The 57,671-nt window shown below is 45.6% G+C and carries 45 protein-coding genes and 1 tRNA gene (1 of these 46 running past the window's edge); 27 read left to right on the forward strand and 19 right to left on the reverse strand.

Features of this window, described 5'->3' with window-relative positions; all coding sequences use genetic code 11:
- Nucleotides 1-241 precede the first annotated feature (241 nt).
- Nucleotides 242-1,105, reverse strand: a complete 864-nt coding sequence (locus tag QUB12_RS18440; RefSeq protein WP_333307916.1) for an Npun_R2479 family HD domain-containing metalloprotein — start codon at nt 1,103-1,105, stop codon at nt 242-244.
- 330 nt (nt 1,106-1,435) lie between these two features.
- On the reverse strand, nt 1,436-1,564 hold the full coding sequence (locus tag QUB12_RS37610) for a Mo-dependent nitrogenase C-terminal domain-containing protein (RefSeq protein WP_445300671.1): 129 nt from the start codon (nt 1,562-1,564) through the stop codon (nt 1,436-1,438).
- Nucleotides 1,565-2,097: 533 nt separating this feature from the next.
- On the opposite strand from QUB12_RS37610, the gene QUB12_RS18445 reads away from it, so the two are divergent.
- Nucleotides 2,098-2,913 (forward strand): cobyrinic acid a,c-diamide synthase, encoded by an 816-nt coding sequence (locus QUB12_RS18445; protein WP_333307918.1) that lies wholly within the window; start codon nt 2,098-2,100, stop codon nt 2,911-2,913.
- A 156-nt stretch (nt 2,914-3,069) separates the two neighbouring features.
- Here the strand turns inward: QUB12_RS18445 and QUB12_RS18450 are convergent, their stop codons facing one another.
- A complete protein-coding gene (locus QUB12_RS18450) occupies nt 3,070-4,113 on the reverse strand; it encodes an AI-2E family transporter (RefSeq protein WP_333307920.1) in 1,044 nt (347 codons plus the stop codon).
- A gap of 981 nt (nt 4,114-5,094) precedes the next feature.
- Here QUB12_RS18450 and gshA point away from each other — a divergent pair.
- The 8 genes from gshA (at nt 5,095) to QUB12_RS18490 (ending at nt 16,903) form a co-directional block, all read left to right on the forward strand.
- Nucleotides 5,095-6,246 (forward strand): glutamate--cysteine ligase, encoded by a 1,152-nt coding sequence (gene gshA, locus QUB12_RS18455; protein WP_333143019.1) that lies wholly within the window; start codon nt 5,095-5,097, stop codon nt 6,244-6,246.
- 391 nt (nt 6,247-6,637) lie between these two features.
- Nucleotides 6,638-7,099 (forward strand): tRNA (cytidine(34)-2'-O)-methyltransferase, encoded by a 462-nt coding sequence (locus QUB12_RS18460; RefSeq protein WP_333307922.1) that lies wholly within the window; start codon nt 6,638-6,640, stop codon nt 7,097-7,099.
- Nucleotides 7,100-7,680: 581 nt separating this feature from the next.
- Nucleotides 7,681-10,155 (forward strand): peptidoglycan DD-metalloendopeptidase family protein, encoded by a 2,475-nt coding sequence (locus QUB12_RS18465; protein ID WP_333307924.1) that lies wholly within the window; start codon nt 7,681-7,683, stop codon nt 10,153-10,155.
- Between the two features lie 138 nt (nt 10,156-10,293).
- Nucleotides 10,294-10,366 (forward strand) — tRNA-Met (locus QUB12_RS18470).
- Nucleotides 10,367-10,492: 126 nt separating this feature from the next.
- Nucleotides 10,493-11,092, forward strand: a complete 600-nt coding sequence (locus tag QUB12_RS18475; protein WP_015178160.1) for a peroxiredoxin — start codon at nt 10,493-10,495, stop codon at nt 11,090-11,092.
- Between the two features lie 112 nt (nt 11,093-11,204).
- Complete coding sequence (locus QUB12_RS18480) at nt 11,205-11,744, forward strand: redoxin domain-containing protein (protein ID WP_333307926.1); 540 nt, start codon at nt 11,205-11,207, stop codon at nt 11,742-11,744.
- 214 nt (nt 11,745-11,958) lie between these two features.
- The gene (locus tag QUB12_RS18485; protein ID WP_333307928.1) at nt 11,959-16,008 is read left to right on the forward strand and encodes a hypothetical protein; all 4,050 of its coding nucleotides are present in this window, start codon (nt 11,959-11,961) and stop codon (nt 16,006-16,008) included.
- A 334-nt stretch (nt 16,009-16,342) separates the two neighbouring features.
- Nucleotides 16,343-16,903 (forward strand): Uma2 family endonuclease, encoded by a 561-nt coding sequence (locus QUB12_RS18490; RefSeq protein WP_333307930.1) that lies wholly within the window; start codon nt 16,343-16,345, stop codon nt 16,901-16,903.
- A gap of 408 nt (nt 16,904-17,311) precedes the next feature.
- Here the strand turns inward: QUB12_RS18490 and QUB12_RS18495 are convergent, their stop codons facing one another.
- On the reverse strand, nt 17,312-19,780 hold the full coding sequence (locus QUB12_RS18495) for an ATP-dependent Clp protease ATP-binding subunit (protein WP_333307932.1): 2,469 nt from the start codon (nt 19,778-19,780) through the stop codon (nt 17,312-17,314).
- A 444-nt stretch (nt 19,781-20,224) separates the two neighbouring features.
- Here QUB12_RS18495 and QUB12_RS18500 point away from each other — a divergent pair, with 444 nt between their 5' ends.
- On the forward strand, nt 20,225-25,561 hold the full coding sequence (locus tag QUB12_RS18500) for an AAA family ATPase (RefSeq protein ID WP_333307933.1): 5,337 nt from the start codon (nt 20,225-20,227) through the stop codon (nt 25,559-25,561).
- Between the two features lie 4 nt (nt 25,562-25,565).
- Here QUB12_RS18500 and QUB12_RS18505 read toward each other — a convergent pair whose 3' ends face one another.
- Nucleotides 25,566-26,132 carry a hypothetical protein gene (locus tag QUB12_RS18505; RefSeq protein ID WP_333307935.1) on the reverse strand — a complete coding sequence of 189 codons (567 nt, stop codon included), beginning with the start codon at nt 26,130-26,132 and terminating at the stop codon, nt 25,566-25,568.
- A 122-nt stretch (nt 26,133-26,254) separates the two neighbouring features.
- Between QUB12_RS18505 and QUB12_RS18510 the strand changes: the two genes are divergently transcribed.
- On the forward strand, nt 26,255-27,268 hold the full coding sequence (locus tag QUB12_RS18510) for a hypothetical protein (protein WP_333146399.1): 1,014 nt from the start codon (nt 26,255-26,257) through the stop codon (nt 27,266-27,268).
- 41 nt (nt 27,269-27,309) lie between these two features.
- On the opposite strand, the gene QUB12_RS18515 is transcribed toward QUB12_RS18510, so the two are convergent.
- Nucleotides 27,310-27,447, reverse strand: coding sequence for a hypothetical protein (locus QUB12_RS18515; protein ID WP_333146401.1), 138 nt, complete (start codon nt 27,445-27,447; stop codon nt 27,310-27,312).
- Nucleotides 27,448-27,574: 127 nt separating this feature from the next.
- On the opposite strand from QUB12_RS18515, the gene QUB12_RS18520 reads away from it, so the two are divergent.
- Nucleotides 27,575-28,675, forward strand: coding sequence for a glycosyl transferase (locus QUB12_RS18520; RefSeq protein ID WP_333307957.1), 1,101 nt, complete (start codon nt 27,575-27,577; stop codon nt 28,673-28,675).
- 110 nt (nt 28,676-28,785) lie between these two features.
- Complete coding sequence (locus QUB12_RS18525) at nt 28,786-29,202, forward strand: secondary thiamine-phosphate synthase enzyme YjbQ (RefSeq protein WP_006631723.1); 417 nt, start codon at nt 28,786-28,788, stop codon at nt 29,200-29,202.
- Here QUB12_RS18525 and QUB12_RS18530 read toward each other — a convergent pair.
- On the reverse strand, nt 29,189-29,704 hold the full coding sequence (locus tag QUB12_RS18530) for a heme-binding protein (protein ID WP_333146405.1): 516 nt from the start codon (nt 29,702-29,704) through the stop codon (nt 29,189-29,191). The two genes, QUB12_RS18525 and QUB12_RS18530, sit on opposite strands and share 14 nt — an antisense overlap.
- 421 nt (nt 29,705-30,125) lie before the next feature.
- On the opposite strand from QUB12_RS18530, the gene QUB12_RS18535 reads away from it, so the two are divergent.
- The gene (locus QUB12_RS18535; RefSeq protein WP_333146407.1) at nt 30,126-31,325 is read left to right on the forward strand and encodes an EAL domain-containing response regulator; all 1,200 of its coding nucleotides are present in this window, start codon (nt 30,126-30,128) and stop codon (nt 31,323-31,325) included.
- Between the two features lie 53 nt (nt 31,326-31,378).
- A complete protein-coding gene (locus QUB12_RS18540; RefSeq protein WP_333146409.1) occupies nt 31,379-32,224 on the forward strand; it encodes a prohibitin family protein in 846 nt (281 codons plus the stop codon).
- Between the two features lie 536 nt (nt 32,225-32,760).
- Here the strand turns inward: QUB12_RS18540 and QUB12_RS18545 are convergent.
- Nucleotides 32,761-33,675, reverse strand: a complete 915-nt coding sequence (locus tag QUB12_RS18545) for a LysR family transcriptional regulator (protein WP_333300190.1) — start codon at nt 33,673-33,675, stop codon at nt 32,761-32,763.
- Nucleotides 33,676-34,066: 391 nt separating this feature from the next.
- Between QUB12_RS18545 and QUB12_RS18550 the strand changes: the two genes are divergently transcribed.
- The 9 genes from QUB12_RS18550 to QUB12_RS18590 all read left to right on the forward strand — a co-directional run bounded on the left by QUB12_RS18550 (nt 34,067) and on the right by QUB12_RS18590 (nt 41,569).
- Nucleotides 34,067-35,569, forward strand: coding sequence for an APC family permease (locus QUB12_RS18550; RefSeq protein ID WP_333307937.1), 1,503 nt, complete (start codon nt 34,067-34,069; stop codon nt 35,567-35,569).
- Between the two features lie 211 nt (nt 35,570-35,780).
- Complete coding sequence (locus tag QUB12_RS18555; protein WP_333307940.1) at nt 35,781-36,485, forward strand: cadmium resistance transporter; 705 nt, start codon at nt 35,781-35,783, stop codon at nt 36,483-36,485.
- A 20-nt stretch (nt 36,486-36,505) separates the two neighbouring features.
- Nucleotides 36,506-37,156 (forward strand): cadmium resistance transporter, encoded by a 651-nt coding sequence (locus QUB12_RS18560; RefSeq protein WP_333307941.1) that lies wholly within the window; start codon nt 36,506-36,508, stop codon nt 37,154-37,156.
- Between the two features lie 548 nt (nt 37,157-37,704).
- Nucleotides 37,705-38,370: a hypothetical protein gene (locus tag QUB12_RS18565; RefSeq protein WP_333307942.1), complete on the forward strand. Its 666-nt coding sequence runs from the start codon at nt 37,705-37,707 to the stop codon at nt 38,368-38,370.
- A 146-nt stretch (nt 38,371-38,516) separates the two neighbouring features.
- Complete coding sequence (locus QUB12_RS18570; protein ID WP_333146423.1) at nt 38,517-38,939, forward strand: DUF202 domain-containing protein; 423 nt, start codon at nt 38,517-38,519, stop codon at nt 38,937-38,939.
- A 199-nt stretch (nt 38,940-39,138) separates the two neighbouring features.
- Nucleotides 39,139-39,540: a DUF202 domain-containing protein gene (locus QUB12_RS18575; RefSeq protein WP_333307944.1), complete on the forward strand. Its 402-nt coding sequence runs from the start codon at nt 39,139-39,141 to the stop codon at nt 39,538-39,540.
- 19 nt (nt 39,541-39,559) lie between these two features.
- On the forward strand, nt 39,560-39,796 hold the full coding sequence (locus QUB12_RS18580) for a hypothetical protein (protein WP_333146427.1): 237 nt from the start codon (nt 39,560-39,562) through the stop codon (nt 39,794-39,796).
- 170 nt (nt 39,797-39,966) lie between these two features.
- Nucleotides 39,967-40,470 (forward strand): hypothetical protein, encoded by a 504-nt coding sequence (locus QUB12_RS18585; RefSeq protein WP_333307946.1) that lies wholly within the window; start codon nt 39,967-39,969, stop codon nt 40,468-40,470.
- A 304-nt stretch (nt 40,471-40,774) separates the two neighbouring features.
- Nucleotides 40,775-41,569, forward strand: a complete 795-nt coding sequence (locus QUB12_RS18590) for a sulfite exporter TauE/SafE family protein (protein ID WP_333307947.1) — start codon at nt 40,775-40,777, stop codon at nt 41,567-41,569.
- A gap of 448 nt (nt 41,570-42,017) precedes the next feature.
- Here the strand turns inward: QUB12_RS18590 and cysK are convergent, their stop codons facing one another.
- Nucleotides 42,018-42,998, reverse strand: a complete 981-nt coding sequence (gene cysK / locus QUB12_RS18595) for a cysteine synthase A (RefSeq protein ID WP_333307949.1) — start codon at nt 42,996-42,998, stop codon at nt 42,018-42,020.
- An 18-nt stretch (nt 42,999-43,016) separates the two neighbouring features.
- The gene (locus QUB12_RS18600) at nt 43,017-43,454 is read right to left on the reverse strand and encodes an Rrf2 family transcriptional regulator (RefSeq protein WP_333307951.1); all 438 of its coding nucleotides are present in this window, start codon (nt 43,452-43,454) and stop codon (nt 43,017-43,019) included.
- A gap of 110 nt (nt 43,455-43,564) precedes the next feature.
- On the opposite strand from QUB12_RS18600, the gene QUB12_RS18605 reads away from it, so the two are divergent.
- The gene (locus QUB12_RS18605; RefSeq protein ID WP_333307953.1) at nt 43,565-43,798 is read left to right on the forward strand and encodes a hypothetical protein; all 234 of its coding nucleotides are present in this window, start codon (nt 43,565-43,567) and stop codon (nt 43,796-43,798) included.
- Between the two features lie 838 nt (nt 43,799-44,636).
- The gene (locus QUB12_RS18610; RefSeq protein WP_333143090.1) at nt 44,637-44,825 is read left to right on the forward strand and encodes a hypothetical protein; all 189 of its coding nucleotides are present in this window, start codon (nt 44,637-44,639) and stop codon (nt 44,823-44,825) included.
- Here the strand turns inward: QUB12_RS18610 and QUB12_RS18615 are convergent.
- From QUB12_RS18615 to QUB12_RS18645, 7 genes are all read right to left on the reverse strand, one after another.
- On the reverse strand, nt 44,822-46,090 hold the full coding sequence (locus QUB12_RS18615) for a YeeE/YedE family protein (protein WP_333143091.1): 1,269 nt from the start codon (nt 46,088-46,090) through the stop codon (nt 44,822-44,824). The genes QUB12_RS18610 and QUB12_RS18615 overlap by 4 nt on opposite strands.
- A gap of 224 nt (nt 46,091-46,314) precedes the next feature.
- Entirely contained in the window at nt 46,315-47,355 is a 1,041-nt protein-coding gene (locus QUB12_RS18620) for a sulfurtransferase (RefSeq protein ID WP_333300193.1), read from the reverse strand.
- A gap of 165 nt (nt 47,356-47,520) precedes the next feature.
- Nucleotides 47,521-48,105, reverse strand: coding sequence for a Crp/Fnr family transcriptional regulator (locus tag QUB12_RS18625; RefSeq protein ID WP_333143093.1), 585 nt, complete (start codon nt 48,103-48,105; stop codon nt 47,521-47,523).
- Nucleotides 48,106-48,192: 87 nt separating this feature from the next.
- Nucleotides 48,193-48,924 (reverse strand): serine O-acetyltransferase, encoded by a 732-nt coding sequence (gene cysE / locus QUB12_RS18630; protein WP_445252004.1) that lies wholly within the window; start codon nt 48,922-48,924, stop codon nt 48,193-48,195.
- Between the two features lie 157 nt (nt 48,925-49,081).
- Entirely contained in the window at nt 49,082-51,025 is a 1,944-nt protein-coding gene (locus QUB12_RS18635; RefSeq protein ID WP_333307955.1) for an ATP-binding protein, read from the reverse strand.
- 253 nt (nt 51,026-51,278) lie between these two features.
- Nucleotides 51,279-52,310 (reverse strand): sulfate/molybdate ABC transporter ATP-binding protein, encoded by a 1,032-nt coding sequence (locus tag QUB12_RS18640; protein ID WP_333102724.1) that lies wholly within the window; start codon nt 52,308-52,310, stop codon nt 51,279-51,281.
- A gap of 279 nt (nt 52,311-52,589) precedes the next feature.
- Nucleotides 52,590-52,862, reverse strand: coding sequence for a hypothetical protein (locus QUB12_RS18645; RefSeq protein WP_333143097.1), 273 nt, complete (start codon nt 52,860-52,862; stop codon nt 52,590-52,592).
- 123 nt (nt 52,863-52,985) lie between these two features.
- Between QUB12_RS18645 and gltD the strand changes: the two genes are divergently transcribed.
- Nucleotides 52,986-54,470, forward strand: coding sequence for a glutamate synthase small subunit (gene gltD / locus QUB12_RS18650; protein WP_333143098.1), 1,485 nt, complete (start codon nt 52,986-52,988; stop codon nt 54,468-54,470).
- Nucleotides 54,471-55,204: 734 nt separating this feature from the next.
- On the opposite strand, the gene QUB12_RS18655 is transcribed toward gltD, so the two are convergent.
- Nucleotides 55,205-55,813, reverse strand: coding sequence for a transposase (locus tag QUB12_RS18655; protein ID WP_333143099.1), 609 nt, complete (start codon nt 55,811-55,813; stop codon nt 55,205-55,207).
- A gap of 321 nt (nt 55,814-56,134) precedes the next feature.
- Nucleotides 56,135-57,671, reverse strand: partial view of a primosomal protein N' gene (gene priA, locus QUB12_RS18660; RefSeq protein ID WP_333143100.1) — the 3' portion only. 1,025 nt of this gene lie beyond the right edge of the window; only the last 1,537 of its 2,562 coding nucleotides appear in the window; its start codon lies off the right edge, out of view; its stop codon occupies nt 56,135-56,137.

The raw sequence follows: 57,671 nt of genomic DNA on the forward strand, positions 1-57,671 counted from the left end.
TTTAGAAGGTTTTTTTAGTTATTTAGTAGTGCACAAATTTAGGTATTTGTCAAATTAATTTAGATGCGTTTACCCTGGATTTAGCGCTTCAATATCAACAGGATTGCTGAATTCTGTCTTGCATAAGGATTCTTCTGTTAGAGTCCCGACTTCTTGGAGAAGTCGGGACTCTGGATATTCTGTTTTTTTAGGTGGGCTTACTTATCCGAAAAAAGAACATCGCCCGACATCCAGCCAAACCCTAACTAACTACAGCCACCGCAGACTCTGGAACCTGAGAATGCTCCACCCGGAACACATTCGCGCTCAAATTAGCAACAACTTGTTTCCCCTGCTGCGTCAGTTCCAAATAGCCGATCGCATCCTTCACATACCGATAAACCACATTCCAATAAAACTTCGGATAACCATCCCGCAACTCCCCCGGATTTTGATAGCCCAAAACCAGATTCTGCCCAGTCTCCTCAAACTCGTAAAACAGCGCCGCAATCTTTTGCAAATATCGCGGATCGCTCAACTGACCAATTAAATCGGCAGCGCGAACTAAACCCGGATAATTTACCGTATCTTGATAATCTTCATCTGTAGGAACCGGGAAACGAGTCAGCTCAATATTACGTTTAACCAGCTCAGCATCAATCAGTTTGTGACCGCCAAAACGCTCGTCAATAAACATTTTTCCGCGATCGACATGATAAGGCATCAAACTAGCATCCGTCGCCCCCGGAGGCAGCGTTAATTTCAGGTCGCCTATTCCCGTCGCATACAGTCCCAAATCAGTCCTATCTTGCCTGCAAACACCTTTAACATACCCGATATCGTGACATAGCAAAGCAATGTGGAAGTGCAGCCAATCTTCGCAGGAAACACCCCCTTCGCGGATGTGCTTCCCACGCAGAATTTCTTGTCCCACCAAGGTTACTAAAATAGTGTGTTCGACATTATGGTAAAGAGCATCGCTATTAGCTATATTTTCTAAAGCCATACTTGCCACCCAAGCAATAATCTCGCCATAGTCAGATTTAAACCCGCCGTAAGTGTGGCGGTAGCCTTCAATCAGCCGATTGACAAAAGCCTTAATTAGCAGTTCAGTTGCGTTAAACATATCCACTTCCCTGATCCCACGTAGATTATTAAACTATTTTTATAGTTATTGTTTTTGCTGCTACCGTTTGATGTTATTTTTACCTTAAGCGCCACGATGGATACCCACTCCTATCGAGAGGCATCCATTGATATTATCAACAATTATGGCTTAAATTATGGCTCTGGCAACTACCAGAGCGATAGACCCCATAAATAATTGATATCAATGGGCGATCGAGGTATGACACCCCTCAATCAGTAGTACAGGGTTAGATATTCGCCGCATACCTCAGTAGATTTTAGATTTTAGATTTACTCCACAGATACATCTGGAGGCGGGAAGTAGGATCTAAAATTTTGGGTTGCTCACTACTCTTGTCGGAAACTTGTATCTGTTCTGGCTGACCCCGCCCAAAAACGAGAGCGAGCGAAAGCTTAACCCCATTAATTCCTCATACACAGGATTAAGCTTGCACATAGGCGGTATGTGGAAAAAATGGTGTCCCAATAACTACATATCTCTCTCACAATGACACCCTGCGGGTATAAGTTGGCACACCACTGAGTTACTGGTGGCTCTCCCACTGCAATGCTATCGAGCCACTGTCGCACTGGTTGCACGATAGCATTGCAAAAAGTTAAGTCTTTGCACTGATTTTCCGGGAAAATACTTGTAGTCAAGTTCATGATTGATCTCAGTAATCATTACTAACAAAAACTTATGAATCACCCGACTTCATCCTCAACGAAACCCACTGTTGCTCCGGTGACGTGAAGAAGTTTTACGGGTGGCACTCGGAGCCCCCAAATGTGATGCGAAGAGCTAGCATTTGTGATTTAAAACTCGCTAAAGTGTGAGACAGATCACGCCCCCTGTTCCCTACAGAATGTATATTTAGATAGATGGCAAGAAAATAAGACAGAATAACTTGCAAGCCGCCGTCGCAGCTTCCCCCTCCCATCATCTGCGATCTATTACTCTGTATACTTACTAATATAAGGTTTCAGGCAATGATTAAACAAAAACATAAATATGCCGACCTTGCTCAACTCCCCCACACTGATACCGTGTTCCAAAAACTCCCTGTAGAAGTTAAAGATTGGGCCGAAAGCTTGCCTTGGAACCAACGGCGCTATGTCTTGTCCCTCTGCTACATATTGTGTGCATCTACTCCCGACTTGCAAGCAGAATTTTTAGATGATTATACAGCCGACGGTTTAGTCTCAAAAATGTTTGAAGATGTAGATACTCTACACAGAGTGAAAGAGTATTTAATCAGATTTAGAGTCAAAAAACAATTAAACGAATCAGATTTAAGGAGCTACATTAAACAATTTTATATCCACTCAGCTCAACAATCGCGGCGAGAAACTGACCAATATTTAGAATCGGCCCTCCGCTTCGTCTTGAGTACAGAAGAACGCAATAATGTTTTTAACTACATTTTGGGCTTTGAATTTATTAAAATTGTGTTTCAAATGAGCTGGTTGCAACACGAAAGATTAGCGAGACTCCAAAAAAATCAGTCGCAGTTTATTGAAACCTATATCAAGCCGATTCAACATGCACACAGAATTAATGGCATAATTCTACCGAAAGATGAGAGAATCTTTTTTGCCAGACGCACCTATTACGTTCAACTGCCTAACATTTCCTACAGAAAGCTGATTGAGTTAGTCATGGCAACTTTTACTACAGAAATGGTGAGTAATTGCGGATTTTCTATCAGCCGCCACTCTCAAGCTCTGCGTTTTGACTGCGATTACATTTATGATCCAGAACCAGAAGAAGAAAGATTCCCTACTGACTTGCAATTTATTCATTAACTGTACGCAGTAAGGTGTAGCATACATTGCTTTTTTCTTTTTACTTTTAGTTTCGCGTTGGACACAGGAGAGTTTTTGAAGCATGGGACTTCTAGTCGGTAAGTTAAAACCGAATTTTCCAGCCGGATTTGATATAAAATAGGAGGGCTGCATCAATTAACCTTCCGCTTGCATTTCTTCAATGTCAAACCAGCTAACTATCACTCCCGCTAGCGGAATAGCTAGAAATATACCTAAAAGTCCTGCCGATCTTGCCCCGACTAACAGTGCAAAAAATACCACTACCGGATTCAGGTTAAGGGAATTTTGCATGAGTCTCGGATGAATAAAGTTGTCTTGAATTTGCTGCAAAACAATGCAAGCTGCCAATACTTTTAAGGCTAGCCACACATTTTGAGACAATACAATAAAACAAACTAAGCTAATTCCCAGCGTCGCTCCGATCCCTGGAACTAAATCAAACAATCCGATAATAAAGGCTAAAATCAAGGGAAATTTCACATTTAACAGCAGGAAGATTAAAAAACTTGCTGTTGTCAAAAATAACATTAACAGGATTTGTGCCTGAAAAAATCCTAAAAAGTTTTTCTCTATTGTTACACTTAAACGCCTGTGCAGGTGTCGGGGTATAAATTTGAGAACTAACAGCCACAGCCTCTCTCCATCAAGTAACATGAAAGAAGCCACTACCATAATTAATATTAAATTCAATAAATTGGTTAAAAATACTTGTAAAAAAGCAATACTCGATACAACTCCAGCCAAAGCTTGATTTCGCAGTTGTTCCTCAATAACTCGCAGGTTAACTTGCAGGTTTCTCGCCCGCAGGAATGCTTCGAGGCGCTCGGACAGAGGCGCTAAAGCATTCACAAATTCAGTCATGCTGTCAATTAATTGCTGCCCTTGAGATAAAAGAGTGACGCCTACGGTGACGGTGAGACCGCCAAAAACTAAAATGGTGAGCAAGACAACGAAGGCGACAGCTAAACTTCGCGGTAAAAATCTCTGGAGAGTTCGCACCGGATAGTTAAGCAAAAAAGCCACGAGTGCCGCAATAGTGAAAACCGCGACTGCTGTTTCAAAGTAAGCTAAAAGTTGCAGTCCAGCCCAACCTGAAGCAAATAAAAGCAAAAACCGGACTAAGGCTAAATTGCTTAGCATATTCCAAAAATTGGGAGGGGTTCTTTCTTGCTCTTTCACAGGGATTTTTAGGGGTTAATAATAGCTCAAAAATATTGCAGAGCCCTCTTTTAGAATGGCACCCAAGATATATCTGTGGCTATCCCCCTCAAGGCAGAAAACAGATGTCGAAGGAAGAAGGAAGTTCGGCAACGGATTGTGTAACGGATTTAACGGATAGAAGGAAGTTCGGCAACGGATTGTGTAACGGATAGAAGAAAGAAGGTAGAAGGAAGAGGGATCTCTTCGGCGAAGCCGATCGGGTAAAAATAAGGAGGAAGCCACAGGGGAGAAGGATGAAGGCAGCAAGCAGTGCTTTATCACTGCTGTTTGGGGCAGGGGTGGGTTCTCTTCACCATAAGTTCGATCGCCCCCAATACCGAATCAAACACAAGCGCGATCGAACAAACAGCCTTTCTGACTCTAAAACCGCCTCGGAAACTCTTTGCCAGGGGAGTATTTGTCCTGGCAGGCCCCCAACTAGGAAACAAAAGCTCAAACAAAGCTGGCGCCGAAAAACCCGGTTTCCGTGCCAGTGGCGAAAAATTTCAACTCTGCTCCGTGGAAGATAGTTTGACATACTCACCGACGTGAAGGTACGGTGATTCTTAAGCCTCGCGACTTAAGTTTCTGCTTCTTGGCAACTGCCTCCACCCTCAAAGAGTTTTGGTCTTATGTTCGCTCCACAGACTAACCCCGCAAGCCCTGCGGTTTTTACGTGTCGAATACCAAACGGAATTCTTCGTAGGTTTGATTCTAGGGTTAGACTTCCATTGCCCTATCCTATGCATCCCGGTCTACCGATTTTGCTTCGCCGCCAGCACCTCGGGCTGAACTTCGCTCGTATAGGCTGTTTGATCCATCGTCTCGGGTGGGTCGTTGACCAATTACATTCTAATATAAATCCGTCCTAAAAGGACGGGGTTTCTACCCAAATTTGTGATGAACAGGTCAATTTTTGGGATACTAGAAACTAGCACTCAACTTAGCTGAGGAATAAACGTGCTGCTATCAAAAGGCTTTGAAGTAGAAATGTATACCGGCACTCCCGAAGGTGAGGTTGTCGGTCTCTCCGATCGCATAGTTGCCGATCTAGAGGGATTTGTGCGGGAGCCTGATAGCCGCAATGTGGAGTACACGACCGCCCCGCTGTGCAGCTACGATCGCCTGCTGTGCGCCTTAGTCAAGCCGCGAGTCCGGCTGCGCGAGTATCTCAAACAATTGGGCGACTATACCTTGCTGCCGGGAAGTACCTTGTCTCTCGGAGGGAGCGATCGATTTTACAGATCCGATCCCAACAACCCTTACCACACCTACATCGAGCAAACCTACGGCACAAAAGTCGTCACCGCCAGCATTCACATCAACATCGGCATCTCCCAACCAGAAATGCTGATGCGCGCCATCCGCCTCGCCCGCGTCGAAGCACCGCTGTACCTTGCCTTGAGCGCCTCTTCCCCCTTCCTCGACGGCGAAGTCACGGGCTATCATTCCACTCGGTGGGGTTTGTTTCCCAAAACTCCCGCCATCGTCCCCCTGTTTGAAAGTCACAAGCATTACATTCAGTGGACTGAAGAACAGCTAGAACTCGGTACTATGCAAAACGTCCGCCATTTGTGGTCTGCAGTGCGACCAAATGGCGATCGTCGCCCCTACTGTCTCAACCGCCTCGAGCTGAGAATTTGCGACCTCGAGGTCAATCCTCTGGCTTTGTTAGCCATCACTGCCTTGCTAGAAGCTCGCATTTGGCAGATGATGGAAGACCCCAGCTTAGACCCTTTAGAACTCAGCACCTTGTCGGCGGCCACCCGCAACGAAGACTTAGTTGCCCTCACAGACGCCAACGAAATTGCTGCATCCCGGCAAAGTTTGGATGCCGAACTTACCCACTGGCAAGACGGCAGAACTATTCTGGCACGAGATTGGATTGAGGAAATTTACCGCGAAGTGTGGCCTATAGCCAAAAAACGCGGCTTTAGTTGCTTTCTATCGCCACTGAAAAAGATTCTCCGGGAAGGCAACACGGCCCAGCAGTGGTTAAAGCTACACGAGGGCGGTTCGGACACCCGCAGTATTATTCTGCAAGGGATTCAGGGGATGGCTCACCAAGAATGGGAGCTAGAAGATAACTTGTGCGCCCAGTTAGTTGCCTGAAGTATCGGCGGTTATTATAACGGGGGCTTTCACTAGCCCCTGGCTATGCGTACTCAGCCAATACAAATAGCCCGAACCTCCCGGTCAATCGATTTTAGATTTTAGATTTTAGATTTTAGATTGACTTGCGCGAGATAAATACGTTCGGCAAGTTTCATCGGATACAGGTTTTTTGTTTCTGGGTCCTGAGTCTGCTTTCGGAATGAATCACGTGGCGGGTATCCTGGATGCGGGAATTGTCAAAAGTTGCAGAGCACCTCCCAAAAACCAATCAGAATATTTAATCAATGGAGCTCGACAAAGGTTATAAATAAAAGCTATAAGGTATATCTACCTGTGGGTAGTTTTATAAATTTCCCAAGAGCTGTATTTTTCGCTTTTAATTAGCTTCATGCCCCAACTTGTCTTGATTCACCCGCAAATCCCCCCGAATACTGGCAATATCGCCCGCACTTGCGCTGCCACAGGCACGGAACTGCATTTAGTTGGCCCGCTGGGGTTTGAAATTAGCGATCGCTACCTGAAACGGGCAGGCTTAGATTACTGGCCCTACGTCAATCTCCAGTGCCACGAAGACTTAGCGGCTTTTCTGGCCTATCGGCAGCAGCGCGGGGGACGAGCGATCGGATTCAGCACTGGCGGGCGATGCAATTACGCCGAATTCCAATTTCAGCCCAGCGACTGGCTGATGTTTGGCTCGGAAACTGTAGGCATTCCCCAATTCGTCTTGGATGCCTGCGACGCCACAGTTTTTATCCCGATGAGCCAGCCTGGAGTCAGGAGTTTGAACCTCTCCGTCAGCGCCGCTGTGGGTTTATTTGAGGCTAAACGACAGTTGGGGGAGCTGGGATAAATCATTATCAACACATAAATATATAGATATTTAATAGCTGCCGGAGGCTGCCAAAGCTGCATTTAAATATAAGAAATTTGTATCAAAGGGGTGAAAATCTAGATAGCCGACATTAATATATTTTATTCATTCAAAAACAGATTGTTATCAGCAACACCAAATGACTGCAAGAGGATTCAGCAACAAAAATAAATAATTTTAGCGATTTAGGGCGTCAGCGAGCACCAGCTTAGGTCTGAACACTATATCTAGTAAATATACGGTTGTAGGTTGTCCGGAAATTAGCCTAAAGTCTGATAATAGGTGAGAGTCCTATGCCTTACCGGAACGCAAAATTTATGTCTTCGTTCCAGCTATTGCGGTGTAAGGCTTGTGGGGTTAATTGCAGCAGGTTTGACCGAGAATTTTAAAATTTCTGACGGTTTGAGCTTGTCTAAATTTAAAAAGCAAGGTAATCTGGCCTAAGCATGATAGCTGTCAACAATCAGAATATTTTTGCTTGTTGATTTAAATTCAGCGTCATGCGATCCCCTTGAGTGTTTCCAAGGACAGTTAGCGCTTCTCAGTAGGAGGTCGTTTTTTTGAAACGAACATATCCCCAAATTAAGCCTGTTCAGGCTAGTGAAATCGACAGAGACGGTTCTGCGGAACCATCCAAACAGACAACGCTCAGCACAGGCAGAGTTCGCTCTCTCGCCACGATCGGTCTGGCAATATCGGTAGGTGCTTCTGGCATCCTGCTACCGAGAAACGGAGACAGCGCTCGCGCGTCTGAACTCGCACCGACATCTGAATCCACCGCTGAAGTACAGCAAGTATCGGCCAACGGGCCCACTACGTCCGCACAAGTGGACGGTTCCAGGGCCGAACAGCCAGGAGCACCTTCTGAGCCGGCGACGGTTAAGGTGCAGGATGGGCAAAGCCTTTGGGAGCTTTCTCAGGATTATCAAGTTGAACCTTTGGCACTAGCAACTGCCAACGACATCAAACCCGATACCATCCTCCAAGTTGGCCAACAGCTAAGAGTTCCGACTGCGACGGAAGCCACACCACAACAGAACGCCGGCTATAGCACATCGGCTTCGCTAGAGCGCGCAGCGACGGTCAATCCCGAACAAGAGTTAAATCTGACTGGCTCCGAGCCGGATAGTGCAGCCATGACAGCGCTGCCATCAACCGCAGCGACCCCGCTGGTCACGACGGTACCGGAACAAAGTTCGATCGACATCCCCAATGCAGACGGGGCGATCGACAGTTTGAAAAAACAGGAAAACCGCACCACAGAATCGGGTCGAACTATGTTCGGGTCGGAGGGGGGAGCAAATTTATCTACATCTGCGGCATTTTTGCCGGAGTCAGCACCGACGCTGACATCCCCCGGATATGCAACAGGGACAACTATTCCTGACCTCGATGCCACACCTGTACTTCCCAATTCCGGGGGAGGTCAAGCAGCATCGCCCGATCGAGCATTCGAGTCAATTGAACAGTCTTTGGCAACACCCAGTTTGCCCTCGGCTGTGCTAGTCCCCCCTGCGGGAAGTACCGCCCGGCCGGCTGAGGTTCTCTACAGCGTGCGTCCGGGAGATACGGTAGATGCGATCGCCAAAGGTCACGGCGTATCGCCCAAAGATCTGATCTCCGTCAACAAGCTCGGCAACCCCAACTTGTTGAATGTCAATCAACGGCTCAAAATTCCCCAAGTGGGGTTGAAAAATCCAGGGGTGCAGGCGGCAGCCTCTTATTCTGCCTCCAACTCTACATCTGTCTGGGCGGCGAGTTCGGTTCCCGCATCTTTGAACCCCAGCTCGTCTACCTCGGAAATAGCCGGTGCTGGCGTTGCAGCACCCGCGCCCAAAGTGCCTGTTGTCTCTCCCCTGGAGAACCTGGAAGGTCTGAACAATATTTCAGCGCCGATGGTTCCCCAAATTAACAGCATTCCGCTGACTCAAGTTTCCCAAACCATTAGCGATCCACGGAAGCTGGATCTTCAAGGGGAACCAACATTTACAGGTGCAGTTGACACCAGTGCCCTGCCTGGACCAGCCAGTGCCACTGCTACCGCCATCGCTACGGGAGAATACCCGCAGCCGCTCAGCTTCGTGGCAAATACTAGCGCCCAGGGTTTAAATGCCGCTCCTACTAGCGCTGTACCAGAGTCGAATTCAGAGGCTCTCCCTACCGCAGAAGCTCTCAACCCTTATTCCGAACGCTTGAGGGCAGAAGTGGTCAGGCTGCGAGAGGAATATCGTGCCTCGCGCAATTCGATCGGCGCAAATGCGGTGTCCCTGGCTCCAAATGACGGGCCCTCGGTCAACCCGTCTGAGGATATGCCAAGTGTCAATCCATATCTCTACACCCCCGACTATGCTGAGGCGGTGCAGAATGAAATCAGCAGACCGCCATCGAGAGCCTGGTCCCAGCAGGTTCAGAAGCAGCAGCAAGAGCGTTTAGACCCCGCTCGCGCAGCGGAACTGCAACCGATCGACCTGACGCCGACCTCTGCTGGGCAGGGGCCTATGGTAGCAACTGCTCCTTTGGGATCTGAGGCTTACGACCCCCTAAGCAACCCGTCTTTGGGACGCATGGTTTCTCCAGAACTGCCTCCGCTTTCGAGCCCTGATACCTATCTGCCTAACGGCAAACAACAGTCGGCGAAGGGGTTTATTTGGCCGTCTAAGGGCGTTCTTACTTCCGGCTACGGCTGGCGGTGGGGACGGATGCACAAAGGAATTGATATTGCAGGGCCGATCGGCACGCCAATTGTGGCAGCATCAGACGGGGTGGTTACCTATGCTCAGTGGAACGACGGCGGCTACGGGTATCTGGTGGAAATTACCCATCCTGACGGCACTGAGACGGTCTATGCCCACAACAGCCGAATTTTGGTGCAAAAGGGTCAGAGAGTCGCTCAAGGCGAACAGATTTCAGAAATGGGCAGCACCGGCTTTAGTACCGGGCCGCACTTGCACTTTGAAATTCATCCCGCCGGACAGGGTGCTATCAACCCTATGGCTTTTCTGCCCGACGATGATGCGTCCAGCGCTTCTCGGTAACGACTGGTCGGAAGTTATGGGTTTTGAAGGATTAGCAAAACTCATAACTTTTACGGTAAGTTATTAGAAATAGTGTTGTTTAAAAACCAGACATAGCTAGCCCTACCGTGCTACGATAGTAAATCGTGAAGTAGATTTGGCTCAGTGGCGCAGTGGTTAGCGCAGGGGACTCATAAGCCCAAGGTCGCAGGTTCAAATCCCGCCTGAGCCATTATTTAATCAAAAAAACTGCGCTCTCAAATTTGAGAGCGTCTTTTTTTTATCGATCGAGAAGATACTTGTAGTCGTTATGAGTATGATATATTTGTAACAGTTCGTAAAAAAGGAAACAAAATCTATGACCAGTGAATGCCTCCGGGTTGGTCAAGCTGCACCCGATTTCGCAGCAACAGCCGTAGTGGATCAGGAATTCAAGACAGTTAAACTGTCAGACTATAAAGGCAAAAAGTATGTAGTCCTGTTCTTCTACCCCTTGGACTTCACCTTTGTGTGCCCAACTGAGATTACAGCATTTAGCGATCGCTTCGAGGACTTCAAGAAAATCGATACCGAAATCCTCGGCGTATCCGTTGACAGTGAATTCTCTCACCTCGCTTGGATACAAACAGACCGCAAATCTGGCGGTGTTGGCGACCTCAACTATCCCTTAGTGGCTGACCTCAAAAAAACAATTAGTTCGGCCTACAACGTCCTCGACCCAGAAGCAGGCATTGCCCTCCGAGGTCTGTTCATCATCGACAAAGAAGGCATCATCCAACACTCTACTATCAACAATCTTGCCTTCGGCCGCAACGTGGACGAAACTCTCCGTACTCTGCAAGCTATCCAACACGTCCAGTCTCACCCCGATGAAGTTTGTCCCGCCGGCTGGCAGCCCGGTGACAAGACCATGACTCCCGATCCTGTCAAGTCTAAGGTATTCTTTGCTGCGGTTTAAGCAGATTATATTTGTACGGACACGGCGCTGCCGTGCCCGTACCCGCAGAGGCATTTATTTAAGCGGATTTTTAATTACCAATTAGCAATTAGCAATTACCCAATTAGGAAATATGCTGACTTCTACTAATTTTAGCGGCTTGTTAAATGAGCGGTTTTTCCAAAATTTATTGCCTGTTCCGGCGAGTAATGTTCTGAAGCTGGGACAGATGACGCCAGATTTTGAATTGCCGGATATTAATAATGGCAAATTGGTGCGGCTGTCGAATTATCGGGGCGATAAGCCGGTAGTCCTGGCTTTTACGCGGATTTTTACTGAAAAGCAATATTGCCCTTTCTGTTTTCCTCACATTAAAGCTTTGAATGAAAACTGGGAAAAATTTGCCGATCGCAATATAGAATTATTGATGATTGCCAGTACCGACGATCGCCAAAGCCAAATTGTGGTTAGAGATTTAGGCTTGAAAATGCCTCTGCTTTCTGATCCAGGCTGTAAAGTGTTTCGGGCTTATCAAGTCGGTCAGGCTTTAGGTGCTCCTTTGCCGGCTCAGTTTGTTTTGGGTGCAGATGGAAAACTCCTCTTCAAACATTTGTTTTCTTTCATAGACCACAATGCTAGTGTAGACACTTTGCTGCAATATGTCGATCGGTAAGGACACCGCTGCTGTGTCCTAATTTGGAGTTTTTCACCGCTGATGCACGCTGGTTTAGGCCCATCAGCGGTATTTTTTCACCGGTTGACACTGGTTGATACAGCTCTTTAGTTATAAATACTTATTGTGCCAATTGCGATGGCGGTATTTTGCCATATTCGCTCGACATTAATCTAGGCTATAGCTGGAAGGTACTTAGTACAAGTTTAAGCCAATGTCGTCTCCCAAAGATCGATCGAGCAAAATTGAATTGAGCGTCTTAGCGTCGCATCCTGAGTTGTTGACAGGTTTAGATGCGTGGCTGCGGCTAGGTTTACTTTCGCCCGCTGAGGTTGAGGAATTGTGCCGACAGTATTTAGTCTGCCCAATCAGAGAGCCCGCTGTAGATTTTTCTGAAATTGAAAACCCGATCGCTCCTATTGCCGAGCCAAAAGTACCTGCCTTATCAACGCAAAAAGCAGTACCTAGCAGCAGAGAAAGCGTTGCTAGGCCCACAGAAACTACTCAAACCCCTAATTTTATCGCTCAAATTTTGCACTCACTAATGGCAGAAATTAGCGTGGTGTGGCTGTTATTTTTAGGAGTGTTCATGGTAGTTGTCTCCTCTGGAGTCTTAGCTGCCAGTCAGTGGCAAAGATTTCCTGCCGCCGGACAATATGGAGTTTTGTTAGCTTATACTTTAACTTTTTGGGCGATTAGCAGTTGGGCAAACAGACAGCAGAATTTGCACTTGACTGCTCAAACTTTGCAAGAAGTGACGCTGTTGCTAGTGCCGATCAATTTTTGGGCGATGGATACTTTTGGATTGTGGCGGTATCCTTGGGATTGGGCGGTAGCAATCGCAGCGGCACTTATTTTGACTTGGATAACTGCCCGGATTATCAAATATCAATATCAAAGCTTTTCAGGAAAAAACATCACTCGCTCGATCGCCCTAAATCACTTGGGATTGAGTTATTTGCACTCTTGGTGGGCATTTGCAGGCTTTTCCCTTACTGCGGTTTATGTGGGTACAGTGGGGACTGCTGCTACTACAGTTTATCAAGTTCAGCAACAACGATTGCAATCTATCCAACGTGGGGGAAATACTGAAACATTCCCCGCTGCTTTCAGTTTGAGCAGAGATTTTCTGACTTACAAAAAAGCAGCTTTAGTAGCTTATTCGTTAGGAATTTTACTGAGTCGAGCGATATTTGTCAAGGATGTAAATATCGCTGAAATGGGTTTAGCTTTGGCGATTTGTGGCGTGCTTTTAGCATGGCTGGATTGGCAGCAACCCCGGCAATCTGGGACTATTGAAAACAATATATCCGACCAGCCAAATCCCAGCAACTTTTTTAAATGGCAATTAGCGGGAATGGGTTTGTTGGGTTTGGGATACCTGGTTTGTTTTCGCGACATTCCGCTACAGGCGATCGCAGTTAGCGGATTGGCTGTTTGGTTTTTTTATAACCGTTTAGTGCGGTTTTGGCAAGAGTTTGATTTGGTAATGCTGGAGGCGGTGGGACTTCAGAGTATTTGGCTGTTTTGGCGAGTGCTTCCTTTAGGGATTAAAACACAAGTTGCCGCATTTTTAACTCAGCTTACAAACTCTCAGGAAACTCCTTGGGCTTTTTGGGGTGTTCTGCTGTTGCCTTATTTAATTTTAATGGTAAGTGCAGCGCAGTGGCTCTACCGCAAGCGAAAGTTTCAACTTGCCAGTTTTGGCGAAAACCTTGCTCTCGCTTTGGGGAGTGCTTTAACTGTTATTAGTTTTGTCAATCCGTTTTGGCGATCGCTCAATTTATTAGTCTCTACTTTAATTTTAGGTTGGATCACTTGGAAATACGTAATTCCCGATAATTCCCGGCGAGTTTCGAGGCAGGCTTCTGCGGCTGAACAACCGGGAAATCCGGCAATTTTGGTTCCCCTAACTCACATTATGGGTTTAGGTGCGATCGCATCGGCAATTGACTTATTTTTCCCAAACCTGACACCAAATATTTGGTCTGCAATATTATTAATATTCATGGCGAGTGAATGGGTATTTTTTGTCGGTATGAAAGCGGCCAATTTCCGAGAAAGCTCTGCCTTTTTTCGCTGGCATCCTGCATGGTTCCAAAGTTCCTGGTATCTGGGCTTAGTATTAGCAGGATTTAGCTTTATCTTGTTGCAAAATTATGTGATTGCGGGTACTGCCACTTATCGCCCTCAGTGGAGGTTGCTCTGGCTGGCGACTCCTTTGGCTTTGACTACTGTTGCTAAATATACTGAGGTTCCTCACAAAAAAGTTGCCAGTACCTTTAGTACGATCGCCCTAATATTTGCCCAATTTCTAATTTTTATTTTTCCGGGATATCGGTTAATTGGTTTGGGGGTTGCCGCCGGATTAATGTTGGTCAATACTTACTATTTAGTCGAGATACCAGCGGCTGCGATTGGAGTGGGGTTTGGCTTGAGTTTCGTAGCTGCGGTGATCGATCAATTAGGTTTTGTGTCGGGTTGGGATTGGGGAATTGCCGGGGCGATCGCTCTTTTGTGTCTGTGGTTGCTTCGCAGCATGATTGTTCGTTTTTCCAGCCGTTTACCTGAGTCTTCTCAATTAGCTGAAATTTACGATCGAGCTTTAGATGGGTGGGCCATCTTACTCGCCGGCTTACTGTTAACAACTATTACTTTTTATTCCTATGAACTCTACGCAGCCAGTAGCTTGACTTTCCCGCCCTCTACTGAAGTTTTGGCTGCTATTTTGGTGATAATGGCTGCGATTATTTTCCGAAGTTTACGGCAACTTTCCCCTCTGGCAATTTATGCTTTGGCTTGGAGTTTGGAGTTATTGACAGCAGTGGGTTTGAGTTTTGTCGATCGCACTACGATTAATTTGGCAGTTGCTAATATTGCTCTCGGATTGTTTACGCAATTGTTGGGGGATTGGTGGCGGCGCCGCCACCGCGATCGAACAAATTTACCTAGCATTCATTTTATACCTTTGGTTTACGGCGTATTGGGTTTAACTTTCCGATCGCACAGTTTTGCGAATTGGACTGGTTTAACTGTGTTGGGTGCGTCTTTAATTGCGATCGGCATTGGTAGGCGGGAACCAGAATTCAAACCTTTGGTTTATTTGGGATTAATTGGCGTCTCCGTTGCTGCTTACGAATCGCTACTCTATAGACTTTTTCAAACACCAGGAGGAACTCTTGGAGATGGCTTAATTGTCCTGGCAACTCTCGGCACAACTTTAACATATATCTATCGCATTTTATCTCCTTGGCTCAGCAATTATTTACATTTAACTAATGCAGAGTTAAAAATATTTGCTCACCTGCACTGGGTTTTGAGCAGTTTGCTGCTGATTTGGGCTTCTGTGAATGATATTAAATCCGGCTTAACTTTAGGATTAGTCACTGGTGCTTTATTAGTTCAATATGCTTTCTTGCAAGGGCGAAATAATCTCGATCGCCAATGGGCAGAAATTTGGATTTACTTGGGCTGGGTAGAAGCCTTTGGCCTCCGGCTTTATTGGATCAATACGCCTTTAGTTAAGTATATTTCCGGGCCGCTGGGGCCTTGGAAAGTTGCCCTCGCTTCTCTATTTGCCTATTTCATTTACATTTTGCCTTGGGACAACTGGGGTTGGTCAAAAAAACCTTGGCAGGTAATTGCTTCGCTGATTCCAATAGTTACTATTTTGGAAAGTCCGGCTAAGTTTTATCCGATTAGCTTGCTGATAGCTGCTACCTTCTATTTTTTCCTGGCTTGGGAAAGGGAGGAAGCCCGTTTTACCTATGTGAGTGTGGCGATAATTGACTGGATAATGCTGCGGTGGTTCTGGCAAATAGGATTGACTCAGCCAGAGTTTTATGTTACTCCTTTAGGACTTTCTTTACTTTACATTGCTCAGTTCGATGGCACTCTCAAATTACCAGCAGAAAAACCGCTGCGCCACACTCTGCGAATGCTCGCCACTGCGCTGATTTGCGGGATGCCTCTTTTTACTCAGCAAAACCACGGTTTAGTTGCGGGGGCTTTTAGTTTGGCGGCTATTGCAGCGGGTTTGGCGCTGCGAGTTCGGGCGTTTTTGTTTGTGGGAACGGGAATTTTTTTAATCAATGTTTTCTATCAGTTGGTGGTTCTAATCTTCGATTATCCGCTGATTAAATGGGCAATGGGTTTGGCTTTTGGCATTGCGTTTATCTGGATTGCTGCTACTTTTGAAACGCGGCGCGATCGCATTTCTGCTGTCGTGCAGCATTGGGTTGTACAATTGCAATCGTGGGATTAAATTTTCCCTTAATCAACTTTTGTTGGGTGGTTAGGGTGGGTTTACCAAAACCCTAACCCTATGATTATTTGTTGATGAACTTTTGAAAAATCGCCCTTTTTTTTTGGGTAAAAAGCTTGACACTGTTAGCTTGACACTGTATTATTTAATAATGGAAATAGTGGCAATTTTAAAAATTAAGTTACTACTCCCATTATCTAAAATATACCTTAAAAGCAAACTAAGATCAATAGGTAAAAATTCCTTTTTTTGCGCCGCGATTTGAGATTGTGAAAGCAGCAAAGGCGATGAAACAGAAAAAGGGCAACTAAAAGGAGCGCCAAATAAATAAATTATGACAACTCAGTTTATGAAGCGCCTGTTCACAGTAAAAGAATATCATCAGATGATTGAATCTGGCATCTTGACAAAAGATGATAAAGTTGAATTGATTCGAGGAGAAATTGTTCAAATGGCCGCCGTCGGTAGAAGGCATACATCTCATGTCAAGCGTCTGACAGAGTTATTCTATATCTGCTTATTATCGAGAGTAACCATTGGAGTTCAAGATCCGGTAGAATTGGACGATCGCTCGGAACCTGAACCGGATATTTCTTTACTGCGGCGGCGCGATGATTTTTACGAATCGGGACATCCTCAGTCTGAGGATATTTTACTAATTGTGGAAGTAGCGGATGCAACCGCTGAAACTGACAGAATTATCAAAATTCCTCTTTATGCGGAAGACAATACTGTAGAAGTTTGGCTGGTAGATATTAACGAGCAATGTGTAGTAGTTTATCGCGAACCTTCTCCCTTGGGATATCAAAATATTCAAAGATTTCAGCGGGGTCAGGTTTTATCAATTCTAGCTTTTCCAGATGTAGAAATTGCTGTAGATAATGTGTTGGGATAACAGAGTCATAACTCATACCATTTTAGATTTTATAATTGGGAATGATATCGTTTCCGGTTGTATCTCATATCTTGCACCATTCTCAAGAACAGGCAAGATGCCTGTTCCACAAAAATTCAATGTTCTTGTGGAACAGGCATATGGCCTGTTCATAAATGGCTACTTGAGAAGGGTGCAAGATATCGGTTGTATCTGAATGATTTAACCGCAGAGGGCGCAGAGAACGCAGAGGGAGAGAATACAGAGAGGAATAATTCCGATGCTACCGAATTTGATATGACTGATTATATAAGGATTTGGAGCTTGCCTAAAGTTGCTTTTTTTAAACGGGTTTCATTTAATTAAAAACCCGGCTTCTCCGAGAAACCGGGTTTTTAATCAACAGTATTTATCCGTTTTTAGAGTGCATTAATGGCTTAATGCGAATTCGGGCAATTTCGGCTCAGATGAACCATCGGGTACTACCTTAACCTGACCGTTTTCATCCACATCAACGATCGCCTTTTGGCCGTCTTTCAGCTTCCCAGACAGCATTTCCTCAGCCAGTACATCTTCCAACAACCGCATGATTGCGCGGCGCAAAGGTCGAGCACCGTAGCTGGGATTGTAGCCTTCTGTAACTAACAAGTCCTTGAACCGGTCTGTCACCGACAAAGTAATACCCTGTTCGGTTAAGCGGCTGAAGACTTGCTGCAACATAATGTCCGCAATCTGCTTCACTTCTTCCCTGTTCAACTGGCGGAAGACGATAATCTCATCCAAGCGGTTGATAAATTCGGGACGGAAAAACTGTTTCAGTTCTTCGTTTACCAAGCTGCGTACGCGGTTGTACTGAACGTCTGTGGCACTGTCAGCAAACTCGAAACCGAGACCGCCGCCGCCTTTTTCAATTACTCGCGAACCGATGTTTGATGTCATGATCAGCAGTGTATTCTTAAAGTCTACTGTCCGACCTTTAGCATCAGTTAAGCGGCCGTCTTCCAAGATTTGCAGCATCATGTTGAAGACATCTGGGTGAGCTTTTTCGATTTCGTCGAACAAGATGACTGTGTAAGGACGGCGCCGGACTGCTTCTGTTAGTTGGCCACCTTCGTCGTAGCCGACGTAACCCGGAGGCGAACCGATGAGTTTGGAAACCGTGTGGCGTTCCATGAATTCGGACATATCTAACCGAATCATGGCTTCTTCGGAACCGAAGAAATATGTTGCTAGGGCTTTTGTAAGTTCCGTTTTGCCGACGCCTGTGGGGCCGGAAAAGATGAAACTGGCGATCGGGCGATTCGGATTTTTCAAGCCTACCCGCGCGCGGCGGATAGCCCTAGAAACTGCGCTGACAGCTTCTTCTTGACCGATCAAGCGCTGGTGCAGCGTGTCTTCCATGTGCAGCAGCAATTCCGATTCGGATTCTGTCAGCTTGCTGACTGGTACTCCCGTCCAATTAGCCACGATGTGGGCGATGTCTTCTTCGGTGACAATGGGAGAAGTTTTGAGTTGGCTTTTGTTGATCGTAGCTTCGGCGATTTCGGCTTCAATCTCTAATTCGCGATCGCGCAATTTTCCAGCTTTGTCGAAGTCTTGCTCGCGCACTGCTGTATCTTTTTCTTTTGTTACTGCAGGCAGTTGCTTTTTGAGTTCTTTAACTTCGGGCGGGGTTTGTGAATTCATCACGCGGACGCGGGAACCTGCTTCGTCAATTAAGTCGATCGCCTTGTCTGGCAAAAACCGATCGTTAATGTATCTGTCTGACAGTGTGGCCGCTGCTTCTAAAGCTGCGTCGGAAATTGTCAGTCTGTGATGCTGTTCGTAAGCCGATCGCAACCCGTACAATATTTCTATTGTTTCAGCCACGCTCGGTTCACCGACTTTGATCGGTTGGAAGCGCCGTTCTAAGGCAGCGTCGCGCTCGATGTGTTTGCGATATTCGTCCAAGGTAGTTGCGCCAACACACTGCAATTCGCCTCTAGCAAGGGCTGGTTTTAGCATATTGGAAGCGTCCATGCTACCTTGAATTGCGCCTGCACCGACTAAGGTGTGAATTTCATCGATTACCAGAATGATGTTGCCGGCAGCACGAATTTCGGCCATGATTTTCGTCAGCCGTTCTTCAAATTCGCCTCGGAACTTTGTACCAGCAATCAGCGAACCCATATCGAGGCTGATTACTTGTTTGTCTTCTAAAATTTCCGGGACGTTTCTATTAACAATCCGCTGGGCTAAGCCTTCGGCGAGGGCGGTTTTGCCGACTCCCGGTTCGCCGACTAACACTGGATTGTTCTTCGTGCGGCGGCCGAGCACTTGGATCACGCGCTCGATTTCATTTTCGCGGCCCACTACGGGATCGAGTTTGCCGGCTGCTGCTAACTTGGTGAGGTTTGTGCCGAATTCTTCTAAAGTCGGGATTTTGCGATCGCCGCTATCTCCTCTGCCTCCGGGTACCGCCGCGACTTCTCCCACGGCACGAATTACCTGGGTGCGGACTCTCTGGCGATCGATCCCCAAGTTTTGCAGCACCTTCGCCGCCACCCCTTCATCGTCCTGAATCAGCCCTAGCAGGATGTGTTCGGTGCCGATGTAATTGTGGCCTAACTGCCGCGCTTCGTTCAGCGCCGTCTCAAAAATGCGCTTGACGCGGGGCGTAAAAGGAATTTCTGGCGGGAGGAACCCGGAACCTCTACCGATGATATTTTCGATTTCATTGCGCGCCTCTTTCAAGTTGAGGCCCATATCCAGTAATACTTTTGCAGCGATGCCAGTGCCTTCGCCGACGAGTCCCAGGAGGATTTGCTCGGTGCCTACAAAATTGTGACCGAGGCGTCGCGCTTCCTCTTGGGCTAGCATGATTGCTTTAATGGCTTGTTCTGTAAAGCGTTCAAACATATTTTTTCTATCCTACTGTCTTGGCGAGGGCTGTATCGCTGCTGGTGAGGAGCGATTTGGAACACTACACAAATTATAGATGTAAATTTTTGTGTATTTCCTTCTTTAACAATGTATCTTGCTAAGGAGGTAGGGACAGTGGGGAGACCCGAATAGTAGGGGTGTGGTTGCCGTCCGCTGTCGATCGGATATTAATTGAGAATAATAGTAGCAAAATGGCTTGATTGCATGAATAATATCATTGTTATGTATAAATCATATTCTTGTTCCAGTAAATTAAGCTTGATTTTTGTTTGCCTAAGTACATGGTTGAATGAAGCATATAACAGTTGCCATGTCAAGACTTTTGACGGTTGAGGGTGGTAGTGCCGTCAGCCAACAGCCCACAGTCAACAGCGAACACAGACTAGAATCACATATATTTTCAACTCTCTGCAGAACTCCATGCAATTTCTCTCGCAATACCAAATCCACTCCACTCTCCACGAAGGTATCGAAACAATTATTTATCGAGGAAAAATCCCCACCCACCAGGATACAACCGTACTCAAAATCCTGAAAGCTGAATATCCCACCCTTGATGCAATTACCCGGATCAAGCATGAGTATCGCATTCGCCAACATTTAGACCATCCGGGCCTAGTTAAAGTCCTTAGCCTAGAAACCTTTGACAACCGTCTCGGCTTGCTTTTAGAAGACTTTGAGGGCGAATCTCTCGATCGCCTCCTGTCGAGACAAAAGCTCGAAGTCATCACCTGTTTGACGTTTGGCATCCAACTCATAAAAGCCTTAGAATATCTGCACCTTCAAAAAATTATTCACAAAGATATTAAGCCAAGCAATATCATCATACACAGCGCAACAGGAATTATTAAACTGACAGATTTCGGGATTGCTTCACGCTTGTCCAAAGAAAATCCCCAAATAAATAATATTAACTCTATAGTCGGTACTTTTGCTTATATGTCTCCCGAACAAACCGGGAGAATGAACCGCACCCTCGACTACCGCACCGACTTTTATTCTCTAGGAATCACTTTATATGAAATGCTGACAGGTCAATTGCCATTTATGAGCAACGACCCTTTAGAAATAGTTTACAGTCACATCGCTTCTCAAGCAATTTTGCCGGAGCAAATTAATTCCGACATTCCACCAGCAATTTCACAAATTGTGATGAAGTTAATGGCTAAAAATGCCGAAAATAGATATCAAACAGCCGGCGGCTTGTTAGCCGATTTAGAAATGTGTTTATATCAGTTAGAAACTACAGGGAAGATAGTCGATTTTACGCCAGGAAACTTAGATATATTGAGTCAGTTGTTGATTCCTCAAAAATTGTACGGGCGGGAAACACAAGTCAGCGAACTATTGGCAGCATTTGAACGTGTAGCTAATCCTTGCGACGAAGATTCTTCCCCTTCCCAAATTGAAGTGATTCTAGTTTCTGGTTATGCAGGTATAGGGAAATCGGCCGTAGTTAGCGAAATTCAAAAACCCATCACCAGACAGCGGGGTTATTTTATTTCAGGTAAATTTGACCAATTCCAGCGGAATATACCTTACGCATCTTTAATTCAAGCTTTTCAATCTTTGATCCAGCAGTTACTTACGGAAAATATCAAAAAATTACAAGATTGGCAAGATAAACTTTTAGCCGCACTAGGCGATGCCGGACAAGTAATTATTGACGTGATTCCCGAACTAGAATTGGTAATTGGCAAACAGCCTGCGGTTGCGGAACTTCCCCCCACAGAAGCACAAAACCGCTTTAACAGGCTATTCAAAGAATTTATCCACGTATTCGCGCGAAAAGAGCATCCCTTAGTCATATTTATCGATGACTTGCAGTGGTCAGATTCAGCGACATTGAAATTAATGGAATTGCTGGCGACTGACCCAGATAGCAAATATTTACTATTAATTGGAGCCTATCGAGACCATGAAGTTAGCTCTACACATCCTTTAATGCAAACAGTAGAGTACCTTCAAGAAACGGGGATTATTCTCAACAATTTAGTTCTGGAACCTCTTTCTTTAGCCCAGGTGACTGAGTTGATTTCTGAGACATTGAATGACTCAGAAAGAATTCAACCTTTAGCGGAGTTAATTTGGAATAAGAGTGGTGGCAATCCTTTTTTCTTGACGCAATTGCTCAACACTCTTTATCAAGAAAAACTTTTGAGATTTGACTTTACCGGGCTGCTGTCTCCCGGAATAAAAGGGCAGTGGCAGTGGAACATTGAGGATATTCACGCTATTGGCATCATAGATAAGAGTGTAGTTGAACTGGTAGCCAGTCGGATTCAACAGTTGCCAGAGACTACACAACAAGTTTTGAAATTGGCGGCTTGTGTTGGGGACAAATTCACTTTAGATGTTCTATCTACTGTCAACGAAAAATCTCCGTCAGTCACTGCGACTGAACTCTGGGATGCTTTGCAAGCGGGGTTAATACTTCCATTGAATGAGAGTTACCTCATTCCTTTATTTTTAGATGGAGAAGCCGGAGTTAATTTAACTTTCGATTCTTCGCGAATCAGTTATAATTTTTTGCACGATCGCGTCCAGCAAGCTGCATATTCGCTGATTCCTGATGATGAAAAGAAAGCCACTCATCTTAGCATCGGTAAATTGCTGTTGAAAAATACGCCCGCCGATAAAGTAGAAGAGAGAATTTTTGATATTATCAACCAGTTGAATGTAGGAATTGATTGTCTCACCAGGCAATCAGAAAAAGATGAATTAGCCGAATTAAATTTAATTGCTGGACATAAGGCAAAAGCAGCTAACGCTTATGAACCCGCTGTTAAGTATTTGAATGTGGGAATTTCCTTATTAGCACCGGATAGCTGGGAACGCCACTATAGCATGACGCTGCGGCTGTATGTAGAGACGCTGGAAGCGGAATATTTAAACACTAACTTCCAGCAAGCAGAAAATTTGGCAGAAGTGGTTTTGCGATCGGCTAAAAACCAGCTTGACATAGTGAAAGTGTATCAGCTAAAAATCATATTTTATCAGGCTCAAAGCCAGATGCTACAAGCTGTTGAAACTGGTCTAGAAGTGCTGAAAATGCTGGGAATAAACCTCTTAGACAGCCCAACTATTGCAGTGCCAAAATTGCCGCGAATTGAGGAATTAGAGAACCTGCCAGTTATGACAGATCCTTATCAACTGGCAGCTATGGAAATCCTGACAGCCCTCTATCCTCCTGCTTATATTGCCAAACCAGAAATTGTCTCCTCCCTCGTCTTGACTATGGTCAATCTTTGTATCGATCGCGGTCATTCAGCATTAGCCACTTTTCCTTATACTCTTTATGGAATGATGCTGTGCGGCATCGAAGGCGACATCGAAGCTGGCTACTACGCTGGGCTAATCGCTTTAAAGCTGCTAGAACAATTTAATGCTAGCCAACAGAAAGCTAAGGTTTATGTAATGTTTAATGGTCATATCAGAATATGGAAAGAGTCTACTAAAAATACACTTGCTTCCTTTCTAGAAGGAAGGAATTTTGGTTTGGAAAGTGGTGATGTAGAATGGGCGATTTATAATTCTAAGCACTATATTACTAATTTATTTATGGTTGGAGAACCGCTAGAATATGTCACGGAAAAACAAAGCATTTATATGGATTATTTGATAAAGAATAAACACGAATTTGCCATAGGTTATGCTAAGATTTGGCAATTACTTGCTTCAAGCTTAAGAAGCCAAACAGCAGAGCAAGTACGATTAGTTAGCGACAGGTTGGATGAACCTGCTGTGATGTCGCGTTGGCAGAAAGAAAATAATCGAATGTCGCTGTTTGCAGCTTATGTTGCTAAATTGATGCTGCTTTATTTACTTAAAGATTATGCTGCGGCTGTGGCCAGCGGTAAATTAGCGGCAGAATACGCAGATGGGGCGATCGGCTTAATCACTGTTGGGGTACACAATTTCTACTATTCGCTGGCCCTCCTCGCTCACTATCCTGACAGTGACAATCAAGAAGCATACCTAGCTATTGTTAACTCTAATCAGCAAATTATGAAAAAGTGGGCCTACCATGCACCCATGAATTATCAGCACAAGTACGAGTTAGTTGAAGCTGAGAAAGCTCGACTTTTCAGCGATAAACTTGCAGCTATGGATTATTATGACTTAGCTATTAAAGGAGCGGCTGCTAACGGTTACATCCAAGAAGAAGCATTAGCCTATGAATTAGCGGGAGAGTTTTATCAATCTTGGGATAAAGAGATAATTGCTCGAACTTATGTGACAAAAGCTTATTATGCCTACATCCGCTGGGGAGCTATAGCAAAAGTTAAATACTTAGAATCCCGTTATCATTATTTAGTTGAGCGTCATCAAGAAGCAATATATAAAAATGTTGTCACGACTGCCACAACTACTATCAACAATAGTTTGGTGCTGGATTTACCAACTGTTGTCAAAGCATCTCAAGCTGTTTCGAGCGAAATTATCCTCAGCCGCTTGCTAGAGAAACTCGTACAGCTTGTGAAGGAAAATGCAGGCGCTCAAAAAGTCTTATTTATTGCCAAGACAGGTAATCAATTCTTCATAGAAGCTGGACTTACAGGTGAGTTTAATGATGTAACTCTGTTGCAATCTCTCCCGATTGCCGAATCTGAGATTCTGCCCATTTCCTTAATTAACTATGTAGAAAGAACCCAACAATACTTGGTTTTAGACGATGCTACCCGATCCGATCAATTCCAATTTGACCCGTATATTGCGACCAATCAACCCCTATCTATCCTGGTATTGCCAATTATCCATCAAGGCAACCTGACGGGAATGTTTTATTTAGAAAATAATTTAACCAAAGGTGCTTTTACTAGCGACAGGCTAGAAATTTTGGGAATATTGTCTGCACAAGCAGCTATTTCTCTAGAAAATGCCCGTTTTTATACTATTCTGGAAACGCGAGTAGCGCAAAGAACTGAGAAATTGCATACTGCATTGGAAGAACTTCGCCACACTCAATTGCAGCTAATTCAAAGTGAAAAAATGTCCAGTTTAGGGCAAGTGGTAGGGGGAGTTGCTCACGAAATTAATAACCCGATTAACTTTATTTATGGAAATTTATATTACACCAATGAATACGCTGAAAACTTACTACATTTACTACGTTTATACCAAAATAATTACCCAAATCCAGTGCAAGAAATAGTCTATGAAACAGAGCAAATAGATTTAGATTTTTTGATGACTGATTTCACTAAAATGATAGAGTCAATGAGAGTGGGCGCTGCGAGAGTTCGCGATATTGTGCTGTCGCTGCGAAACTTTTCTCGGCTAGATGAATCAGATAGAAAATGGGTTAATCTCCACGAAGGTATCGACAGCACGTTGATGATTTTGGATCACAAATTAATTGATATTCAAGTGCTCAAGGAGTACGGCAATTTGCCTTTAGTGAACTGCTATCCGGGAGAAATTAATCAGGTATTTATGAATGTACTGACTAATGCTATTGATGCTTTGTCTCGCGAAAAAAGAGGGAAAGAATTTGACTCGACAATTCAGATTTGCACTGAAGTCGCCGAAGGAAATCAAGTAGCAATTCGCATTGTAGATAATGGTGTGGGGATGAGTTCGGAGGTATTGGGTAAAATATTTGACCCGTTTTTTACTACTAAAGAGGTAGGTAAGGGGACTGGTTTGGGATTGTCTATCAGTTATCAAATTGTGGTAGAACAACATGGAGGAAAGTTAATTGGCAAGTCGGAACCCGGAGAGGGCAGCGAGTTTACTATACTGCTGCCGTATTGATGAATTAAAGCCATCGTGAAAGCAACTGTTCAATTACTTTCACAAAGCTGATCGCAATTTGAATCAACGGCCAACCCACAAAACAAATTAACACCGCCCAGCGAGTTTGAATATCCAAACCTTGGCGAACCGCCACAATTACAGCTAGCAAACTCCACACAGCTAATATCCGCTCAATTCCTTCTCCCAGCAAGGGAATTAGTGTTAAGAAATTCAGCACTTGGGGCGCGTAAGCAAAGCCGATCGGAACCAACAACTCCCCATAAGTTACGTGCCCCTGCTTCAGCCACTCTCCGATTTTAAAGATAGTGAAAGTCCAAAAATAATAACCCCCCGCGATTGCCAAACCATCTATCCAAAGTGCTAAAAATAACACTGATAGCTCAGTTCGATTGATTAACAAAATGACAGCGCTGCCCAACACGCGGGACAGCGCAGCTAAAATTACAATTGTTAAAGCTATCCGCTTAGTTCTGCGAGTGTAGGGAGTTTTTTCGTAAAAATTGCCATTCAAAGAAAGTGCGTTCCAAAGGGTTGCCCCCAAGCCTGCAATTGAATCTTCTCCCTTCACGTTGAACTCCTGCTCCTCAAGATAGTTGACAACTTTTACAAAATAAGCTCTAATACAGCAGAATCACCGAACTATTTCTAGATAATTAGGTAATTAATTGGCATTCTACCAGATTTTATTAAATGCTAAGATTGATTTTACGGATACTTGCATGGCTGCGCGGGGGAAGTTTAAATTTGTTGCTCATCGCAGGTGTAATCCTGTTAGTTTGGGGCATTCTTTCGCCGGTGGGAACTGTTATATGGTGGCTGAATCAAAGTGCCGAAACGTTTGGTATCAAGAAAAATCCGCCGGAGATATTGCCCTCAAACAAGGGCAATTTAGAAGCCCGCAAGTCTTCGCAGATCAATTGTTATATCATCTTTTTACCGGGAGTTGGCGATTTTTCGGGGGATGAATTAACCCCTGGTGAAGAGTTTTTTCTCAAGCGTTTAGTTAAAAGTCACCCGCAGTGCGTAGCAGTGGGCGATGTTTTTCCTTATTCAGCGTCTAACAAAAGTTTAGGAGGAGAGCGGTGGCTAGCTCCTTTTTGGCGGTTTGCAGAACAGGCAAAAAGCGGGCCGATTGCGGGGGATATATTCATCAAAATTCGCAATCTCTGGAGGTTTGCAATTTCTCTAGATTATCGCTACGGATTTGCATACAATCAGGGAATGGCTAAGGCAATTATAGAGCGCATGAATGCTCAATCTCCCATTTCAGTTAATCCTCAAAAGCCTTTGAAAGTTATTTTAATTGGCACTAGCGGCGGCGCACAAGTTGCTTTGGGTGCTACTCGCTATCTTAAAGAATGGCTGAAGGCAGAAATTACGGTTGTTTCGGTTGGGGGCGTCTTTTCGGGAGAAAATGGTTTTGCAGAGGCCGATCGCATTTTCCACTTTCGCGGCACCCGCGATTCAATTGAGGATATTGGCGGCATAGTTTTTCCGAGTCGCTGGTACTGGTACGCGACTTCTCCTTTCAACCAAGCTCGTTTGCAAGGCCGCTATGCAGCAGCTTTGAGCGGCCCTCACAAGCACGACGGCGATGAGGGATATTTTGGGGAAAATCTGGCGGCAGACGGTAAAAAGTATGTAGATATAACGCTGGACAAGATTAATCAATTACCTGTTTGGTCTGAGGGTGCGCGCGATTGATGAGTTCTTGTATATTGGATAGTCATTAGTTATTAATTTTGTCATTGTTCGTTCTGCGTCCCTTGAAACGGGAGCATCTCATATTTGCAAAAACACTTCTTTCTTCTTCCTTCTGACTCTTTTCTCCTGGCTCCTGACTCCTGACTCCTAATTCCAATTTCGAGCTTTGCTGCTTTCATTGAGATGCTCCCGCTTGAAACTTGGCCTTGTTTCATTCCAGTCTCTACCTCCAATTCCAATTCCCTGTTTGGCCGATCCCCGATGCCCAATTCCCAATTCCCAATTCCCAATTCCCCCCTATTATTAATGTCTCGACCAACATTATATATTGCCATCACAAATCACGGATTCGGGCACGCTGTCCGAGTCTCCTTCGTAGCTGCAAAAATTCAAGAATTAAATCCAGATATCTTACTAATTATCACAACAACAGCACCTCGCTGGCTGCTAGAATCTTATATTACGGGCGACTTTATCCACCGTCCCCGCGCTTTTGATGTGGGTGTGGTACAAGCTGACAGTTTGAATATGGATAAAGATGCGACGCTGGAAAAATTGCGGGAAATTCGGAAAAAGCAAAATTCCCTAATTGCCAGCGAAGTTACTTTTATCAAGCAAAATCGGGTAGGTTTGGTGCTGGCAGATATTCCTCCTTTGGCAACGCGAATGGCGGCAGCGGCTGGGGTTCCCTGCTGGATGATGAGCAATTTTGGGTGGGATTTTATCTATCGCGATTGGGGCGGGGAATTTGTAGAAATGGCAGATTGGATTGGTGAATGTTTCGGAATGTGCGATCGACTTTTTCGTCTTCCTTTGCACGAACCGATGCCAGCTTTCCCAAATATTCAAGATGTGGGCTTGACTGGCGGCAATCCTCGCTACAGTAACGATAAAGTTCGGGAAGTATTCGGCATCGAAACACCGCTGGAAAAAACTGTATTGTTGACTTTCGGCGGATTGGGTTTAGAGGAAATTCCTTATCAAAATTTACAGCAATTTAGCGACTGGCAATTTATTAGTTTTGATGCGGGAGCACCCGATTTGCCCAATTTGATTAAAGTCAAAAATCAGGAGTTTGCAAAATCTTTCCCGATTTTACCGCGTCCGGTTGATATTATGCCTGTCTGCGGGCGCTTAGTTTCTAAACCGGGATACAGCACTTTTGCGGAAGCTTTGCGTTTGGAAATACCTGTTGTTTCTATAAGGAGAGAAGGTTTTGCAGAAGCTGCGGTGTTGCTGGAAGGGATTCAAAATTATGCGGAACATCAAATTTTGACGGCGACGGAGTTTTTTGAGGGGGATTGGGAGTTTTTGCGACAACCGCTGCATCCGCCCTGTTTGTCGGATAAATTGGATAAAAATGGTACGGAGGATATCGCCCAAGCTGTTGTAGACTATTTTTCATAAGTCCGATTAGAAATCGATCTTACACAAACAAAGTCTACCTCCCCGAACCGAAGACTTTTGCATCAGTCTCATCCAAAATCTAAAATCTACAATCTACAATCTAGAATCGAATGAATCACTATCAACAGATACTCAAGATTCAAACTACCGGGAAATCTCTGTCCAAAATCACTCCTAAGATAGAAGATGCGGTGGCGAATTCAGGTATTAAAACAGGACTTTGTAGCTTGTTTTTGCGTCACACTTCTGCTAGTTTGGTGATTCAAGAAAATGCTGACCCGGATGTACTTAAGGATTTGGCTAACTTTTTGGCTAAACTGGTACCGGAGGACGATCGCTACATTCACGATGCCGAAGGCCCAGACGATATGCCGGCGCACATTCGCACTGCGCTGACTCATACTTCTGAACAAATCCCGATCGATCGCGGCAGGTTGCTGTTAGGAACTTGGCAGGGAATTTACCTGTGGGAACACCGCCAGCGGGGTCACATTCGCGAATTAGTTGTTCACGTCAGCGGCACTTGATCGGAATTTGTACCTCGCTGATTTTAGTTGCTTCCGGCGTCATCGGGGAATTGTAAAAAAAGCGACGCGGCGGCCCGACTATTTCATATTCAGGATGTTCTTGAAGCCAATCTTTGAGTTTCTGGAGATTATTTTCGTAGCTTTCCCAAGTGTAGGCCCCGCGCACGCCGATGCTGACAACCGTCATCGGCGAAGTATCCGTGATTTCTACAGCGGAGTTAACGCTGCTGGGGGCGATATTTGGTGTGGGATAGAGGAACGAAACTTCAGCTTGGGGAACCGCATCGATTTGCCCGGAAGTTTCGGTGTAGCGCGCTTCTACTGGCGTTGTCATCGCAATTTGGTTGTTGCTGATGTGTTGAAATAAGGGATTGAAGGCGATGCCAGTTGCTTGTCGCAAATCGCCCGCGTGGGTGTAGGTGACAGCGCGGTACTGAGGATATTGCTTAACTTCTATCACCCCAATCTGTGCGGGTTCAGGGAATCCAGTAGGTAATACCATTTGAGATTTAAAAGTTGAGATTTTACATTCAAGAAGGGGGAAAGACTGACTATGCAAGGGTTTGGAACTTGCTTGCAGTTGCATGATTTTTGGCAACTGCTATAAATAGGCTGAGATTGTTTGCAGACAATCGTTCAGGCGGCACAATTAGTTTAGCAGTTATTTAAGGCGCTGCTAACTGTCGATCGCCTAGAATTAGTTGAGAGATTATCAATTAACCTCGTAATAATACGGACGGCACTGAGTAAGCACAGAAACATTAATCTAGTTGTGCTTGAAAAATTAGCGTTTTTCAGGTGTTTGCTATTTGTGTCGGAAAATATTCCGCTGTTTGGTCGATCGAGCTGTGCGTTCTCAGTTATTGGGACGCTTATCGCGTTCAGTAACGCCTATCAATTATACCGCTTTCAGGGAATGACGTATGAAAAAGATTCTAGTGATTGAGGACGAGCAAGTAATTCGCGAGAATATTCTCAAACTCCTCAAAGCTGAAGGTTTCGACGTGACGGGTGCAGAAAATGGATCGCAAGGTTTATATGCGGCGGTGTCAAATGTTCCCGACGTGATTATTTGCGACGTGATGATGCCAGAACTTGACGGGTATGGGGTGCTGGTGGCCTTGCGATCTAATCCTGTTACTGCTACAGTACCTTTTGTTTTTCTGACCGGTAAAGCCGATCGCTGTGAAATGCGGCAAGGTATGGAATTGGGAGCAGATGATTACCTGACTAAACCTTTTACTAAAGCTGAACTTGTGGGAGCGATATCGAGCCGCTTGAAAAAACAAGAAGCTGTCGCCGAACAGTACAATACTTTGCGATCGCAAAGCAGCGAATTGATCCAAGATGCCGACAAATTAGATCGGATAAAAACAAGTTTGTGCGACGCACTGGAACGAGAAGAATTCCAAGTTTATTATCAGCCGCAGGTCAATGTCCACACTGGTAAAATTATCAGCGCAGAAGCTTTAGTGCGCTGGCTGCATCCAGAAAAAGGGCTGATTTCGCCCGCAGAATTTATTCCCCAGGCCGAAGCAACTGGCTTCATTGTACAGTTAGGCGAGTGGGTTTTGCAGACAGCTTGCAGGCAAATGCAAGTTTGGCAAAATGCTGGTTTCCCGCTCCGAATAGCGGTAAATCTGTCGCCACGCCAATTTCACCAACCGGATCTCAGCAGCAGAGTTGCCCACATTTTAGCAGAGACTGGTTTGCAAGCGAGCAGTTTAGAATTAGAGCTGACAGAAAGTTTGATGGTAGAAGATGCGGAAAGTGCGATCGCGACTTTGCAACATTTGAAAAATTTGGGAGTTTGTATATCTCTTGACGATTTCGGAACTGGGTATTCTTCTTTAAGCTATCTGACGCAATACCCCTTCGATACTTTAAAAATAGACCGCTGTTTTATCAGCAATATCACCGATGGTTGCACAAATGCAGCGATTGTCAAAGCTATTATTGAAATGGCGCACAGTCTCTGTCTTGAGGTAATTGCCGAAGGAGTTGAAACAGAAGCCGAAAAAGATTTTCTCTGGCGCTATAAGTGCGATATAATGCAAGGATATTTGTTCAGTCCTCCTTTGGCGGCAGCGGATTTTGAACAGTTGTTGATGGCAGGAAAATAGAAGATTGGTTAAATCAATATTGGTCATTGAATTAAGTGCGATCGGGGTGGAATATGGTTTTAGAATCCAGCAGTAACGTTGACTCACTCAAATCCAGCAATAAAAAAAATAAAGAGTTTTACCTAGCTGTTCAACTAGCTATAGTAATAGTATTTCTAGCTATTTTGTCCAAATTTTTTATCATAGTCAACGCTGGAGAACGGGGCGTGCTGATGCAGTTTGGCAAAGTGCAAGAACAGGTACTAGGAGAAGGAATTCACGTAATAGTTCCCACAGTTTATACTGTAAAAAAGTTGAGCGTCAGGGTACAAAAACAGGAAAGTTCCGCTGAAGCTTCCTCAAAAGATTTGCAAGATGTTTTCACGGATGTAGCGCTCAATTGGCACATTATCCCAGAAGAAGCAAATGCTATTTTTCAACAAATAGGTGACGAAAAAGAAGTCGTGGCTCGCATTATCGATCCGGCAGTTGAAGAAGTATTAAAAGCAGTTATGGCCAAATACACGGCTGAAGAAATAATTACTAAACGGGGAGAAGTTAAAGCCGCAGTTGATGATTCTTTGACCTTGAGGCTGGTTACATATCACATTGCAGTAGACGATATTTCTTTAGTACACGTTCACTTTTCTGAGCGGTTTAGCGAGGCGGTGGAGGCGAAACAAATTGCCGAACAGGAGGCAAAAAGAGGGGAGTTTTTAGCGCTGAAGGCAGTAAAACAGGCCGAGGCTAAGGTGAATTTAGCCAAGGGAGAAGCCGAAGTGCAAAGGTTGCTGCGGGACAATTTGACTCCCGAACTTTTGGAAAGGCAGGCTATAGAAAAATGGGATGGGAAATTGCCGCTGATTGTTGGTGATGGGGGGAAAAATTTATTGGACTTGAGGAAATTGGTTGAGAGATAACAGCCCTGGACGCATCAGCCCAAAGAAACCGGGTTTTTTACCTAATCTGTGACCTACAACGAAGGATTTTCGGAAAAAAACCCGGTTTCTGACTATCGGTGCACAAGTCCCGTACAAAAATACAGGGAATTTAGCTTTTTATGTCGGTAAAAAACCCGGTTTCTTGAGTATTGGTGCGTAATACCAATTTTTTATGAGGTTGCATAGAATCCGATCCCCCCTAGCCAAGAGGGCGGGCACGGGGAGTAGGGGTCGCACCGCCCCTACTAAGGGGGGGACAAGATTCTTCTCAAAGTCAACCCCTACTCCCCAACAACCAGGGGGAGTAGGGGGTATGCGAGGGGGATCGAGATATGTGCAACTTCACATTAAATTGGTATAAGTCCTGAATTACCAATTATATCATGTCCGGTCGATTATCCTGATTCCTGTAGGGGCGGGTTCACCAATAATATTTGCCCCTAACGGACAATCTCACAAACCCGCCCCGGCTTATGTATTATTGGCGATCGATCAGACATGATATTACCCGCACCTTAAGTTAATATCTGTTCAAAGGCTTTAGCAATTCCCGTTTGAAAACGCTGTCGGTGTTTCAGTTTCAAAACAGGTTTAATTATTTCAAAAGATACATTTGAACTCGGTTCGCTAGCTGAAATTTTTATCGATCGCAGTGTAGATAGCTGCAATTCTTTTTTTACCATCAATTCAGGAATAGCCGCTGCACCTGTGCCACTTTCCACCACTGCTTTTACCATTTCACTGCTGTTCAAAACTAAAGTTACATTCAATTCATGGGGATTAATGCCCCAACTTTGCAAAGCTTGTTCCAACATTTGCTGAACTCCCGAACCAGCTTCTCGCATCACCCAATCCGTTTTCGCAATTTCCGCTAAACTCACCTCTGCACGTTCAAACCAAGGGTGAGATTTGCCAACTACAATCAGCAAGCGTTCGCTGCCTATAACTTCTTCCTCCAGAGTGCTCTTAAGCGAAGCTTTGAGGTCTCCCGTCACTAAACCCAAATCAAATGTTCCCGTCGCCGTCCCTGCACAAATTTCTTCGGCATTTGCCAGAGTACAATTCACGCAAATACCAGGATATTTTTGTTTGAACTTGCTAAGTTTATCAGGCAACCAATAATTGCCAATGGTCAGACTGCAACCCAAGTTTAATTCGCCTCGCTGCAAGTCGTTCAACTCCCGCAAACCTCTCTCTGTCAAAGCAACTTGGTCTAGAATTTTCTGCGTTTCAACTTGCAGCAACTTCCCAGCATCTGTGATTTCGATGCGGCGGCCGATGCGGTGGAATAGTTTTACTCCGTATTGCGCCTCTAAGCTTTGGATTGTCGCACTGACAGCGGGTTGGGTGATGTAAAGTTCCTCCGCTGCGCGGCTGAAGTGCAGATGTTCCGCGACAGCTAGAAAAACTCGCAGTTGGTCAAGCGTCATTCCGGCCATGCTGAGGGTTCCTTTACTAAATACAGTTATTTTTTGAGATTAAAATCTCTTGCGGCTAAGCTTTGACGTGAACTTTTCGATCGAGTCTCTGGTACAGGTTGGAATTACCAAAAAAGGACGGTTGCCAGCCGCTATTTAAATTTTCCTTTTAATATCAAGGGTTTGGGCTGGTGGCGACAGATAGGTGTCGTCTTCCAACAGTTCTTTGGCTGCAGCATTGCATCACTTGTATTTATTAATTCGATAAAAAATACCATTTGATTCTACCTGTCAAGAGCCTTAAGGTGATACTTAAGCTTCTAACGCAGGGCCCGATGCTGAAGCAGCACCGACAAGTTTAAGCCGATCGCCAAAAGTCGATCGGCAACAAGAGAGAAGATAAATGACTAAGAAAACGCCAAAAAATCACAGTCCCCACGGCTTAAAGCCGGACTGCCTCTCGTTTGGAGAGGTTTTAGCTCAATCCTTTGCCGTCATTGCACCTACAACGATACCAGCATCTAATCTAGGGTTAATCGTCGCTCTTTCGGGTAACGGGGCTTGGCTGAGCTTTCTCATCGGCTTGATAGGCCTAGTATTTGTCAGCATCAATATCAACCAATTTGCAAGTCGATCGGCTTCTGCCGGTTCTCTTTATTCTTATATTGTTAAAGGACTAGGCCCGACTGCCGGCGTAATTTGCGGCTGGAGTTTGGTACTCGCTTATCTATTTACTGCGATGGCCGTTTTGTGTGGTTTTGCCAACTTTACGGGTACTTTCATCGGTCATTTAGGCATCCATCCCTCACCGATTACGCTGTTAGCGATCGGGGCCGGCGTTGCTTGGTATGCAGGTTATAAAGATATCCAACTCTCTGCTATGGCGATGCTGTGGCTGGAGGGGGCATCAGTGGCAGCGATTTTTATCTTGGGAATGATCATCTGGGCGCACAAAGGTTTTGCCCTGGATATGTCCCAATTAACTTTGGAAGGCGTAACTCCCGGCAATATAGCGACGGGACTTGTATTAGTAATGTTTGGTTTCTCTGGTTTTGAAAGCGCTACATCTCTGGGCGACGAAGCGAAAAAACCCTTAAAAAATATCCCCAGGGCTGTCATGGGCAGTGCTGTCATGGCAGGCTTATTCTTCATTTTGATGACCTATATTGAGGTTTTGGGTTTTAGCGGTACAGGAGTTTCTATTACTAATAGTGAAGAACCTCTGACTTTTCTGGCGCAACAAGTGGGCATGGGTTGGCTGGGAGAGTTAGTGGCTTTCGGCGCTTTATTTAGCTTTTTTGCTTGCGTGCTCGGCAGCATCAATCCAGCCGCGAGAGTGTTTTTTATGATGGCGCGGCACGGTTTGTTTCACTCTTCATTAGGTGTAGCGCATTCGTCTAATAGAACTCCCCACGTTGCAGTAACGATGTGTACATTTATGACATTTTTGGTGCCTGCTGTGATGTCTATGTTTAACATCAAACTGTTCGATTGTATGGGTTATTTGGGGGCAATTTGCAGCTACGGATTTTTAACCGTGTACGTCTTAATTTCGATCGCGGCTCCGGTTTACCTGCACAAAATTGGTAAATTGCGCGTGCGAGATGTAGCGTTTTCGGCTGTGGCGATCGCATTTATGATGATTCCGATTGCCGGCAGCGTGGGCATTCCCGGCAGCACTATGTTCCCACCTCCAGAAGCTCCTTATAATGCCTTTCCTTACTTGTTCTTGATGTACTTGGTGGCTACTTGCGGATGGTTTTTCTGGCAACGGCTGCGTTCTCCTGAACTGACGGGATCGATGCAGCAGGGTATTGACGCAATTCACGCCAAGTTCGAGGAAGAAAATGCAATTTACGGTGGTGTTCGATTGAAAGTAGTTCCCTTTGACAGCGATCGTTTTTGATTAACAGTTACCAGTTCACAGTCAGGACTAATAGTTTTTAGCAACAGGGTTTTTACTGAGATATTGCAGCATTGTCAATCAGCATTTCAATGGCGGGCTAGAATCAAGAACCCACAATAAAATTTAATTTTTGTGGAACGGGCATCTTGCCCGTTCCGAAGATACGATCCCAGCGAGTACAACCAAATAAAAAATCTGAGGAGACACAGAAATGAATGAATTACTAACAGCTATTCCGACGGGAATGACAGCTTTTACGGCTACGAATCTGGACGATATTCTGATTCTGCTGCTGTTTTTTTCGCAGGTGAATGCAGTATTTCGGCGCAGGCATATCGTGTTCGGTCAGTTTCTGGGCTTTACTGCACTGGTTTTTGTTAGCCTTCCGGGGTTTTTTGGCCGCTTAATCTTTCCCCCAGATTGGATCGGAATGCTGGGTTTGCTGCCAATTGCGATCGGGCTTAGCCGCTTGCTGAATTCCGAAACTGACGATTCGGAAGTTGAGGCAGAATTAGAGCAATCTGAGAAATCTTTTTTTAGCAGTTTTCTGTCTCCTCAAACTTACAGCGTAGCAGCGGTGACGGTGGCCAATGGCGGCGACAATATCGGGATATATGTGCCGCTTTTTGCTAGCAATACTTTAGAAAGTTTGGCGGTGATTCTCACTGTATTCTTCGGGATGGTGGGCGTTTGGTGCTACGCTGCTTATCGGTTAATTCAGATGCGGGCGATCGCAGATACTTTGACTCGCTACGGCAATCAGCTTGTGCCTTTTGTTTTAATCGGATTGGGAATGGCGATTCTGGTTAAAAGCGGCACTCTGGCAAGCCCAACTTTAAGTATAATATCTTTAGTTGGTTGCGCTTTCTGTTTGATAACGATGAGCAGAGGTAACGCCAGCGGAACTGAAGTTTAAAAAAATTGCAGGGACAGCACATGAATTGGATTGCAGCAGCGATTATTGCCGGGATTACATCTTTTGCCGCAACCAATATCGACGATATGGTGCTTTCGATGCTGTTCTTCGCCCAGGTAAATGATACTTTCCGCCCCCGGCATATCTTTGTCGGTAAGTACCTCGGATTTGCAGCACTCATCGCTGCTAGTTTGCCCGGTTTTTTTGGCGGTTTAATTGTGCCGAAAGCTTGGATTGGCTTGCTGGGTTTGGTTCCGATCGCGATCGGCATCAGTCACTTAGTCAAGAGAGAAAATGAGGAGAATGACGTACAAGCAGTATCGGGCGAATTTAACCGGAAATCTAATTCACCTGTGTCAAAGCTAGTAAATCTTTTCAACCCCCAAACTTTGAATGTGGCTGCGGTAACAGTGGCTAACGGGGGTGACAACATCGGTATTTACTTGCCGCTGTTTGCTAGCAGCGATTTGCCGAGCTTGCTGGTGATTTTGGCGGTTTTCTCGGTGATGGTAGGTGTTTGGTCTTATGCCGCTTACCGGTTAACTCGCCAAAGGGCGATCGCCCATATTTTGACTCGCTATACCAAGGCTGCTGTCCCTTTTGTATTGATTGGTTTGGGAATATTCATCCTGATTGAAAGTGGTAGTTATCGGCTGATCCCGCCATTTTAATCTAACTAATGATCGGCCAAGGTTCCGCTAGTTTCATCCCTCTATAGGTAGATAATTTGCCATAAGTCATAAGTCCTAACTCATCACTTTTCCCTTAACAATTGTTTGCTAAAAAGTTGCGCTAAATCGCTTGAAATTTATCAACAAATATGCTAAGTTAATAATGAAGTGAGTGACCAAGCTAAAACCAGCTTCAAACTAATTTAGCCTCAAGTAGTCACGAAACTTGAAACCATCTTTTGAGCTAGCCAATTGCCAGACTTAGGCAACAATATACCTCTTGTCTCAAGAAATCCTGTAGTGGTGAATCAAACCGAGCTAAAAAATTGAGGATTAATCCCTAAACGCTCGCCCGCTCGCTTCGCCACTACCCCACGCCGAGCGACTTTGACAATAGGTATAATGCTAAAAAAACAGATTTTTCGCTTCGGCAAAATTTGGTTTTTCAGGCAAACCAGTTAAAGAGATATCGTTTTTGCCTAAGTCCTAAAATAGCAAGCAAAAAGAAAGTTGGAAAAAACCTGACAATCGAGAAAAGGAGAAAAATTGTGAAAATCTTCAAATTTGTTTTAGTGATCTTGGTAATGACCGCCAATTTAGTATTCGTTCCCCCATCCTGGGCCGACGCTCCAAAAACGCCGAGATATGCGAGCAATCCCGACTACATAGAGGTGACTCAATCTCTGAACACTCTCAAGGCAGCGAAAGACGCACCCGATACCGCCCAGAATTATACCCCTGAGCAACTTCAGCAAAAAATCTCTCAATTGGAGTTTCAAAAATACACTTTAGAAACGGGAAAACCTTGGGGTCAGTGCCGCAACGAGACAGGAAAAACCCTGGCTGTCTACGGCCCGAAACGCAAAAAAGCAGCGGAGTCTTCTTACGAGAATGCCCTTTATTTTCTAGCTGACGGCCAAACAACTGAACATAAATGGGATTGCGATGGAATTTATCTAGCCAGCGATGTCAAAGCAACCGATTTAAGAACGACCGATCAACCTTCAGAAGAATTGACGGGCGGTCTAGCTGTTAAGATAGTTGACGGAACTCAAGTTGTAGCCAGAGCTAATCCCGCTACGGGGGCTGTAGAATTCAACGTTCCTACTGCTAAGGTTTTCCAGCCTGGGGATGCGAATTGGTTTGTTCCTGATGTGACTCAGGCTTACATAGATACGCAAGTTCCCAACGCACCAACTGAGGAAAATGATTAGTTTTGGTGAAGTTGTAATGCGATCGGCTGTTTAAAGCCAGTTGCAACGCAAAATCCCGCCGGGTATTTATACCCGGCGGATAATCATTCCAGCGAAAATATATCGGTTTACCTTCTCATTTCCCGTTAAAATTAAAAGGTTTATCTATGCTATTAAATTGGAAATCCACAAAAGTAATTACAGAAAAGATTAAGCGACCAAATCCGTCGCGGGTGCGGGATCACTTGGCAAACGAGCGCACTTATTTAGCATGGATGCGGACAGCAATATCGCTGATGGGTTTTGGCGTAGTTATCGTGCGCCTTCGCACCTTTCATCCCCCTCTACTCCCAACTCCCGGCAATGGCTGGAAGTTGGGTTTGCTTTTTTCAGCAGTGGGTTTGCTGACGGTGTTATTCTCAACTAAGCACTACTTTGGCGTCCGTCACGATATCGATTACGATACTTATGAACCTACGGATCGCTGGGTAATTCTTTTCAGCCTCGCGATCGCCATCCTAGGGGCTGGGGTAATTTATTATATGTTCACCGTTCCTTCTAGCTCGTTTGGTTTGATGGCACCTGAATAATGGTGGCGGTTTAATATGAATATTAAAGAGTTCGATCGCGTGCAATTATCGTTCCAACTGAGATGTTGCACCATTGTCAAGAACAGGCAAGATGCCTGTTCCACAAAAAGTGCATTTTCTTGTGGGGAGTAGGGGGTTGGGCATCCTGCCCGCCCAAAAAAGGCTTATCGAGAATGGTGCAAGATGTGAGCTCCCACCGATGCAAGTAGATGATGAGAAAACAAAACAGCAAAATCTGTCGCGGGCGATCGATCGATCGGCAAATGAGCGCACCTTCTTAGCATGGATGCGGGCTGCGATCGCACTCATGGGTTTTGGCGTCGTCATCATCCGACTTCGCGTCGTGCAAATGCCCGTACATTACCGTCAGGCGATGGGGTGGAAGTTGGGTTTAATTTTCTCTCTAATAGGTTGGGTCACAGTCTTAATCTCAACTAAGCATTACTTCACCGTTCGCCACCAAATTGACCACGATACCTACAATCCCCCAGACGGCATGGTTTTATTTTTCAGTTCCGCTGTGGGCTTATTGGGGATTGGAGTAATTTATTCAATTTTGGCAACCGCCCTGAGCCCAAGTAGTTTTGTAATACCCGATTGATTGTCAACAGGAGTTAATCATGAACAGCGATACAGTTGCCACGATCGCTTCCATTCTTATCTTAGCTGCTGCTATCTGGGCAGCATTCGTAGTGCTTGAGACAGTCGCGAAAATAGTCCCTAAATTGCTGGGCGTGACAGTCGCGATCGGGCTTTTGCTCGTTTACCTGCAATTTTACTGGGGCATCGACACCGCATATCTTTGGCAAACAGTCAAGCATTTGCCGGAAACTTTCAATTTGTCGATCGGCGCCTAAATTATCACCAGCCAGCATTCTCAACAACCTCTCTCGGATAGATATTTTAGTACCGCAAACAAAGTATATTTAGCCGATTCCACAAAATACGGTAACTAGATTGACTTACTAGACATAACTGATTCAGGCTGTTAAACTACGGTAAGTCGATCGAGTAATGAGCTATTAACGTGGAAAACGCTAAAAAAGTCATTGAAGAGTACCAGCTTGCAGGACAACTCACCCAACAGTTGCCAGAAGCGAAGGGCTTTAACGAAGTCTGGTTTAAAAAGATCAGAGGCGGGTTGCTTCTGGCAATTGGATATTTGCTATCACCCCTGTGTTGGTGGAACGACATATTTTTCAATCTGCCAATTGCCTACGCCTTTGGGTATATCTGTAGTTGGCTTTCCCCAGATTTACTGTTTCCTTGCACAATTGTCGGCTACTGGCTTTCCAATATTGTGGGAATTCTGTTGATGCAGCTAGGAACTTTAGATGTTTTTGCCGACAAACCCAAGGAAAAAAACCTCAAAAAAGAGTTATTGACGGGTTTAGTATCATCAACCGCCTTCACTGTTGTCATTGTGGCATTGATTCATTTTAATGTTCTCGAAACTCCCGATTTCTTTGCCGGCAAGGACTCGGTTAACCTCAGCTATGCTTTACCTGTGACGCTCGTCACTTCAAGGTAGAAAGCCGAATATAAACCCCATAAATGAATCCAGGGTTTTTCATCAGTTACACAGGTACCTATAAGAAAATCAGGGAGCTTTTACACTACATTTTTTGTAGTTTTGTTGATTTGCATTTACTTACTTTAACCAAGATTTTTGTAGCTTAAGACGCGAGAAATCTCAAGCCTTTAAAAGCAAAACTCCTGGCAACGCATATTGAAATGCAAGCGATATTTAGCCTGTGTAGCTGTGTTGTTCTAGCCACCCAAGTTATCTATTTGTTGGTTGGCAGCGCTTAAATACACAGTTTTTGGGCATAACAGTGAATTACTTATTACTATCGTTTCTCAGCTTTTTCGTGGGCATTATCGTTGGTTTGACCGGAGTTGGCGGAGCCTCGCTCATCACCCCAATGTTAATTTTTGTTTTCCAAATTCCAGCATCAATTGCTATTAGTTCGGATGTCGTAGCTGCCACACTGATGAAAGTTGTTGGCGGCTTCAAACACTGGCAGCAAAAAACCCTCGACTTGCAAATAGTTAAGTGGCTGGCTTTGGGCAGCGTGCCCGGTTCGCTGACTGGCGTGTGGATTTTACACTGCATCAAATCCAGCGGAAGTCATGACTTAGACAGCATATTGCTGCGCTGTCTCGGAGTAGGAATCGCACTAATTGTCGCTTTATCGCTGACCAAATTAGTGGTCAAAACATTTTTCCCTAGTTTTAAATTGCCTTCGCCCGCTAAATGGGACTTAAATACTAATTATGGCCGTATTTGTACTGTGAGTACGGCAGCAATTTTAGGCTGCATAGTGGGAATCACTAGCGTGTCTTCCGGTTCGATGTTTGCACTGTTGTTGATTGCTTTTTTCCGCCTGGATACTTCTAAATTGGTGGGTACAGATATTTCGCAGGCGGCAATTTTGTTGATGTTTACATCTCTGGGACACCTCAGCCTCGGAACGGTAGACTGGAGTTTAGTTTTGCCCATTTGGTTGGGTTCGGTGCCGGGAGTTTTAGTAGGTGCTAAATTATGCCAAATTATGCCTCAACGCCCGCTAAAGTTTGTTATTTACGGAATGTTGGCGATGGCTAGTTGGAAGTTGTATCAAGTCTGAAAAGTAGGGGTAGTGCCGGGCCCATTGCTGTCAACAATGCCCTACAAACCTTTGTATATCTTGTTTATAGCCGAGTCTAGATCCCCCTAAATCCCCCTTAAGAAGGGGGACTTTGATAAGAATCTTGTCCCCCCCTTATTAAGGGGGGTTAGGGGGGATCTAGACTTCGATATAACAAGAGAGACGGTCGGTTTGACGTTAAGTTGTCACCAATGCCCTACAAGGTAGGGGTAGTGCCGGGCCCATTGCTGTCAACAATGCCCTACAAACCTTTGTATATCTTGTTTATAGCCGAGTCTAGATCCCCCTAAATCCCCCTTAAGAAGGGGGACTTTGATAAGAATCTTGTCCCCCCCTTATTAAGGGGGGTTAGGGGGGATCTAGACTTCGATATAACAAGAGAGACGGTCGGTTTGACGTTAAGTTGTCACCAATGCCCTACTACAATTTAATACTTGCTGACTAATGCTTCGAGTTCGCTGACGGTCGGCAATTCTAAATCTTTGAACAAGGCTGTACTGAGGTAGCGTTCGCCATAAGAAGGCTGCACAAAAACTATCAATTTTCCAGCATTTTCGGGACGCTTGCCGACTTGAATTGCGGCATACAAAGCGGCGCCTGCAGAAATTCCTGACAACAATCCTTCTTCTCTGGCCAGCCGACGACTGTAGGCGATCGCATCTGCGTCGCTAACTGCAATTGTTTCATCAATTAACTCTGGTTTCAACACTTCCGGGATGAATCCTGCACCAATCCCTTGAATTTTGTGAGCACCAGATTTGCCTCCAGAAAGCACGGGACTGCTGGCGGGTTCAACTGCAATTACCCTAAAACTAGACTTTCGCGGTTTAATTACTTCAGCAACTCCAGTAATCGTACCGCCGGTGCCAACTCCAGCAACTAAAAAATCTACTTTACCTTCTGTATCTTCCCAAATTTCCTCGGCCGTTGTCTCCCGGTGAATTTTTGGGTTAGCGGGGTTGCGAAACTGTTGCAGCATGAAAGCATCGGGCGTTTCTTCTACAATTTCTTCCGCACGGGCGATCGCGCTTAACATCCCTTCATGTCCCGGAGTTAATTCCAATTGAGCTCCGTAAGCTTTCAGCATCGATCGGCGTTCCGTGCTCATCGTATCCGGCATCGTTAAAATCAGACTGTAGCCTTTCGCCGCCGCAATCATTGCCAAAGCAATTCCAGTATTGCCTGAAGTCGGTTCAACTAAAATAGTTTTCCCCGGTTGAATTAACCCCGCATCTTCTGCAGCCTGAATCATGCTCGCTGCAATCCGATCTTTCACCGAAGCAGCCGGATTCATCCCTTCCAATTTTGCCACGATTTGAGCAACTACTCCTTCGGCTTGGGGAATTTTATTGAGCTGAACTAATGGAGTTCTGCCAATTATTCCTGTAACATCCTTAGCAATTCTCATGGCTTAATTTCTCTCCCTTTAAATGTAGTACATGGGATGTGCTTGTTTGCGAACATCCCGCTGTTCGCACAAATCTTGTAATGTGTATTTCCCCAAAACAGACCAAGATGCCTGTTGAGCTTCCTGCCAGATTTCTAGCACCGCAGTTTTTTCTATTGTTACAGATTCCGAAACTTTTTGGGTCGGGCCACTGCCGGATCCTTCGAGTGTCGAAAACACCTCTAGCAAAGTAATCTGCCAAGGCTCTTTCGCCAGCAAATAACCGCCTTTAGCACCCCGCAAACTCTGGACAATACTTGCACGCCGCAGCACGGCAAGAATTTGGTCTAGATAGCGTTCGGGTATCTCTTGAGAAGCAGTAAGTTCGCTTACTGTTAGGGGCGAATCCTTCGGGTGGTGGCTCGCCAGTTCCAAGAGCGCTAACAGGGCATATTGTACTCTAGAAGATAGTTCCACATTCCCCACTGGCGATCGAGTTTAAATTGTACATTATATCATAGTACACAATTCCGGTAGGTGTACAGGTGTTAATATATCTTTATTACAAAAACGGTTGGAGAAACCCCGTGAGCAACGTAAATTTAGGTTTAAGCTGTCGGCACTGTCGGTATTACGAGCAGCACGGGCACAGGGGCGGAAACTGCCTGATGCTGGGCGTGGGGGTACAGGGTGGGTGGAAAGCTTGCCCCTTCTTGGTTCGGCCCTTTGCACCGTCTTGGGAATACCCCGAAGCGGGTAGAGCAGGAGAGTCTCAAATGTTGCAGGGAGCGAGTATTTTACAGGCAATACCGCCGCCTTAAAGTAACTACTAAGTAGGTAGGCGGATATATGCTGTCTCATCCTTAAGTTGATTGATACTGAGATATTGCACCATTGTCAGCAACAGGCAAGATGCCTGTTCCACAAGAAAATTTATCTGTTGTGGAACAGGCCGGAAAGCCTGTTCATAAAAGGCTAATTGAGAATGGTGCAACATATGAGTTCATACTCACCTATTTGGGGGCAGTAAACAGGTGCGAGATATCGCATCTGTTGGCAGTGAGAAGAAAGAAATCAACACAAACAAAAAAGCAAGTGCGATTGTTGCCCTTGCTTTTGAACTTATTGACGAGTCGATGATAAAATTTAATAAACGCACATTCGATACAAATTATCTGTTGCCCAGACCATTCTGAATTTGAGCGAAGATTGCACCGTCACCTTTGAACAGGGACGATTTTAACAGAGCGGCTGATTTAAGAGAAAATCCTGGCAAACCAGTTTTTTTCTTAAATGGCTGCAAGACACTATCTGCGAGATGATGATTCCGCATTGATGCTTCTTAGTTCCTCTTGTTTTTCTCAGATAGATTGAGCGCATAATTAAGTTTAATGCGCTTGATATCGGGCAAATGCAGCCTGATGAGATTTGCCCGGATAATCTATAAGATTTCGCTGATGTGGCAATTCTTATGAATGGCAACAGTGGCAAGAGTGAGAGACTGTTTTGTTAGCAGTTTGGCGATCGATCTTTGAGTGCGATCGCCACATCTCTCTACTTAATCTAATACATTATACTATTAAATACTTAATGTCTATATGTAGACAGTAGTTTGTTGTTTTAGGCGCGCTTGGCGGGAAAACGCGACGGAGCATCTCAATGAAAGCAGCAAAGCTCGAAATTGGAATTAGGAGTCAGGAGTCAGGAGCCAGGAGAAAAGAGTCAGAAGGAAGAAGAAAGAAGTGTTTTTGCAAATATGAGATGCTCCCAAACGCGACCTCTGTAGGGACAAAGGCAAAGCCTTTGTCCCTACCCGCAGGGCGATCGCCTATTCATGTTGGAAATTAATTCTCAAGTCGCAAGAGCGATCGCAATTTAATTCCCGCAACGCTGCCCAACAAAGCAGTCGCAATCCACAGCCAACCGTGCAAACTGGTAGAAGCAATACCGCTAAAAAAAGCGCCGACATTGCAGCCAAAAGCCAGCAACGCTCCGTAACCCATCAGGAAACCGCCGCTCAAAACGGCTGCAACTTTGGGTAACGACAGGTTTGTTTTGACGGCGAACTTGCCAGCCAAGGCCGCTGCTAAAATTGCACCCAAAACAATGCCAAAATTCATCACGGAAGTAACATCAGCAAAGATGCCTTTTTGCAGGGATTCCAATTTGTCTGGAGTATTCCAAAACGGGTTAGTTGTGGGATTCCAACCGAAAGCGGTAGCAAGTTCTGCCGCCCACAAAGTAAACCCCCAAGTCACTCCCCAAGGCCGGCCGTCAATTAACAGTTTTACCCAGTTGAGAAAGGCAAGGGCAAAAGCTCCGGCAGCCAGAGGCCAAGGGCCGTAAAGCCATCGATTTTTGATGTGGGATTGGGGATTTTTGAGGAGAGAATCTGCAGTTACGGGTTGCTTGCCGTTGGTGCGATTCCACTGCCAGAGGGCGATCGCAATTAACAGAAATACGCTTAGCTGCAAGATGACTGCGGGCATCCATCCCAAAGTTTTTCCTAAAGATATCGGTGGCAGCGAGGGCAAATGCCACAAATGTCTGGTCAAACTTCCTGCAAAAGAACCGATGCAAAAAGTCAGCAGCGTTAATAGCATTGACGCGCTGCCGCCGCCAATTGTCCAAAGCGTGCCACAAGCGCAGCCGCTGCCCAATTGCATTCCAATTCCGAATATAAAAGCGCCGATCGCATTTTGCCAGCCCACAGGCGCAACAGCCCCGGCTATTTTGTGTCCGAATGCCTCTCCTGATGCAAGTACGGGAGCAAAAAGTACAGTAGCAATTCCTAACATCAACAAGTGCGCTAAAACACCTGTAATATCGCGATCGGCAAATAATTTGCGGTAAGCAGAAGCAAAGCCAAAACTTGCATGATACAAACTCGCGCCCAGCAAGCCTCCAATCAGAAATAAAACGCTCTGCCGCCAGCCGTAGGCGCTCAAACCGGCCGCACCAGCAGCAAATAGCGTCAGTATCAGAGCTAAAATCGGACGCTGCGATCGGGGCGGCGAAGTTTTTGTCAGCGGTGAAAAAGCAATTTCTGCGGTGTTATTCACAATAAAATACTTGACTCCAGAAACAACTGTAAAGCGAGGCAGAGCCTCCATTTTAGCGCTAAGTTTTTCGCGGGGAAGTCTCCGATTTTTCCTCGGGTTGTTCGCTAGGAGTGCAAGCAACGGAATTATCTGCTTGTCGGTGCTCAGCTATTGTTGATAAACCAAAGCCAATCGAGCTGATTATTCCGAGCATTGATATCGAGATAATTACTGTTTTCATTCTACCTCTTCGGTCAATTTTTAGCCAAAATTGCTGTTAACTACAGATTTGTTTTCTACACTGCTTGTTCCGGACCAGTTTCTACAGGTAAATTAGTCTGACTGTATTCAGTCCAAGAACCTTCGTAGATTCTGACTTTCGGATAGTTCAGCAAGTGTTTCAAAACTACATATTGCAGCGTTGCTTCCCGCCCCGTACTGCAAGTAACGATGATGTCGCTGTTGCGATCGATCTTTTTAGCTGCCAAAATCTGCTTGATTTCGTCGAGAGACTTCAACTTGTGCGGGTTTTCAGCATCGGTAAAAGTCGGCCAGGGAATGTTGCGAGCGCCGGGAATGTGTCCGTTGCGCGTCCAGATTTTTTCTTCCCCTTGAAATAGTTTTTCCGGTCTGGGATCGATGAATGTGACGCCTGCTTTGCCAATTAAATTTTTGACTTCATCCAGGGTGACACGAATTGATTTGTTGTCTCGCACAGTCAGTGTACCTGCCGCGTATTTGGGAAACTCTTTCGTCACAGTTTGAGCTGCTTTGTAACCCGCATAACCTCCGTCGATAACTGCTATGTCCGAGTGTCCCAATCGCTCCAATACGTAAGCAACCATTGTCGCGCCGAGAATGTCTCTGCCGTCGGAATAAACTGCGACGCGGCTGTTGTCTGTTACTCCTGCCCGCGATAGTAATTGCCCCAGTTTATCCGGCGTTAGATACTGTACTGGCAAACCGCTGTCCGGCCCGCGCAAGGTGTTGTCGGCGATGTTGACTGCGTTGGGAAGATGCCCGATAAAGTAGTCCATTGGATTGGTGCGGACATCGAGAATTCGCAGGTTTTTGTCGCTGGCGTTTTGGGCAACCCACGCGGGGGAAACGAATTGAATTTTAGTTTTTGATTCCGCTGCTTGGGTTGGGAAAAATGGGAACAGAGGAATTGCGATCGCCAGCACCGCTAGGACGGCAATTAATGCCCCTATTTTGTTTCTTTTGAATCGAGCTTTCAGCCATTTAGTTTTCATTTTCTTTCCTCTTGCATTGTCTCTGTCGAAAAGCACAAAAAGCTCCTCGCTGCTAGAGAGCCGATCGCTCTCTATAGTAATCATCGTAAACTTGATCGAGTTACCGTATATTATAGGTATAGCTGTTGATTGTTGCACAGACAGTCTCAGAAAGTCAATAGTTTTTTTTAGTAGCGAAGGATACAGAATTTTTGGGGCGATTCCCTCCGGGATAGCTTCGCACGCGCGTGCGAGACATTGATTCTACCCTTAGATTTCGTAGTGCCACACCTCAGAAGGTTGCAGAATAATCCGGTGGAGTGGCAGACGATCGATCAAGCCTTGCTGCTCAAAATGACCGAGGGTGCGAGTGACAGTTACGCGACTTGTACCGATGATTTCTGCAATGTCCTGATGCGTTAAAATCATATCGATTAGATGTCCTTGCTCTACCTCAGAACCAAACCTCTTAGCCAGCCAAGTTAATAGTTGATAGAGCATAAAATCAACTCTTTTGTAACCTCGCATTACCATAAAGTCTTCAGCCTGCTGAATGTGACTGAGCAAAATATCTCTATTTAGCCAGCGATCGCCCGATAGTAAAATTGCCTCGACTTTAGTAAGGCATTCAATTTGAAAAGGATCGCATTTTGAGATTGGTTTGCCGATCGTATCACCAGGCCCCCACAATCCCAAGGTAATAATTGTGCCATCTTCAAGCCACGTTACAGTTCGCACTACTCCAGTTTCAATCCGCCACAGAGCATTGCTTCTGTTGGGCAAGTGCGAGCGGCGAGGAAATATATGGCGGCTCGTTTCATCAAAAGTTTTAGTGGAAAGAGAAGCAATAGTCATAGCCAGTTACTGAAAGAATAAAAGTTAGCTTGTCCAATGGCAGCAGGATAGTGTGGCTGGCAAAACTCTAGATAAATTAAAGCTTTACTAGATTCCTGCACCGTCTAAAAACTGTGTAATGAATAAATCCGAAGACTGAAATAATTCATGTTTTTCGACCTCTGCTTGCTCTGATTGATGTGTTTTGATCGGAGATAATTGAGATTTTAAGAAATTAACTTGCTCTTCTAAATCCTTAATTCTATCGAACAAAGCTCGAATCGCTTGAGCTTCCAAATCCGGTAGACCTTGAGAATTTTGAGCATCTTCCACCTGCTTTTTCCGAGAGATGATGCGGCCGGGAATTCCCACAACTGTGCAATCGCTAGGGACATCCCGCAGCACTACCGAACCCGCACCAATCCGAACATTATTGCCAATTTGAATATTGCCTAAAACTTTAGCACCGGCTCCCACGATTACATTTTCTCCCAGCGTCGGATGCCGTTTTCCTATTTCTTTACCCGTGCCGCCAATGGTCGCTCCTTGATAAATTACAGCATAATCTCCAACGATCGCAGTTTCGCCAATTACCACCCCCATGCCGTGGTCGATAAACACCCCCCTACCAATTGTCGCTCCTGGGTGGATCTCAATACCTGTTAAAAAGCGACTCAGTTGGGAAATCAAGCGCGGTACAAACGGCAGGCCAGCGGAATAAAGCCAGTGTGCTATCCGGTGCAAAAAAAGTGCTTGCAGTCCGGGATAGCAAAATAATACTTCCAGCCAGTTGCGCGCCGCGGGGTCACGTTCGTAAATAATTTGCAAGTCACTGAACATATTTAGTCCCGCCGTGTTTCGGTTATACAGTATCGGCAGTGCCGACGGTTTAAGCTGCATAAAGCAGTATTGGTTGTGGCATTCTTACTTATAATACTATAATCCGACCGAATTACAGTAGTTAATGAGAAAAAAATTTTTCTTTCCCCAGCCCTTTCTAAGCTGCCTCGGATATTTTCCGCGAAACAAACGGTACAGCTTGTCTGACTTCTTGCCGCAGCGGAATCTCGATCGAGAATTCCGTCCCCAATCCCGGTGTCGAATCGCAGCGCAGCATACCCTTGTGCTTTTCTACGACAATTTTATAGCTGATTGACAGTCCCAATCCTGTCCCTTTTCCCACAGGTTTAGTAGTAAAAAACGGGTCAAACAGCCGTTTTTTGACATTTTCTGCCATACCGGGGCCGTTGTCAGATATCCGCACAATTATTTTATCCGGGATGGAATATTCTGTGGTTATGGCGATCGCGATCGGATTAGCTTTCGCTGCTTTGGGCCCGCGATCGAGGTTGTAACTCTCAAGGGCGTCGATCGCATTAGCCAGAATATTCATGAACACCTGATTTAATTGTCCGGCATAGCACTCTACTAAAGGTAAATTGCTGTAGTTTTTAACAATCTCGATCGGCGGGCGATCGGCTGTAGCTTTCAGGCGACTTTGCAGAATTAGCAGAGTGCTGTCAATGCCTTCATGGATGTTGACAGGTTTCATTTCGCTTTCGTCTAAGCGAGAGAAATTCCGCAAAGATTGGACGATTTGAACAATGCGCTCGGCTCCTATTTTCATCGATGACAGCACTTCCGGCAAATCATCGCACAGAAAGTCAAACTCAATATTTCGTAAATGCTGTGAAATTTCCAAGGGAGGGTATAAATAGTGTTTTTGGTAGAGTTCTATTAACTCCAACAAATCCCTAGTATATTCGCGGGCGTGGTGGATATTGCCGTAAATAAAATTAATAGGATTGTTAACTTCGTGGGCTACACCAGCAACTAATAAACCCAAACTAGACATTTTTTCCTGCTGAATCAGTTGAGCTTGAGTTTGCTGCAACTCTTGCAAAGTTTGCTCTAGCTCTTGAGATTTAGCCGTGCGTTCTCCGGCTACTTTTTCAATTTTTTCGGTATAATCTAACAAGCACATTAGATAAATGGTCGCCGCAAAAGTCAAGACTATCCCAAAAATTAAAACAGTCAAAGAACGCCCAAAATTAAGAGGATTAATGTACTCTGGCGTTAGCCGTAGTTGCAGCAACCACCTGCGATTTTCAATATTGATAATGCGGGTGCAACTGCTGCCGTCTGGGCAGTAAGCTCTTTCCCCAAGCTGGAGTTGATTTTTGATATTTTCGTCGGTAATTATCCTTTTTGTCTTCGCTTCGTAAAAGGCAAGAAATTTTTCTGATTCAGGAGCCATAGCATCTTGAAGATACACATTAACAAAGTTGAGCTGATTTTCCTGCAAAGCGGATTTAACAATAGCATCAACGAGCAAAATTCCGAAAGCAAAACCTTTCAAATTTTCTGGTTCTGTAGCAGCTAAATTTTCCGGGAAGTCGGCGGTATCGCCCGGATAAGTTGGACTAAAAATTGGCAGGAAGACGAAGACGCCAGGGTGATTTTCTGAGGGCAATTTTTGGCGATCTGTCGCGATAATTTCTTGTCTTTTTGTGGCGTTTTCTAACGCTAGCCGGTTGGCAGTTAAATCTAAGCTTAAAGCTATTTCCTCTGTCATAAATTGCGGAGAGCCTGAAAAACGCGGCAGCCAAGCGATCGCCTTCAGGCTCGGATGGCGGTAGAGGGCAGAACCAACAAATGTCTTCATTTCGGGTTTTTTAACGCCGTCAAATACGCTGTAAAATGCTCCCGCAGCCCGAATGATTTCTAAATTACCGCTAACATCTTTCTGAATGTCTGTAGCTATTTTGTCCAGGCGGTCTTGCAGTTCGGCTTGCATGGATTTATATTCCCAATTGTACGCGACTGAAGAAGCGATCGCAGACAGCCCTAATCCTGCACAAAGTGTTAATCCTGCCTGGATGTAACGGCGATAACTAAGTAAAGTGCTAGTTGCTAAATTCAAGAAGTTGTTAGCAGTCATATTCTTCACCTATCTTGTTTCTAGTTCTCCGTCCCAGGCTCTGCCTGAGATTTCTAGTTTTTCTCGTTTTCTGGTTCTCAGGCTCTGCCCATTTTCTCGTTCCCAGGCTCTGCCTGGGAATGAATTTCAGGAGGCTCTGCCTCCGATGGAGAGCCACGAGACAGCATTACCAGGCACGAGCCTGGTAACGATGTGGCAGCAGTGTTTTGTAGAAGCTCCCCAATAGTATTTTGAGTAAGATGCAGCCGCTGATTTAAATTGAATAAGCAGGGAAAGTCATCGCGTGTTTGGGCTTGACGTAAACTTGCTGATCTCGCTTTAACTGTAGAGAATCGAAGCGCTCGCGACTCACGTAAGCTGTTACTACCTGCTCGGATTCTAACACTAACTCGGTTTGTATTTCCCGCCCTAAATGAATGATGCGACTGACTTTTGCTAATGAAAAACCCGACTCTGGCTTAGTTTTAATTTCCACGTCGTGGGGGCGCAAAAACACTACGTCCGAATGAGCGGCTCCATTATTGCGAGCCGTTGTGGCGTTGCTGGCGAACAAACCTGCAGCATTCGACAGCACATTGACCGGCCCAATAAAACTCATCACAAAAGCTGATGCCGGTTTGTCGTAAATTTCAGCAGGAGTGCCAACTTGTTCGACTCTACCTTTGTTCATTACCACAATTTCATCGGCTACTTCCATAGCTTCTTCTTGGTCGTGAGTCACAAAAACTGTGGTGATGTTAACTTCTTTGTGAAGGTTGTGCAGCCACGATCGCAATTCTTTGCGGACTTTAGCATCTAATGCTCCAAAAGGTTCGTCTAGCAGCAGCACTTTTGGTTGAACTGCTAGAGCTCTCGCCAAAGCCACCCGCTGCCGCTGGCCGCCGGAAAGTTGCGAAGGATAGCGATCGCCCAAACCTGTCAACTGCACTAAATCCAAAAGTTCATCAACCCGCTTGCTAATAGAGTTTTTAGGAACTTTGCGAATTTCCATTGCAAAAGCAATATTTTTCCGAATACTCATGTGTTTGAACAAAGCGTAGTGCTGAAACACAAAACCGATATGCCGTTCCTGCACCGACTGCTGAGTAGCATCCTCGCCGATCAAGTAAATATGACCGCTGTCTGGCGGTTCGAGTCCCGCAATCATCCTCAGCAGAGTCGATTTCCCCGAACCGGAAGGCCCTAAAAGCGCGACTAGAGAGCCGTTGTTTATTTTCAAACTCACGTTGTCAATGGCGTGGAAGGAGCCGAAGTGTTTCGATACGTTCTCAATTGTAATGCTCATGACTTTGTGTACCTATTTTAGGAGTTGACGGTATTAACTCCATATATCTGACCGATTTACAGTAGTATATCCTGAAATTAATATTTGGCAAGGCCTGTAACTTTTTGTATTGTATTTCGAGCCCTCCTGATGGGAACGGCGCTTGAAAGTTGACGCTGGCGGGCCGTCCGAGTTAACCCGCGAGGGTTTCCAGATGTGGGATTATCGGTAAATGCGATCGTCGGAGAATAAGCCATGCGGAAATTACGTAGAAACCGGGTTTGATGGACGGGGAGCATCTCATATTTGTAAAAATACTTCTTCTGGCTCCTTCCTTCTGGCTCCTTCCTTCTGCCTCTTTCCTTCTGCCTCTTTCCTTCTGCCTCCTGCCTCAAAACTCCAATTTCTAGCGGAGGGCTGCAAAGGTGAGATGCTCCCGATGGACGAAAATACTGCATCATCACCTTTAAAACCTTTAATCTCCGTAAAAAACCCGGTTTCTTTGCTGTCGATGTATCTATATTTTACCGCAGCCAACAATTCCCCGACTCCCGGCGATATTAAAGATTTCATGTACAAATTGCTCAATCTGAGGTGCGATCGCCCACAATTTATATGACAATAGTTAGTTCATAAGCATACAGGCTTCAGCTTTGACAAACTACCAGAATAGTAAATTCTAACCAGAACACCACTATGGGAAAACCAACAGGCTTTATCGAATTCTTGCGCGAATTGCCCTCCGAACTCTCACCAGTCGAGAGAGTCCACAACTGGGACGAATTTCACCTACCGATGGATGAGGACAAACTCCGCACCCAAGGCGCGCGCTGCATGGATTGCGGCATTCCGTTTTGCCACACGGGGACAATTATCAGTGGCATGGCCAGCGGTTGCCCGATTAACAACCTCATCCCCGAATGGAACGACCTAGTATATCGCGGACTCTGGAAAGAAGCCCTCGACAGACTCCACAAAACTAACAACTTCCCCGAATTCACCGGCCGCGTCTGTCCCGCACCCTGCGAAGGCGCTTGCGTGCTCGGCATCAACAACCCGCCGGTGACGATTAAAAACATCGAAGCCGCAATTATCGACAAAGGCTGGGATGAAGGCTGGGTTACTGCCGAACCACCCGCCAAACGCACCGGCAAAAAAATCGCCGTCATCGGTTCCGGGCCCGCAGGTTTGTCCGCCGCCGCGCAACTAAATAAAGCCGGTCATTGGGTAACAGTATACGAAAGAGCCGATCGACCAGGCGGCCTGCTAATGTATGGCATCCCCAACATGAAGCTAGACAAAGAACAAGTCGTAATGCGCCGCCTCAAAGTCCTCGAAGACGAAGGCGTGACATTCGTCTGCAACACCGAAGTCGGCAAAGACTTACCAGCCGAACAACTGCTAAAAGAATACGACTCCGTTGTGCTCTGTACCGGCGCCACCAAACCCCGCGACTTAGGCATCCCCGGCCGGGAATTAAAAGGCATCCACTTCGCAATGGACTTCCTGACAGCAAACACCAAAGCAGTTTTAGACAAGAGCACCAACGATAACTTCATCTCCGCCGAAGGCAAAGATATCGTGATCATCGGCGGCGGCGACACCGGCACCGACTGCGTGGGCACCTCCATCCGCCACGGCTGCAAAAGCCTGGTACAGCTAGAAATCCTGCCCAAACCGCCGTCGGAACGGGCGGCCAACAATCCCTGGCCGGAATGGCCAAAAGTCTACCGTCTCGACTACGGCCAAGAAGAAGCCGCAGCCAAATTCGGCGACGACCCCCGCGGCTATCTCACCACGGCGACAAAGTTCGAGGGCGACGAAAACGGCAATGTCAAAGCTGTGCACACCGTTGAGGTGGAGTGGGCGAAAAACGAGAAAGGGCAGTTCATTCCGAACCACATCCCGGGCACGGAAAAAGTGTTGCCCGCACAGCTTGTCTTGCTAGCGATGGGCTTCCTCGGCCCGGAACAGCCCTTGCTGGATGCGCTGGGATTGGAACGCGACGCGCGCAGCAACGTGAAAGCCGAGCACGAAAAATATACAACCAGCATTCCGGGAGTTTTTGCGGCTGGGGACTGTCGCCGGGGACAAAGTTTGGTGGTTTGGGCGATTAATGAAGGGCGCGGCGTGGCCCGGGAGTGCGACCTTTATCTGATGGGGAGCACTGATTTGCCTTAGTTGGTAGGTGTGAGTCGATCGAGATTGTTTGATTTCCGATAATTTATTAGGCCCGTAAGGGCGGGTTCGCCAAGATTTTGATTTAAAAACCAAAAATATTGTAAACCCGCCCTTTGTACCTTGAAAGAGGTAGATTGCGATTTACCTTTGGGTGGGGGCGGGTTTACGAGATTATGGATTTTAGGCAATTATTATTGGTGAAACCCGCCCCTACAAATCTCTCGATTTGGGATGATTTTCGTGAATAAATTCCGATAATTTATTATGCCTGTAGGGGCGGGTTTTACCAACAATATTTGAGGCTCACAAACAATCTATAAAAACCCGCCCCCACCCAACAAATAACCCAGATTAACGTGATGTTTGAGAGCAGCCCAAAAAGGTAGGGGGCGGGTTTATTATATTGTGGGTTTATGACAGAGATGGTTGGTGAAACCCGCCCCTACGAATCGGTTCATTTGGATTTCTCGTTGGGGGGGGCGGGTTTGTTATATTGTTGGTTTATGGCAGAGATGGTTGGTGAAACCCGCCCCTACGAATCGGTACATTTGGATTTCTCGTTGGGGGGGCGGGTTTATTATATTGTGGGTTTATGGCAGAGATGGTTGGTGAAACCCGCCCCTACGCATTGGTACATTTGGATTTGTCGTTGGGGGGGGGCGGGTTTTTTATATTGTTGGTTTATGGCAGAGATGGTTGGTGAAACCCGCCCCTACGAATCGATCGACCTAATATTAGAGGACGATCGACTGTATATAAGATTTGCCATTCCATTCGATCGCCAGCGGACTAGATTCATTAATTTTGACTGAATTATGAGGATACAATTCATCTTTTCCCCACAATAAAGGATTATTAACAATATATTCACGAATGGCAACTAATGATTCTTCATTGCGGATGATATGTTCGTAATAACCCCGCTGCCACACCGATATGCTTGTCAAATATCGCATTTGGTTAATTCGCCGCGCCGAAGATGTTTTTAAACCCCGCACAATTTCCGACAAAGGATGGATTTTTGATTTTATCAGGCCAAATTTATCGGATTCTGTAGAATTTATTTCGGGGCTGCCTTTCAAAACAATAATTCCATGAACGTGATTTGGCATCACAATAAAATTGTCTAATGCTACGTTTGGGTAACGTTTGGGAAGAATGCTCCTATTGAATAAAACAGTTTTCCCATAGGGACTCAATTGCATTTGATCATTAATAACGTCGCCGAATAAACATTCGCGCTGCCAACTGCAAATAGTGATAAAATACGCACCGGGAGTCCTATAATCATATCCTGGCAGGCGAATTGAGCGGCGGTGGTGTTTGTTACGATCGTATTTCATAATTTTGTTTCCATAAAACAGTTGTTCGTTCGGTGGGGGCGGGTTTATTATATTGTTGATTTATGACATAAATGGTTGGTAAAACCCGCCCCTACGATGGGCTGTAGGGGCGGGTTTTACCAACAATATTTGAAGCTGACAAACAATCTATAAAAACCCGCCCCCACCAACCCATAACCCAGATTAACCTGATGTTCGATCGAATTCAAAAAATGTAGATTCGGATTTGTCGTGTTCGTGGGGGCGGGTTTATTATATTGTTGGTTTCCGACATAGATTGTTGGTGAAACCCGCCCCTACAACGGCCTGTAGCCCCACCAATCAACCAAAATTCAACGGATCGACATCAATAGTTAAACTAACAGAACGCGGCGTGCGATCGCGCAATCCGATCAAATCCGACAAATCCACCGACTCATCCAAAGGCAACTTCAGCAAAATCTGCCACCGATAGCGATTTGCCACCCGCATAATCGCCGCAGGTGCAGGCCCCAACAACTCACACCCCGGTACAGACAATCGCTCAATATACTCCTGACAAACAGACGCTAATTGTACCGCCGTCACCGCCACTTCCGCCGCATCTACACTGCTCAATCGCAACAATACCAGCCGCCCCGAAGGTGGATAATTCAGCGCTGCTCTTTCTGCTAATTCTGTTTCCACAAAATCCGCATATTCGTGCCGCCTAACTGCTTGAATAACCCGATGTTCTGGAGTGTAAGTTTGAATAATTACCCGCCCCGGATCATCACCTCTGCCTGCACGGCCCGCGACTTGAGTTAATGTTTGAAAAGCTCGTTCGCTTGCCCGATAATCGGATAAGTTTAGCAACCCATCAGCAGACACAACTCCCACCAATGTTACTCCAGCTAAATCTAACCCTTTCGTCAGCATTTGCGTACCCAACAAAATGTCAGCTTCCCCATTAGCAAATTGCGTTAACAATCTGCGGTGGTCGCCCTTATTTCTAGTCGTATCGCTGTCAAACCGAATAGCCCGCAATTCTGGAAACAATCTCGTTAATTCCTGTTCGACTCGCTGAGTGCCACTACCAAAGTTTTTGAAGTAAGGAGAACTGCAATCCGGGCAGTTTTGGGGGTGTCGTTCCGTGTGGTTGCAGTAGTGACACCGCAATATTTCTGCTGTTCCTTCGCCGACGTGGTGATAAGACAGGGAAACATCGCAATTCGGGCATTCCATCACATAGCCGCAACTCCGACAAGACACAAAGGTACTGTGTCCTCTTCTGTGAATAAACAGGATACCTTGCTGTTGTCTTGCCTGCAATTGTTCCAGCGCGTTTTGCAGGGAGACGCTGAAAATGGAGCGGTTTCCTTGCCGCAATTCTTGGCGCATATCGACTATTTCCACAGGCGGCATCGGGCGGGAATAAATGCGATCGGGCAATGATAAATAATGGATATTTGGTAACGAGTAATAATCTCGGCGCGTCCCGACAAAAGTCTCTAAAGCTGGCGTTGCGGAACCTAAAATTAAGGGACAATTTTCTAATTCGGCGCGCCATTTGGCAACGGTGCGGGCATGGTAGCAGGGGGCTGGTTGGTCTTGTTTGAAGCTGCTGTCGTGTTCTTCATCGAGGATAATTAAGCCGAGGTGAGGTAAAGGCGCAAAAATGGCCGATCGCGTGCCGATGACAATTTGCGGGGTTCCAGTCAGCATCTGACGCCATGTATCGTAACGTTCGCCGTCGGATAGGGCGCTGTGGTACACGCAAATTTGCTCGCCAAAACGGGCTCGGAATCTGTCTGTAAGTTGCGGTGTCAAACCGATTTCGGGAACGAGTACGAGGGCGGATTTGCCGCTGGCTAAGATTGGGGCGATCGCCTGCAAATAC

The sequence above is a fragment of the Microcoleus sp. B7-D4 genome (genome assembly GCF_036705125.1).
In the GTDB taxonomy this organism is placed as follows: domain Bacteria; phylum Cyanobacteriota; class Cyanobacteriia; order Cyanobacteriales; family Microcoleaceae; genus Microcoleus.

Bases quoted from the DNA above. Each gene is read 5' to 3' on its own strand.
- QUB12_RS18440 (WP_333307916.1), bottom strand. From the start codon at position 1,105: ATGTTTAACGCAACTGAACTGCTAATTAAGGCTTTTGTCAATCGGCTG.
- QUB12_RS37610 (WP_445300671.1), bottom strand. From the start codon at position 1,564: ATGTGCAAGCTTAATCCTGTGTATGAGGAATTAATGGGGTTAAGCTTT.
- QUB12_RS18445 (WP_333307918.1), top strand. From the start codon at position 2,098: ATGATTAAACAAAAACATAAATATGCCGACCTTGCTCAACTCCCCCAC.
- QUB12_RS18460 (WP_333307922.1), top strand. From the start codon at position 6,638: ATGCCCCAACTTGTCTTGATTCACCCGCAAATCCCCCCGAATACTGGC.
- QUB12_RS18475 (WP_015178160.1), top strand. From the start codon at position 10,493: ATGACCAGTGAATGCCTCCGGGTTGGTCAAGCTGCACCCGATTTCGCA.
- QUB12_RS18480 (WP_333307926.1), top strand. From the start codon at position 11,205: ATGCTGACTTCTACTAATTTTAGCGGCTTGTTAAATGAGCGGTTTTTC.
- QUB12_RS18485 (WP_333307928.1), top strand. From the start codon at position 11,959: ATGTCGTCTCCCAAAGATCGATCGAGCAAAATTGAATTGAGCGTCTTA.
- QUB12_RS18490 (WP_333307930.1), top strand. From the start codon at position 16,343: ATGACAACTCAGTTTATGAAGCGCCTGTTCACAGTAAAAGAATATCAT.
- QUB12_RS18495 (WP_333307932.1), bottom strand. From the start codon at position 19,780: ATGTTTGAACGCTTTACAGAACAAGCCATTAAAGCAATCATGCTAGCC.
- QUB12_RS18500 (WP_333307933.1), top strand. From the start codon at position 20,225: ATGCAATTTCTCTCGCAATACCAAATCCACTCCACTCTCCACGAAGGT.
- QUB12_RS18510 (WP_333146399.1), top strand. From the start codon at position 26,255: ATGCTAAGATTGATTTTACGGATACTTGCATGGCTGCGCGGGGGAAGT.
- QUB12_RS18515 (WP_333146401.1), bottom strand. From the start codon at position 27,447: ATGAAAGCAGCAAAGCTCGAAATTGGAATTAGGAGTCAGGAGTCAGGA.
- QUB12_RS18520 (WP_333307957.1), top strand. From the start codon at position 27,575: ATGTCTCGACCAACATTATATATTGCCATCACAAATCACGGATTCGGG.
- QUB12_RS18525 (WP_006631723.1), top strand. From the start codon at position 28,786: ATGAATCACTATCAACAGATACTCAAGATTCAAACTACCGGGAAATCT.
- QUB12_RS18530 (WP_333146405.1), bottom strand. From the start codon at position 29,704: ATGGTATTACCTACTGGATTCCCTGAACCCGCACAGATTGGGGTGATA.
- QUB12_RS18535 (WP_333146407.1), top strand. From the start codon at position 30,126: ATGAAAAAGATTCTAGTGATTGAGGACGAGCAAGTAATTCGCGAGAAT.
- QUB12_RS18540 (WP_333146409.1), top strand. From the start codon at position 31,379: ATGGTTTTAGAATCCAGCAGTAACGTTGACTCACTCAAATCCAGCAAT.
- QUB12_RS18545 (WP_333300190.1), bottom strand. From the start codon at position 33,675: ATGACGCTTGACCAACTGCGAGTTTTTCTAGCTGTCGCGGAACATCTG.
- QUB12_RS18550 (WP_333307937.1), top strand. From the start codon at position 34,067: ATGACTAAGAAAACGCCAAAAAATCACAGTCCCCACGGCTTAAAGCCG.
- QUB12_RS18555 (WP_333307940.1), top strand. From the start codon at position 35,781: ATGAATGAATTACTAACAGCTATTCCGACGGGAATGACAGCTTTTACG.
- QUB12_RS18560 (WP_333307941.1), top strand. From the start codon at position 36,506: ATGAATTGGATTGCAGCAGCGATTATTGCCGGGATTACATCTTTTGCC.
- QUB12_RS18570 (WP_333146423.1), top strand. From the start codon at position 38,517: ATGCTATTAAATTGGAAATCCACAAAAGTAATTACAGAAAAGATTAAG.
- QUB12_RS18575 (WP_333307944.1), top strand. From the start codon at position 39,139: ATGCAAGTAGATGATGAGAAAACAAAACAGCAAAATCTGTCGCGGGCG.
- QUB12_RS18580 (WP_333146427.1), top strand. From the start codon at position 39,560: ATGAACAGCGATACAGTTGCCACGATCGCTTCCATTCTTATCTTAGCT.
- cysK (WP_333307949.1), bottom strand. From the start codon at position 42,998: ATGAGAATTGCTAAGGATGTTACAGGAATAATTGGCAGAACTCCATTA.
- QUB12_RS18610 (WP_333143090.1), top strand. From the start codon at position 44,637: ATGAAAGCAGCAAAGCTCGAAATTGGAATTAGGAGTCAGGAGTCAGGA.
- QUB12_RS18615 (WP_333143091.1), bottom strand. From the start codon at position 46,090: ATGGAGGCTCTGCCTCGCTTTACAGTTGTTTCTGGAGTCAAGTATTTT.
- QUB12_RS18620 (WP_333300193.1), bottom strand. From the start codon at position 47,355: ATGATTACTATAGAGAGCGATCGGCTCTCTAGCAGCGAGGAGCTTTTT.
- QUB12_RS18625 (WP_333143093.1), bottom strand. From the start codon at position 48,105: ATGACTATTGCTTCTCTTTCCACTAAAACTTTTGATGAAACGAGCCGC.
- cysE (WP_445252004.1), bottom strand. From the start codon at position 48,924: ATGTTCAGTGACTTGCAAATTATTTACGAACGTGACCCCGCGGCGCGC.
- QUB12_RS18635 (WP_333307955.1), bottom strand. From the start codon at position 51,025: ATGACTGCTAACAACTTCTTGAATTTAGCAACTAGCACTTTACTTAGT.
- QUB12_RS18640 (WP_333102724.1), bottom strand. From the start codon at position 52,310: ATGAGCATTACAATTGAGAACGTATCGAAACACTTCGGCTCCTTCCAC.
- QUB12_RS18645 (WP_333143097.1), bottom strand. From the start codon at position 52,862: ATGAAATCTTTAATATCGCCGGGAGTCGGGGAATTGTTGGCTGCGGTA.
- gltD (WP_333143098.1), top strand. From the start codon at position 52,986: ATGGGAAAACCAACAGGCTTTATCGAATTCTTGCGCGAATTGCCCTCC.
- QUB12_RS18655 (WP_333143099.1), bottom strand. From the start codon at position 55,813: ATGAAATACGATCGTAACAAACACCACCGCCGCTCAATTCGCCTGCCA.